Origin of the sequence: Kitasatospora sp. A2-31 (assembly GCF_022288725.1) — a bacterium.
GTDB lineage: Bacteria > Actinomycetota > Actinomycetes > Streptomycetales > Streptomycetaceae > Kitasatospora.
Genome location: NZ_JAKNTA010000002.1, coordinates 364189 through 408336 on the forward strand (window position 1 = coordinate 364189; position 44148 = coordinate 408336).

The window sequence follows — 44148 nt, forward strand, 5'->3', positions numbered from 1 at the left end:
GGAGACCGCTGCGGCCGTCCCGGCGCCGGCCGAGGGCGAGGTGGCGGCCCAGGTCGGCCAGGGTCGCCCGGGACACCTCGGCCCGGATCCCGAGCGCGCGGTGGTACGCCCGGGTGTGGGGCGCGAGCGCGACCAGGAGCAGGGCCGAGAGGTAGTCGCCGCCGTCCGAGCCGGCCGGCCAGCCGCCCCGGAGCCCGGACGGTCGTCCGACCGTGCCGATCGCCGCGACCTGGGCGCGCAGCTCCTCGCCGAACTCGCCCCGGAGGCAGGGATCCCGGGCCAGGCGGCGGTGCGCCGCGAGCAGGCCGTTCACGTCCTCGAAGGGCACGCCGAGGGCGAGCAGCGCCTCCGGCAGTGCCTCCGAGTCCGGCAGTCCCTTCGGCTCCAATCCGCCTCCTCCTGGCCTGCCGCCGCGTCGGCTGCCGCCCTGGTCGGCGGACCCGGCCGCCGACCAGCCCCCGTCGGCCTGCCGGTCCGCAGACCCTACCGGGGAACCCCGCCGCGCTGGAGGTCCGCGGCCGAGCGGGCGAGCGCGGGGCTCAGCGCAGAAGGGTGAAGGCCAGCGCGCACACGCCCCCGAGCGCCGTTCCGGCGAGGACCTGCGCTGGCGTATGGGCCCTGAGCACCAGCCGGGACCAGCCCGCAGCCAGCGGAACGGCTGCTGCCAGCGGCAGCACGCCAGGCCCGAACGCCAGCGCGAGGACCATGGCCGTGCCGCCGGCCACCGCGTTGTGCAGCGAGATCTGCCACCACACCGTGACGGCCAGCGCCGACGCGAGGCCGGCCAGCATCGCGACGACCAGCGCTCCGACCTCGGTGGGGGCGTGCAGGACGCGCAGCAGGGCGACACCGGCGACCACCGACAGCAGGCTCGCGCCCATCGGCACGACCCGCTGGCGGCGGATCCGGATGTGCCGGTCGGTGAGAGCGCCGCGGCGCACGCCCCACGAGATGAGGCCGATCGGCACCACCCCGCAGAACAGCGCCGCGAGCAGGCCCCAACCCGCGCCGGACCAGTCCGCGGTGCTGTGCGCGCCGACGAGCAATAGCAGCGCGATGACCAGATGGGCCGGGGCCAGCGCCTCGGTGACCAGCCGCGCGACCCGCTCGCGGAGCGTCGCGGCGGCGTAGGCCGGAGGCTCGGGCGGCACGAAGGCGCTCACCGGGGTGCCCCGGAGCGCACCGGCGGGCGGGACCACGGGTCGACCGGCGGGCGGTTCGTCGGCCGGGGCGCGGGCGGGTGGGTCACGGGCACCGCCTCAGCGTACCGACCCCGCCGGGCCCGCCTCGGGCCTCTCCGACCCGCCGCGCCCGCCTCGGGCCTCTCCGACCCGCCGCGCCGCCCGCCGCGCCATCGACGCGCGGCCCCCGACGCGCGGCCACCCGACGTCCGGTTTCGACACCCGCGCCCAGACGCCCGGCCTCGCCGCTACGCCGACGGGACTCGGCCGCTCCCGCGCGCCGCACGTGCCGTCCGCAGCGCCCGCCGGACGGCGCGGGTGGCGATCGGCGGCAGCAGGTCGAGCGCGAGCCGCCGGGGCGCGGACCGGGGCGGCGCCGACGGCGCGGGGGCGGCGGGCCGGTTCAGGCGGACGACGCGGGCGCCCGCGATGGTGTCCTCGTCCACCGCGTAGCCCTCGGCCCGCCAGTCCCGGGCGAGCAGGGTCCGCTGGGCCGCCTCGGCGTCGCCCCACGTCCCGTAGAACTTCATCGGCGTCAGCAGGACCGGCTTCAGGCCACCGGTGAAGACCGCCTGCCAGACCGCCGCGGAGACACCGGGGGTGTGCTCCGAGCGGTAGTCGTCGAGGGCCACCAGCCCCTCGTCCGCCAGTGCCGCCCGGGCCACCTCGATGTCCCCGGCCACGTGCTCGTACAGATGGGAGGCGTCGATGTGGACGAACCGGCAGCTCCCGGCGGGGATCCGGCCGTCGGCCAGGACGGAGGTGGGAGCCTGGACGATCTCCGGCAGCTCGGGGTGGAAGGCGAGGTAGTTCGCCTCGAAGGCCGTCCGGGTGAGGGTCTTCCGGTACGACATGATCATCTCGGCGGCGTTGTCGGCGTCCCCGGCCTCGGAGTCGAAGAGGTCGCAGACGGTCAGCCGTTCGCCCGGCTGCAGGTGGTCGCCGAGCAGGACCGCGCTGCGGCCGAGGTAGGCGCCGAGTTCGAGGATGTCGCCGGTACGGCCGGCCGCCGTCTGGGCGGCCAGGAGATGGCCGAAGGCCTCCTGGTCGACCTGGAAGAACCAGCCGGGGATGGCGTCCCGCGTGAGCGGTGCGGGGCGGACGGTTGCGGGCTCGGCAACGGGCACAGCGGCCTCCAGGGGTGCGGGCAGTGCCCGGACGCGCAGACGGCTCACCCCGCGGGGTGCCGCGGGTGTGAGGCGGATCATCATAGCTACGGCGGGGCCCGGTTGCGCCAGGCCCGGAACCCGGTTCTCCGCACAGCATTTCGCGTTTCGGCAGGGTGCGCCGCGGACGGTCCCGCGCAGGCCGACCGCTCCGCAGGCCCGGCCCCCTTCGCGGCCCGGCCCGACCTGTTCGGTCCTCTGGCCCGGCCCCGTCCTGCGGACCCCGGGCGAGTCCGTCCTCCCCGCCGTGTCCCGACACCCCGGCCCGCACCACCAGGCCCGGCCGCAACGGCTTCACCCGGCCGGGTATCCGGCGGGCGGGCTGCGGGCGGGCTGCGGGCGGGCTGCGGCGCAGCGGGCCCGCACCGCGGTCAGCGGGCCGTGGTGGCGCCGTCCTCCAGCTCCGCGATCGTCTCGGCCAGCCACGCGCGCTCGGCCGCGCTGGACGCCCGGGCGACCAGCAGCATGCCGCGCCGGAACGGGTTCAGCTCCCGCTCGGCGGTGACGGGGCGGCCGTCGGCGTCGTAGAAGAAGCTGCTCGGCGCCTCCAGGAACGCCAACCGCCGGCGCAGCACCGCGGCCTGCCGGGCCGGGTCGGTGAGGCGGTCCAGGAAGGTCGCGACGGTGAAGAAGCGGATCTGGTCGGAGATCTCCACCTCCTCCGGATCGGAGAGCCGGCGCTCGAGCTCGGCCCGGCCCTCGGCGGTGAGTTCCAGGACCTGCCGGGCTGCGCCGCCGCTGCCCGGCTCGCTGCGCCGGACCAGCAGTCCGGCCTTCTCCAGGCGGGTGATGGCGGGGTAGAGCGCGCCGTCGCTGACCGGGCGCACGTGGCCGGTCAGGCCGGTGATGCGGGACTTCAACTCGTAGCCGTGCAGGGGCTCGTCGTACAGGAAGCCGAGGATCGCCAGGGTCAGCACAGTCGAGGCCCTTCCGTCGTCGCGCGCTCTGTCCGGGGATCATGCTACCTCTTGCCGAGGTGCCTCGTTTAGAGGTATCTCTATTCGAGGCACTGATGGCGCCGGGCCGATCGGGCCGCTGAAGGGGGGAATCATGCGCGGACACCTGCCGCGGCTGATCGGACTGGCCGGGCCGGTCTACGGGGAACTGCTGTCCGGGGTGGTCGCCTCCGTCATCGGCACCTTCTGGGTGGCCGGTCTGGGCGGCTCCGCCGTCGCCGCCGTCACCCTCGCGGGAACCGTGGAGAACCTGCTGCTCGGCCTCGTCCTCGTGGTCTCCTCCGGCACCACCGTCCGGCTCTCGCACGCGCTCGGGGCCGACGACCCCGCGGCCGCCGGCCGCACCGCGCGGGCGGCCTGGCGGCTCTGCGCGGCCGGCACCCTCCTGCTCGCCGTGCCGGGCTTCCTGCTCCGCGAGCACCTCGCGGGGGTCTTCCTGGGCGGTGCGGCGGCCGGCCTCGCCGCGGACTACTTCGCGGTGGCCTTCCCCGCCTTCGGGCTCTTCTTCGGCCAGCGCGTCGCCGACGAGCTGTTCAAGGGCGCCGGCGACACCCGCACGCCCATGCGGATGGCCCTGCTCTCCAACGCCCTGCTGCTGCTCCTCGACCCGCTGCTGATCCTCGGCGCGGGCCCCCTCCCCGCCCTCGGCGTCACGGGGGCGGCCCTCGCCCTGGCCCTCTCCCGCGCCGTGGCCTTCGCCGTCACCCTGGTGCTCCGCCGCCGCCGGCGGACGCCCGCGCCGTCCGGCGGGACGGGCTCGACGATGCGCGGGATCGTCGCCGCCGGAGCGCCGTTCGGCCTGGACTTCACCGCCCGGATGGGCGTGGGCACGGTGCAGCTCGGCCTGGTCGCCGCCTTCGGCGTCCCGGCCGTGGCGGGCTACGGCGTCGGCTACCGCGTCCTGCTGATCGTCACCATGGCCTTCTACGCCGTGCGGCAGGCCGCGGTGATCGAGTCCGCCCGGCTCGCCGGCGGGGGCGACACCGCGGCGCTGCGCACCCTCGGCCGGGACACCGCGCGGCTGGCCGCGGCACTCGGGGCCGGCGCCGCCGTGCTCTGCGCGGTGCTCGCCGTGCCGGTGACGGCGCTGTTCACCGACGACCCGGCGGTGGCCGGCGAGGCGGTCGGGTTCCTGCGGATGGCGGGCCTCTACCTGCTGCCGTACGCGCTGGTGGTGGCGCTCGGCGGGGTGTACCAGGCCTCCGGCGCGGGCCGGCCGCTGGTGGTGGCCGTGCTGCTCGGCCTCGGCGTCCAGCTCGGCGCCGGGGCCGCCCTCTCCGGCCCGCTCGGGGTGGACGGCCTCTGGGCCGGCATGACGGTGGGCGCGGTGGCCCAACTCGCCCTGATGCGACTGCTGGTCGGTCGCCGCCCGGTGGTGCCGGTGGTGGCAGGCGCGGAGGTGCCGGCCCGCGGGCCGGCGGTACCGGCCGAGCGGGTGCTGGAGATGGCGGACTGACCCGGCGGGAGGCCCCGGCGCTGCACCGCCCCGGCTCCGGGTCCACCGCACCGGCTCCGGGTCCCACCACCCGGCGCTACACCTCGACCGCGGTGGTGGCCGGTGCGGCCTCCGCGGGCTCCTCCGCCCGGCCGGACGAGGCCGGGAGCCGGAGGGCGAGCAGGGCGCCGGCTGCTGCGGCGGCGGCGAGGGCCAGGAGGGCGGGGCCCATCGCCGCCGTGAGCGGCCGGCCCGCCGTGAGGGTGGTGGCGGCGGCCACGCCCAGGACCGGGCCGACGTTCATGGCGGTCTGCTGGAGGCCCCCCGCGACGCCCGCATCGGCCACCGACGCGTCGCGGACGAGGACGGCGGTGGCGGTGACCATCACCGTCCCGAACCCGGTGCCCAGCAGCAGGAAGCAGCCGCAGACCACCGCCGTGGGCGAGCCCTGGTCGAGCCGGGAGGCCAGCAGGACGCCCAGCGTGACCAGCAGCGCCCCGGCGACCACCGTGCGGCGCGGTCCGTGGCGGCGCATCAGCCCGGCCGAGGCCGGGGCGGCCAGCACCATGGCCACCGCGAGCGGTAGCGCTCGGAGCGCACTGCCGAGCGGGTCCAGGAGGAGTACCTCCTGCAGGTAGTACGTCCCCAGGAACAGGGTGCCGAAGACCGCCGCGGAGGCTGTGAGGAGCACCCCGAGCGCGGAGCCGACCGTCGCGGAGCGGAGCATGCGGGGCGGCAGCAGCGGGCGGGCCGTCCGCCGCTCGTGCCGGACGAAGGCGGCGCCGAGCAGGGCGGCGGCGAGGAGCCCGAATGCGGTGACCGCGGACCAGCCGCGGTCGGGGATGCCGACCAGGGCGTGCACCAGGCAGGCCAGTGCCGCCGCGAGCAGGCCCGCGCCCGGCAGGTCGAGTCCGGGGGCACGGTCGGTGGGCGGCTGTGGCAGGCGGACCAGCAGGGCGGCGGCCCCGACCGCGACGGCGGGTGCGACGGTCAGGAAGAAGACGGCCCGCCATCCCAGGTGGGCGGTCAGGGCGCCGCCGGCCACCGGCCCGGCGGCGGCCGCCAGACCGATCGCGCTGGTGCGCAGCGCGATCGGCAGGGCGAGCCGGTCGGCGGGGTAGGCGGCGCGCAGCATGCCGAGCGTGGCGGGCTGCAGCAGCGCCCCCGACACCCCCTGGACGGCGCGCAGTGCGATGACCCACCCGACGCCGGGCGCCAGGCCGATCCCGGCGGAGGAGGCGGCGAAACCCAGCACGCCCGCGGCGAACACCCGTTGGTGGCCGTAGCGGTCGCCGAGGCGTCCGGCCAGGACCAGCAGGCCGGCCACCGCGATGAGGTAGGCGGTGCTGGTCCACTGCACCTGGGCGAACGTGGCGTGCAGTTCGCGCTGCATGCTGGGCTGCGCGACGGTGAGCACGGTGCCGTCGAGGGCGACGATCGCCGCGCCGGTGATGCTCCCGGCCAGCACGAGCCGGCGGCGCCCGGCCGCGGTCACCGGGTCTCCGGACCGAGGTGGGCGACGAGGGCGGCGTCCAGCAGGGGGCCGATGTCGTCGCTTCCGGAGGCGAGCCGGAGGCTGCCCCAGGAACGGAGTTGGGCGAGCCCGTGCAGGTTGGCCCAGAGTGCGGCGGTGGCGTCCGCCGGCCGGACGCCGGTGGGCGTGCCGAGCTCCCCGACCAGCCGGACGAAGATCTCGAACAGCGGGAGAGTGGTGGCCCGCAGGCCGATGCCGCTGCCCTCCAGCACGTCGTGACGGAACATCAGGTCGAACATGCCGGGCTGGTCGGCCGCGAAGTCCAGGTAGGCGCGGGCGAGCGCGGCGATCCTGGCGCGCGGGTCGCGGCCGCTGCCCCCGCTCCCGTGGCCCGGGCCCGGGACGGCGTCGTCGGCGCGGGTCAGCGCAGCCGCCAGTTCGCCGAAGCCGTGCCGCGCGATGGCCGCCAGCAGTTCGACGTGGGTCGCGAAGTGGCGGCGCGGCGCGCCGTGCGAGACCCCGGCGCGCCGGGCGATCTCGCGCAGGGTGAGCGCGTGCACGCCTTCGAGGGTCACCAGTTCGACCCCGGCGGTCACCAGCCGGGCGCGCAGGCCCGTCTCCTGATCATTCATGGGCACTGTCTACCAGTCCGCGTAGACACTGTCTACCTGCCGGGGGACTCTGGTGAGCGGGCGTCAGCGCGTCGACCGGGGTGGCGGACTCCTCGGCGGTCAGTCGGAAGGCCCGGTCAGTCGGAAGGCCTGGGAGAGCCGCCAGGGTCGTCGGAGCGGCCCTGCCGGAGGTGGGGGGCGGGCGGTCCGTGGCAGCACGAGGCACCCCGGTCCGCCGCCGCCTTACGACGGGCACCGGACCGGGGTGCAGGGGCTCACTGGCGCGGGCGGCCGGCGGACGCCGGCGGCGCCTCGGGCCGGCCGTTACTGCGGCGGCTGCTCCCGGAACTGGTCCTTGACCTTCTCCTGGGCGGTGTCCACCTGTCCGGCGTACTTGCCCTGCGTCCGCTCGTCGACGCCGTCGCCCGCTCGGTCGACGGCCTTCTCGGCCTGCGACTCATGGCCCTTCAGCATCTGCTTGAGCTTATCCATCATGGACATGCGGTCACGCTCCCGGATGAGATGCCCCCACCTCTCCAGGATCGCCGCCGTCGGCGGTGGCCGCATCCTGTCAGCTTGCGCGTCGGGGTTGGCAGTCCGGCGCCGAGCATGTCAAATCGGGAGTCCACCGACTGCCGAAAGGACGCGCCTTGAAAGCTCGGACACCCCGCCCGACCGCTCCGACCGCTCCGCACGCCTCGACCCCGCGGACCGGGCGCGCCCCGGCCCCCTCGGCCCGGCGGGTCGCGGGCGCCTCGCTGGCGGTGGCCGCCCTGGTGACCCCGCTGCTGCTGGTCGGCACCGGCAGCGCGTCGGCCGACCCCGACCCGGCGCACAAGGGGGCGAAGCTGGCCGCCCGACTGGTCGAGGAGAGCACCGCCGACGGCGCATACCGGACCCTGCGGGAGTTCCAGCGGATCGCCGACCGCAACGGCGGAAACCGGGTGGCGGGCTCGCCCGGCCACGACCAGTCGGCCCGCTACGTGTACGAGCAGGCCCGCCGGGCCGGCCTGAAGGTGTCGCGGCAGGAGTTCGAGTACACGTTCTTCCAGGAGCTCACGGAGCGGCTGAGCGTGGTCTCGCCGCGGGCCGAGGACGTCAGGATCAAGGCCATGACCTACTCGGCCGGTGGCCCCGAGGGCGGCCTGACGGCCCAGCTGGCGGTGGTCCCGGTGGACGCCACCACCGGGTGCGAGGCGGCCGACTACGCGGCCGGCGCGTTCGCCGGGCGGATCGCCCTGATCAAGCGCGGCGGCTGCAGCTTCGCCGTCAAGCAGGCCGCGGCGGCCGACGCCGGCGCGCTCGCCGCGATCGTCTACAACAACATCGAGGGCGACCTCAACGGCACCCTCGGCGACCCGGCGTCCGGACGGATCCCGACGGCCGGCACCACCAAGGCGGCCGGCGAGTCGCTCGCCGCCGAGGCCGCCTCCGGCCCGGTCACCGTCACCCTGGACCTGCGCACCTTCATGGAGAAGCGCACCACCTGGAACGTCATCGCCGAGACCCGCGGCGGTGACGACGCCGACACCGTCGTGGTCGGTGCCCACCTGGACTCCGTGGTGGCGGGCCCGGGCATCAACGACAACGGCTCGGGCTCCGCCGGCATCCTGGAGGTCGCCAGGAACATCGCCAAGCGGCCGGTGAAGAACAAGATCCGGTTCGCCTGGTGGTCCGCCGAGGAGTTCGGCCTCAAGGGCTCCGAGGCCTACGTGAAGTCCCTCTCCGAGGCCGACCGGAAGAAGATCCGGCTCTACCTGAACTTCGACATGATCGCCTCGCCCAACTCCGCCCAGTTCGTCTACGACGGCGACGACTCCGACCACGTCGGCTCCGGCCCCGGCCCGGACGGCTCCGCCCAGCTGGAACGGCGCATCACCGACTACCTGGACCGCCGCGGGCTCCCGCACGAGGGCACCGACTTCACCGGCCGCTCCGACTACGGACCGTTCATCGACGCCGGGATCCCGGCCGGCGGCACCGACACCGGGGCCGAGATCGTCAAGTCCGCCGCCCAGGCGGCCCGCTACGGCGGCACCGCGGGCGTGGCCTTCGACAAGTGCTACCACCAGGCCTGCGACGACCTCGGCAACCTCGACCTCAAGGCCTTCGACGTCAACATCGACGTCATCGCCGACTCGGTCGGCACCTACGCCTGGGACCTCTCCTCGCTGCACGTGCCGGTGCCGCCGCAGCACACCGACGGCCAGGCCGGCAGCGGCGGCGGCCTGCACGAGGGCCACGCGCACGAGGTCGATGCCTGACCCGGGACCGGCACGCGCGGTACGGGCGTGAGGGCCGGGGTCCGCCCCCGTCCCGCCCTGCCCGCGGCCCCCTCCCGCACCGCCCCGGCCCGGTACGACCGCCGGCGGCCCCGCCCCGGGGGCCGTCGGCGACCCCGGTCGGGTGCCGTTCGCCCGGGGTCCGGTGGGTGCACGAAGCCGGGGCCTGACACCATGGCACCGAGATCACGTGACCGTGACACCCTCGGAGGAGCTAGCACCATGAGCAGCACGCACTACGACGTCGTCGTCCTCGGCGCGGGCCCCGGCGGCTACACGGCCGCCGTCCGCGCCGCGCAGCTGGGCCTGCGCACCGCCGTCATCGAGGCCAAGTACTGGGGCGGCGTCTGTCTGAACGTCGGCTGCATCCCCTCCAAGGCCCTGCTGCGCAACGCGGAACTGGCGCACATCTTCACCAAGGAGGCCAAGACCTTCGGCATCAAGGTCGAGGGCCAGGTGAGCTTCGACTTCGGTGAGGCCTTCCGCCGCAGCCGCTCGGTCGCCGACGGCCGGGTCAAGGGCGTCCACTACCTGATGAAGAAGAACGGCATCACCGAGTACGACGGCCGGGGCACCTTCGTCGACGACCGCACCCTGCAGGTCGCGCTGACCGCCGGCGGCTTCGAGATGGTCACCTTCGACCACTGCATCATCGCCGCGGGCGCCACCACCCGCCTGCTCCCCGGCACCAGCCTGAGCGACCGCGTGGTCACCTACGAGGAGCAGATCCTCACCGAGGAGCTGCCCGGCAGCATCATCATCGCGGGCGCCGGCGCCATCGGCGTCGAGTTCGCCTACGTGCTGCACAACTACGGCGTCAAGGTGACCATCGTCGAGTTCCTGGACCGGATGGTGCCGCTGGAGGACGCCGAGGTCTCCGCCGAGCTGGCCAAGCAGTACCGCAAGCTCGGCATCGAGGTGCTCACCTCGACCCGCGTCGACTCGATCGACGACAAGGACCCGGCCGCCCCGGTCCGGGTCACCGTCACCGCCAAGGACGGCCAGCAGAAGGTCCTGGAGGCCGACAAGGTGCTCCAGGCGATCGGCTTCGTGCCGCGCGTGCACGGCTACGGCCTGGAGAACACCGGCGTCAAGCTCACCGAGCGCGGCGCGATCGCGGTGGACGGCCGCGGCCGCACCAACGTCGAGCACATCTTCGCGATCGGCGACGTCACCGCCAAGCTGATGCTCGCCCACGCGGCCGAGTCGATGGCCGTGATCGCGGCCGAGACCATCGGCGGGGCCGAGACGATGGAGCTCGACTTCGTGATGATCCCGCGTGCCACCTACTGCCAGCCGCAGATCGCCAGCTTCGGCTACACGGAGGCGCAGGCCCGCGAGCTCGGCTACGACGTCAAGGTCGCCAAGTTCCCGTTCACCGCCAACGGCAAGGCGCACGGCCTCGGTCACCCGACCGGCTTCGTCAAGGTGATCTGCGACGACAAGTACGGCGAGTTGCTCGGCGCCCACCTCATCGGCCCCGAGGTCACCGAGCTGCTGCCCGAGCTGACCCTGGCGCAGCAGTGGGACCTCACCGTGCACGAGGTCGCCCGCAACGTCCACGCCCACCCGACCCTGGGCGAGGCCGTCAAGGAGGCCATCCACGGCCTGGCCGGGCACATGATCAACATGTGACGCGGCCCACGCGCACGCCGCCTCCGGGGCCCGGCCCGCATCACCGCCGGTGGTGCGGGCCGGGCGCCCAGTGGTCCGCGTTCGGGGAGCGCGGCGGGTCGTCCGGAAGAATGCGGGCGTGACCGATGCGACCGATGCGACCGATCCGACCGATGCGACCGAAGCGACCGATCCGACCGAAGCGACCCGAGCGAGCGACGTGTCCGGCGGGACCGGCGCGGCCGGCGCGGCCGATGTGACCCTGAACCTCTGGAGGCGGCGACTCGGCGAGGTACCCGCCACCGTCTGGGAGCGCACCGACCTGACCGTGCTGATCCTCGCCGACAACGGCCTGACCGAACTGCCCTCCGCCATCGGCCGGTTGCAGCGGTTGCGGACCCTCGACCTCGGCCACAACGCGCTCACGGCAGTCCCCGCGGAGCTGGGCGACCTCACCGGACTGGCCGACTTCCTCTACCTGCACGACAACGCGCTGACCCGGCTCCCGGACGAGCTCGGCCGCCTCGCCGCCCTGCGCTACCTCAATGTCGGCGACAACCGGCTCACCGAACTCCCCGACACCGTGGGCGACATGACCGCACTGGTCGAACTGCGGGCGCAGCACAACCGGCTCACCGCACTGCCCGACACCCTCGGCCGACTCCTTCGTCTGCGTGAACTCTGGCTGCGCGGCAACGCGTTGACCGCACTGCCGCCCTCCGCCGCCGGGCTGACCGAGCTGCGCGAGCTGGAGCTGCGGGACAACGCCTTCACCGAGATCCCGCCCGTCCTGGCCGCACTGCCGCGGCTGCGCCGACTGGACCTGCGGAGCAACCGGATCACCACGCTGCCGGACTGGCTGACCGAGCTGCCCGCCCTGGAGAAGCTGGACCTGCGCTGGAACGACGTGGTGCCCCCGCGCGCCCTCCTCGCGGCCCTGACGGACCGCGGCTGCACGGTTCTCCACTGAGCCGGTGCCCGACGCCCCGGACGTCGGGGCCGCAGGCATTCCGTCTGCAGCGCGACCCGGAGACGACAGCGGCAGGGAGTCTGAACTCCCCGCCACTATCAACCTATAGCGGACCGGGGGGCTTGTGGCAAGGCCCTGGTGGGGGCGCAGAATGGTCCGCCTCGGCCGGAACCTGTCGAAATGCCGGATTGGCCAGGTTCGCGCGCAACCGGGCTGCGCGCGAGGTGGCCGGCCGAGGACCCATCTCATGGAACGGGGGCTTGTGATGATCGACGTCATCGTGGTCGGCGGAGGGCCGACCGGTTTGATGCTGGCGTGCGAGTTGCGCCTGCACGGCGTGCACACGGTCGTGCTGGAGCGGCTGGCGGAGCCGAGCGTGCAGTCCCGCGGGCGCGGCCTGCACGCGCGCAGCGTCGAGGTGATGGACCAGCGCGGGCTGCTGGAGCGGTTCCTCGCGGTCAGCGAGAAGTTCCGGGTCGGCGGCTTCTTCGGCGGCATCCACAAGCCGTGGCCGGAGACGCTGGACACCGCCCACCCGTACGGCCTCACCGTCCCGCAGGCGGTCACCGTGCGGCTGCTCACCGAGCGGGCCCTCGAACTGGGCGTGGAGATCCGGCGCGGCTGCGAGGTGGTCGGGGTGAGCCAGGACGAGGAGGGGGCGACCGTCGAGCTGGCGAGTGCGGTCACCCCGGCGGGTGGGGGCGTGGCCGACGAGGGAGGGGCCGGTGGAGGCGCCGGCGGGGGAGGTGAGCGGCTGCGCTCGCGCTACCTCGTGGGCTGCGACGGCGGCCGGAGCGAAGTGCGCAGGCAGGTCGGCATCGCGTTCCCCGGTGAGCCCTCCACGGTCGACACGCTGCTCGGTGACATGGAGGCGACCGAGGACCCGGCGGTCATCGCCGCCGTCGTGGAGGAGGTCCGCCGGACCCAGTTGCGGTTCGGTGCCGTCCCGGACGTGGACGAGCAGCCGGGCGTGTACCGCATCGTGGTGCCCGCCGACGGTGTGGCAGAGGACCGCGCGGTCCCGCCGACCCTGGCGGAGTTCCGGCAGCAGCTGCGGGCCGTCGCCGGCACCGACTTCGGGGTGCACTCACCGCGCTGGCTCTCCCGCTTCGGCGACGCCACCCGGCAGGCCGAGCGCTACCGGGTCGGCCGGGTGCTGCTCGCCGGCGACGCGGCGCACATCCACCCGCCGACGGGCGGCCAGGGCCTCAACCTCGGCGTCCAGGACGCGTTCAACCTCGGCTGGAAGCTGGCCGCCGAGGTCGCCGGCTGGGCGCCGGAGGGGCTGCTGGACAGCTACCACGCCGAGCGGCACCCGGTCGGCGCCCGCGTGCTGGACAACACCCGTGCCCAGATGACGCTGCTGGGCACCGAACCCGGGCCGACCGCGCTGCGGGAGCTCCTGTCGCGGCTGATGGACATCGAGGAGGCGAACCGGTACGTGACCGGGATGATCACTGCGGTCGGGGTCCGCTACGACTTCGGCGAGGGCCACGACCTGCTGGGCCGGCGGATGCGGGACGTGCAGCTGAAGCGGGGCCGCCTGTACGAGCTGATGCACGGCGGCCGCGGACTCCTGCTCGACCGGACTGGCCGGCTCTCGGTGGAGGGTTGGGCCGACCGGGTCGACCACGTCGTCGACGTCGGAGAGGAACTGGACGTACCCGCGGTGCTGTTGCGGCCGGACGGTCACGTGGCCTGGGTCGGCGAGGACCAGGAGGGCCTGCTCGCTGCGCTGCCCACCTGGTTCGGCGACGCCGTGTGAAACCTGATCGCGGGGAACGCCGCCCGCCTGCTAGCGTGGGGGACATGAAGCGCGCTGCTGCCGTCCTCACGACGACGCCGGAGAGAGTCCCGGCGCGCTGACTGCTGACCAAGTCCGAAGCCCCGGGGCGAGTGCCCCGGGGCTTCGTCGTACCGGTCCACCACTCGCCCGCGCATCCCCGAACCCGAGTGGAGACCGACCCCCGTGAACGCCGCCAACGCCGCCAACGCCGCCGCCGACGCCGCCGGGAATGCCGTTGTGCACGCCGCCGCCGACGCCGCCGCCTCGCGCGACCACCGCCGACTCGGCCGCGAGCTCGACCTGTTCGACACCGACCCGCTGATGGGTGCCGGTCTGCCCTACTGGCTGCCGGACGGCGCCGCGATCCGGCACACCCTGGAGGAGTTCGTCCGCGGGCGCGAGCGGCGGGCCGGCTACCGGCACGTGTACTCGCCCGTCCTCGGCAAACGCGAGCTCTACGAGATCTCCGGCCACTGGGCGCACTACCAGGAGGACATGTTCCCGCCGATCGACCTCGGCTCGGAGCAGGTCGTGCTGCGGCCGAGCCTCTGCCCGCACCACGCGCTGATCTACCGCTCCCGCGCCCGCAGCTACCGCGAACTCCCGCTGCGGATGGCGGAGCTGGGAGGCATGTACCGTTCGGAGCTGTCCGGCGTCCTGGGCGGCCTGACCAGGGTGCGGGCGATCCAGCTGAACGACGCGCACGTCTTCTGCACCCCCGACCAGGCCGCCGAGGAGGCCGTGGCGGCGCTGGAGCTGATCCGCGAGGCGCACCGTGCGCTCGGCATCAGGCCCGTCCGCCACCGCCTCTCGCTCCCGGGTGCGGGCGGGAAGTACGTGGCGGACCCGGCGCTCTGGGAGCGGGCCACCGCGCTGCTGATCGACGTCCTGGAGCGGTCCGGCGTGCCGTTCGAGGCCGCCGAGGGTGAGGCCGCGTTCTACGGCCCGAAGATCGACATCCAGATCGCCGACGCCGCCGGCCGCGAGTCCACCCTCTCCACCGTGCAGATCGACTTCCACCAGCCGGAGCGGTTCGGCCTGCAGTACATCGGCGCGGACGGTGCCAGGCACCGCCCGGTGATGGTCCACCGCAGCGTCATCGGCAGCGTGGAGCGGGTGGTCGCCCACCTCATCGAGCTCTACGGCGGCGCCTTCCCGGCCTGGCTCGCGCCCACCCAGTTGGTCCTGCTGCCGCTCTCCGAGGCCGAGGTCGCCCAGGCCGACCGGCTCCGGCAACGGTGTCTGGACCGGGGGCTCCGGGCGGAGGTCGCCGGCCCCGAGCGCGGCAGCCTCGGTGCCCGGATCCGCGAGGCACGGCTGGTGCCGTACCAGGCGGTCATCGGCCCCAGGGAAGCGGTCGACGACCGGGTGGCCCTGCGCCTGCGCGACGGCCGCCGCCTGGATCCGCTGCCCGCCGGGGAGGTGCTGGCCGGGATCGGCGCGCTGGTCGACGCGTGCAGTGCCGAGCTCTGGGACGTCGGGCCGGCAGGTGCGGGCGCCGGCGCGGGCGGGTGACCGCCACCGGGCCCCGGGCGGGGTAGTCGTACACGTACGACTAGCGGGCAGGTGCGGTGTGTCGACCCGTCAGGGCGGTGCGGCGCCGTTCGAATGGGGCCGGCGGCCAGTCCCACGGCCGCCGCGTCCCCTCCCGGAGGTACCCCTCGTGCGACGCACCCCCGCCCGGCTCGCCCGCCGGCTCACCGCCCCACTCCTCGCCGGTCCCGTCCTCGCCGCCGCGCTCTCGCTGGCCGGGGTGGCGGACGCCACCCCGACCGGGCACCCGGCCCTGGCCCTGCGCCCGCTTCCCGTCCCCGACACCCGCTACTGCGCGGCGGTCGTCGGCCACGTGCCCGGCGCCGACGGGCGCTCCCCGCTGCTGGGTCACGGCTGCCCGACCGACTCCCGGGCGGAAGTGCTCACCACGGCGAAGGGCGGTCCCGTACCTCTGGCGACCGACCGCTGACCGCCCCTCGTGGAGCACCGGGACGCCTCCCACGACGGAGGCGTCCCGGCAACGCGTGACCCGGCACTGCCCGGCGGTCCTCCGAGGTGGCTCGGAGACGTGCCACTGCGTCCGTTTGCCCGCTCGGGGACGTGGTGTCCGCGCGGGGGCCCGGGCACGGGGGTCAGTAGGACTGGAGCTCGATCAGGCGGCCGTCGGGGTCGCGCAGGTGGGCGCTGCGAAGGTTGGGGCCCCACTCGGGGCGGTCGGTGGGGACGACGGCGAGCGTGCCCCCGTGGCGCAGGCAGAGGGCGAGCGACTCGTCGACGTCGTCGACGCGGAAGACCAGCATCGTCGCGTCCTGGACCGGCGGTGCCTCGGCCGGGAGCCCCGAGGTGCCGACGGTGAGGGCCATCAGGTCGCGGTCGTAGAGCGAGAGGAGGGCCTGGTCGGCGACGTCCCAGTTGGCGTACGGGCCGGCGGCCGAGCCTTTGACCAGGGCAGCGCCCGTCAGGCGTGGCAGGACGGCGTCGTAGAAGTCGAAGCACTCGGCGAAGCGGGAGACGAGCAGGCGGCTGTACAGGGCATTCACGGCGGGCTCCTGGGGTTGACGGCCGATATTAGTAGGTCTCGACCCACTATAGGGTCGGACCATAGACTTCTGCCATGACCTCCGAGACTCGCGAGAACGCCGGAACCGCCGGAACCGCTGGGACGGCGCGAACTGCCGGGGACGCCGGAGCCGCCGGCCCGGCCGCGGCGTCCGGCGGCGACGAGCGGGCCACCCCGCCCACGCTGCTCGACCTCAGTACCTACCTCCTCTCCCGGACCGGAAAGGCGGCCCGCGGCCGGCTCGCCGAGCGGCTGGCCGGCCGGGGCCTGCGGCTCTGGGACATGGCCGTGCTCGCCGCGCTCGCCGACTTCGGGCCGCACGCCCAGCGTGACCTGGTCCGGCGGCTCGGCGTGGACGCGAGTGACATGGCCAAGGTCGCCGACCACCTCGCCTCCGCCGGCTACGTCGAGCGGATCCGCGACACCGCCGACCGGCGGCGCGTCTCGGTCAGCATCACCGGGGCCGGCCGGGCGACCCTGGCCGAGCTGGACGCGCAGGCCCGCGCCGTCCAGGACGAGGTGCTCGCGCCGCTCACCCCGGAGGAGCGCAGGACCCTCCACGAGCTGCTGCGCCGCGTCCACGGAGGCCTGCCGGGAGCGCCCTGACGGTCCTCCGCTCCGCTGCCGGCCCGGCGGCGCGGGGGCCAGGTCGGCCAGGTCGGTCAGGTCGGCCAGGTCGGTCAGGCGGGCCGGGCGAGCGGCAGGGGGCGTCGGGCGCCGGCGAACTCGGGTGCCCAGCGCGGGTCCTCGAGCACGTCCGAGAGGCGGGCGACGAGCGTCCCGGTGCGCTCGGCGTGGATCATGGCACCGCCGCCCGCGTAGACACCGACGTGGTGCAGCGGGGCGTCCCGGCGGGAGAAGAAGAGCAGGTCGCCGGGGAGCAGGTCGCGGGTGGCGACCGGGGCGGAGCGGTGGTACTGCGCGACGGTGTAGTGGGCGAGGTCCACCGCCCCGCCACTGGCCCGGTACCAGCAGAAGAGCGCGAGACCGCTGCAGTCGAAGCCGACGGTGTTCTCGCCGAGGCACTGGCCGTTCAGGTAGCCGTTCTCCTCGTCGCAGAACCCGATGCTCGCGCCGAGCCGGTCCCCGCCGCCCCAGGCGTAGGGGATGCCGATCTGGGCGGCGGCGACCGTGGCGGCCTGGCGCCCCCAGGCCGCGACCGCGTCCGGCGCGGGCGTGTCGGGTGTCGGCGCACCCGGTGCGCCCGGCGCACCGGTGGTCGACGAGGTAACGGCGGCCGCGGGAGCGGGCCCCAGGGCCGGCATGACGCCGGCACCCAGGACCAGTCCGAATCCGAGCAGGCGGCGGCGGCCGACACTCCGGCCCGATGGCGAGCAGCGCATGGCAAACCCCCTGGTAGCGGTGGACCACCAGGATCCAGGGGCGGTGCCGGGGACCGCCATCACCCGCACCGGTGAACCCGCGGCGACGTCCCCCAAGTGCCGTACGGCGGGCTTCGGTAAATGGTTTGACGGGTGATCAGGGGGTGCCGACGATGAGGCGGAAACACCCGTTCGACCCCCCCGGAGCCCCAGATGAGCAGCGCCGTTCGACTGATCCGCAACCACCGGCTCACCCAGGCCGTCGACTACGCCTACGGGGCGGCCGTGGACGCACCGGTCCGCTCGCTCTGGCTGGCCGGCGCCTGCCCGCTCGACACCGAGGGGCGGACGGTGGCGGTCGGCGACCACGCGGGGCAGGCCCACCAGGTCATGCGGAACCTGATAGCCGTCCTGGAGGACGAGGGCGCCTCGCTGACCGACCTCGTCCGGACCACGGTGTACGTGGCCTCCTCCGACCAGGCCGACCTGGTGAAGGTCTGGGAGGTGTACCGCTCGTACCTGGGGAGCCATGACGTCCCGAGCACCCTGCTCGGAGTCTCGGTGCTCGGGTACAGCGACCAGCTCGTCGAGGTGGAGGCGGTCGCGGTGCTGCCGTGAGGCCGTTGAACGGGTGCGCGGTGCGGCGGGTGCCGGGTGCCGCGCCGCGGCCTCAGCCGGTGGCGAGGAGGTCGTCCAGCTGCTCGAAGCCTTCGACCACGCCGCGTTCCATGCCGCTGGCGATGAACGCGTCGCGCGCCTCGACCGTGTCCAGCAGCGAGAGCGTGGAGAGCCTGGTGCGCCCCGCGCCGATCGGCTCGAAGAGCACGGTCTCCAGCTGGACGCCGTCCGGCACGCCCTCGTAGGTGAAGGTCTGCACGAGCCGGCTGCTCGGTCGGAGTTCGTGGAACGAGCCGTAGAAGGAGGCGACCACCTTGCCCTCGGACAGGGCTGAGTAGCGGTAGCTGCCGCCGGTGCGGGCGTCCCAGACGTCGATCTTCATCTCGATGTCCTTGGGGCCCAGCCACTGGCTGACCAGCTCGGGCTCGATCCAGGCCCGGTACACCCGCTCCGGCGGGGCGTCGAACTCGCGGACGATCCGGATCGTGGGCAGCTGCGGGTCGGCTTCGATCCGGGTCTCATTGGCGTGCGTGGAGGTCATGACGTTTCTCCTTCGCTCTGTTCGGGGCGGTCCGGGTGCCCCGGGGTGTCGCCGGGCTCGTCGTCCATCGTGGCGAGCACGGCGTCCAGACGGCGGAACCGCTCCTCGGCCTGCTGTCGATAACGCTCGATCCAGGTCGTCATCAGGTCGAGCGTCCGGGGTTCCAGGTGGCACGGGCGTCGCTGCGCGTCGCGGCTCCGGCTCACCAGCCCGGCCTCCTCCAACACCTTGAGGTGCTTGGAGACGGCTTGCATCGACATCGCGTACGACTCGGCCAGCTCGCCGACGGTGGCGTCGCGCACCGAGAGACGGGCGACGATGTCGCGCCGCGTCGGATCGGCAAGAGCGACGAACGCCCGGGAGAGCTGGTCGACGGCCATCGTGCACCCTGCCCTTTCGCAACCGTTTGGTTGAGAACAACGCTACGCCCCTCCGCCGAAGTATTCAACCAAGAGGTTGAGAACGGACCGCCCCCGGCCGCGGTCGCGGTGGCGGACGTCGCTCGGCTGCCGGGGGAGGGGCGGCGTTTGGTGGTCAGCCCCTGGCTGCGGCGCGCCGGGCGAGGATCGCCGCCTGTCGTTCGTCGAACCGGGCCGCCTGGACGGTCAGGGTGTCGAGGAGCAGCCCCAGCTGTTCCTGTGCCTCGAGCCCGTCCGGCCCCAGTCCGTCGACCGTCGTCACCTTGAGGTGGCGCAGGACCGGCAGCAGGACGTCGTCGAGGTGGACGCGGAGGTTGTACACGCCGTCGACGGCGATCCGCGCAGCGGCGCGCTCGAACCCGGGCATGCCGTGGCCCGGCATGCGGAAGTTCGTCACCACTTCGGCGACGGCCTGCATCGCCTGGTCGGGGGCGAGTTCGAACGCGGCCCCGAGCAGGTTGCGGTAGAAGATCATGTGCAGGTTCTCGTCGTTGGCGACCTGCGCCAGCATCCGGTCGCAGACCGGGTCGCCCGAGGCGTGCCCGGTGTTGCGGTGCGAGATGCGGGTGGCCAGCTCCTGGAAGGCGACGTACGCGACCGTGTGGAGCGGGGAGTGCCGGTTGTCGGAGACGAAGCCGTTGCGCATGTGGGTCATCCGGGCGCGTTCCAGCTCCACCGGGTCGACGGCGCGGGAGGCGATGAGGTAGTCGCGCAGGACGATGGAGTGCCGGGCCTCCTCGCTGGTCCACTGGTGGACCCAGGTGCCCCAGGCCCCGTCGCGACCGAAGAGGGTCGCGATCTCGTGGTGGTAGCTGGGCAGGTTGTCCTCGGTCAGCAGGTTCACGACGAGCGAGACCCGGCCCACCTCGGTGAGCGGCGACTGCTCGGCCGACCACGGTTCGCCGCCGAGCGGTCCGTCGAAGTCCCGCCCCCGGCTCCAGGGCACGTACTCGTGCGGCATCCACTCCTTGTAGACCCGCAGGTGGCGGTCGAGCTCCCGTTCGACCACCTCCTCCAGGGCCTGGAGCAGTCGGACGTCGGTCCACCGGGTACGGGCAGTGGCGGTGTTGCTCACGGCTTCAACTCTCGATCGACGGGCAAACCTACGGTTCCGTAGGTAGCGTCACCGTAGGTCGCGCCGGTCGGTGGCGTCTGGGGCCCTTGGACCCCATTCGCGGTGGAATGTGTCGCGCGGAACCGCTCGCGGCCGACGAGGTGCTCTGCGGGTGCGGGTGCGGGTGCGGGTGCGGGTGCGGGTGCGGGTGCGGGTGCGGGGCCGGGGGTGGGTGCGGGTGTGGTTGCCGGTGGCGGTGCGGTAATCCGCGGGGGTGCTGCCCGCAGATCTCCGGGAATCCTTGACCCCATAGGTGGTCTATGCCAATCTCTCAGCCAGGTCTGGACCAATGCCTCGGAGGAGTTGCCCGGGGGGCGGCCTGACGGGACCACGGGGAGAGTGTCGAGTTCCATGCACAGAGGCACCGTTGGCGAGACCGTAGAAACGCCTGCGCCGTCCGGGGCGTCCCAGGTGTCGTCCGGGGCGTCCGGGCCCGACGCCGGGGGCGGGTGCGACCGCACGGTGCACGGGTTGCTGGAGCTCAGGGCGGGGGTGCAGCCCGACCGGACGGCGATCCGCACCGACGACGGGCGGAGCCTGACGTTCGCCCGGTGGCAGGAGGCCTCGACCGCCGCGGCGGTCGCCCTGGTCCGTCGCGGCATCAGGCCCGGCGACCGGGTCGGCCTGCTGTTCGGTCTGCGCGACTGGCCGGACTTCGCCGTCCACTACTGCGCGGTGACCCGGGCCGGCGCCGTCGCGGTGCCGATCTCGGACCGGCAGCCGGCCGAGGCGGTCGCCTTCGTGCTCGGCCACTGCGAGGCCGCCGGGCTGGTCGCGGGCCCCGCCGCCCGGGTCCCGGCCGGTCCGTGGTGGACCGCTTCGCCGGCCGAACTCGCGGCCGAGGCCGGCGTTTCGCCCGCCGTCGCCCTCGCCGCCCTCGCCGCCGAGGTGGAGCGACTGCCGGCGGTCCGGCCGGACGCTCCGGCCCAGCTCCTCTACACCTCCGGTACCACCGGCCGTCCCAAGGGCGTGCTGGCCACGCACGGCAACGTCGTGCACGGCACCCGGCCCCACGCCCGGCACCGGCCGCTGACCCACTCCGAGGAGTTCCTGCACTCCTTCGCGGTGGGCACCAACGCGGGCCAGACCATGCTGCTCAACGCGCTGGACGCACACCCGGCGGCGCTGGTCGCCACCCGCTTCACCCCGGGCCGGTTCGCCCGGCTGATCGAGCAGCGGGCGGTCGGCAGCGTCTTCCTCGTCCCGGCGATGGCCGCCGAACTGCTCAACGCCCGCGTACAGGACCGCTTCGACCTCTCCTCGGTCCGGCTGCTCGGCTCGACCGCCGCCGCTCTGCCGCCCACCGTGGCGACGGCGCTCACCGAGGCGTTCCCCCGCGCCACCGTCGTCAACTACTACACCTCGACCGAGGCGGCGCCGGCCCAGACCGCGATGGTCTACGACCCGCAGCGGCCGACGGCGCTCGGCCTGGCGGCGCGCGGCAGCGTGATGGTGGCCGGACCCGACGGCCGCCCGTTGCCGGCCGGCGAGACCGGCGACGTCCACCTGAGGTCCCCCGGCGCCCAACGCGCCTACTACCGCGACGCGGAGGCCGGAGCGGGCGTCTTCCGGGCCGGCTGGGTCCGGATGGGCGACGTCGGCTTCCTCGACGCGGACGGCTACCTGCACCTGGTGGACCGCGAGTCCGACGTCATCAAGTCCGGCGCCTACAAGGTCTCCACGCTGCAGGTGGAGGCGGCCGCGCTGGAGCATCCGGCGGTCGCCGAGGCGGCCGTCGTCGGTCTTCCGCACCCCGTGCTCGGGATGAGCGTCGGTGCCGCTGTCGTGGTCGCTCCGGGCGCGGAGTTCGATCCCGCCGAGCTGCGGTCCTTCCTGGCCGGACGGCTGGCGGCCCACGAGATCCCCGGCCGGATCACCACCCTCGAAGCACTGCCGCGCAACGAGGGCGGCAAGCCGCTCAAGCGGGCGGTGCGGGACCTCCTCGCCGCCCCGGCCTGACCAAGCCCTCGTCCGCTGCTGGGCGGACACCGGATCCGACCCCCGACTCCGGCTCCACCGGGGGTGGTTCGGCCGCGCCGCCGTCCTCGCCCGTGCGTGTCGCACCTCCCTGTCGTCGTCCGCTGCAGTGCCCTGAGCAGTCCTTCGCGTTCGCCGTCGTACGCGTTCGCCCCACCGCGCCCCGCCGGGGCGCCCTCCCTCGACCCTTCCGTGGCACCTCCGATCCCCGAAGCGAGTTGTCGATGCCTGAGCCGATGCCCCACCACACCCCGGAAGCCGCGCCGGACGCGGCCGTTCCCGCAACGCCCGCCCAACAGGGCGTCTGGCTCACCGAGCGCCTGGGCGCCGCCCGCGCCGGCTACCACATGCCGCTGCGGATCTCCTTCGACCGCGTGGACGCCGCCGCCCTGACCGCGGCCTGCGTCGTCGTCGCCGACCGCCACCCGGCCCTGCGCGCCGCCCTCGTCGAGCAGGACGGCACGCTGCAACTCCGCCCGTCCGAAGCCGCGCTCACCGTCACCGTGGTCGACGCCACCGGCGTCGGGCCGGACGGCACGGACAGACTGCTGGCCGACGAGGCGGCCCGCCCGTTCGACCTGGCCGCCGGCCCGCTCGCGCGCTTCACGCTCCTCGACGGCGCCGACGGTCGCACCGACCTGCTGGTCGTCGCGCACCACGCCGTCTTCGACGGCGTCTCCAAGGACGTCCTGGTCGCCGACCTCGCCGCCGCCTACAACGCCCTCGTGGCGGAGGCGGACCTCCCCGTCCCGGCCCTGCCCGGGGGGCCGGTCGCGCCTCCCCACCACGCCGTGCCCGCGCCCGACGCGGCCCTGGTCCGCGGGGCAGCCGACCGGTTCGGCCCGCGTTGGTCGGACGCGGCCGAGGTGCTGCTGCCCGGCGTCCGGAGCGCCGGCGTCCGGAGCACCGGCGACCGCACCCCGCGCGGCGCCGGCCCCGGTGAGGCCGTCACCCGGACGCTCGACCCGGCCGCCCTCCGCACGGCTGCCGACTCCTGCGGCGTGACCGCCTTCGAGTTCCTGCTCTCGGCCGTGCACGCCTTGCTGCACCGGTACGGCAACACCGACACCCCGGTGGCCCTGGCCCTCTCCACCCGGACGCCCGAATCGGCACGTGCCATCGGCCTGTTCGTCAACGAGCTGCCGCACTTCGCGCCGCCCGTCGGCGAGCCGGCCCGGACCTTCGCCGAGTTCGCCGCGGCCGTCCGGGCCGACCTGCGCGAGCTGTACCGGTTCCGCACCGTCCCGCTGAGCGCCGCGGTCGGCGGGCTCACCCCCCGACTCGGCCTCACCCCGGTCTCCTTCGGCTACCGGCGGCGCGCCCCCGAGCCGGTCTTCACCGGCACGGACGCCCGCGTCGACTGGATGGTGTTCAACGGCACCGCCCGCAACACCCTCCACCTCCAGGTGGTCGACGCCGAGGACGCGTGCCGCCTGAGCCTCCAGTACGACCCCGCCGTGCTCGCCCCCGAGGCTGCCCAGCGGATCGCCGGGCACCTCGAAACCCTGCTCGGTGCCGCGATCGCCGCCCCGGGCACCGCCGTCGACCGGTTGCCGCTGCTCGACGAGGCGGAGCTGCGGCTGGTGATCGAGGAGTGGAACGACACCGCCCGCCCGTACCCGGTCGACCGCACGGTCCTCGACCTGTTCGACGCGCAGGCCGCGGCAGCCCCCGGAGCCGTCGCCGTCACCGCCGCCGACGCCACGCTCGACTACCGCGAACTGCGCGAGCGGTCCGTCGATCTGGCCGGCCGGCTGGCGGCTCTCGGGGTCGGCCCCGGCTCGCTGGTCGCGCTGCACCTGGAGCGCACCTCGCTGCTGCCGGTGGCCCTGCTCGCCGTGCTCCGCACCGGTGCCGGCTACGTGCCGCTCGACCCCGGCCATCCCGCCGACCGGCTCGCCTTCGTCCTCGCCGACTGCGGCGCCGCCCTGCTGCTCGCCGACGGGGAGTTGAACGCCGAGGTCGCGGCAGCCGCTCCGGCGGTGCTGCGGCTGGACCGGCCGGTCCGGTCGGACGCGACGGCGGGGGAGACCGGAGAGACCCCCTGGACTGCCGGGCCCTCCGGCACCTCCGCGAGCTCCGGGACCGCGGGGCCCTCCGGGCTCGCCGCACCCGGTCCGGACGACCGTGCCTACGTGCTGTACACCTCCGGTTCGACCGGACGGCCGAAGGGCGTGGCGGTCGGGCACCGGGCCCTGGTCAACCTGCTCACCTCCTTCGCCGACCGACTGGGCTCCGGTCCGGCCGACGTCTGGCTCGGCCTGACCTCGCTCTCCTTCGACATCTCCGGCCTGGAGCTCTACCTACCGCTGATCACCGGCGGCCGGCTGGTCCTCGCGGGCGACGGGCTCGCCTCGGACGGCCCCGGCCTGAACGCACTGGTCCGGCGCGAGGGCGTCACCCACGTCCAGGCCACGCCGTCCGGTTGGCGGGTGATCCTGTCGGGCGCGGACGGGAACCCCGCCGGCCCGTCCGCCCCGGCCGGCCCGTCCGCCCCGGCCGGCCCGTCCGCCCCGGCCGGCCCGGGCGCCCGCGCCGGACTGGCGGCCGTCACCGGCCTGGTCGGCGGCGAGGCGCTGCCGCTCCCGCTCGCCCGCGAGCTGCGCGGGAGGATCGACCGGCTGTTCAACGTCTACGGGCCCACCGAGACCACCGTCTGGTCGACCTGCGCGGAGGTCCCCGTCGAGCCGGTGGCGGTCGGCATCGGCCGGCCCATCGCCAACACCCGCGCCTACGTGCTCGACCACCACCGCCGGCCGCTGCCCGTCGGCGTCGTCGGTGAGCTGTACCTGGGCGGTGACGGCGTCGCCGAGGGCTACCTCGCGCGGCCCGAACTGACCGCCGAGCGCTTCGTCGAGGACCCTTACGGCCCGCCCGGCGCCCGCCTCTACCGGACCGGCGACCTCGCGGCCTGGACCGCCGAGGGCGAGCTGGACTTCCTCGGCCGGATCGACGATCAGGTGAAGATCCGCGGGCACCGGATCGAGCTCGGCGAGATCGAGGCCCGGCTGCTGGAACACCCGGCGGTCGCGGAGGCGGCCGTCGCCGTCGACCTGGACGCCGTGGGCGAGCCGCGCCTGGTCGGCTACCTGGTGGCCGCCTCTCCGGCCGGAGAGTCACCGGCCGGGGAGGTGCCGGCCGGGGAGGTGCCCACGTCGGCAGCGCTGCGCGAGCACCTGCGCCGCAGCCTGCCGGGCTTCATGGTGCCGCAGCTGTTCGTACCGCTGGCCGCGATGCCGCTGACGCCCAACGGCAAGCTGGACCGGCGCGCCCTGCCCCCGGCGGGCGTCGGGGAGGTGCCGGCGGGCGTGCCGGCGGACGTGCTGACGGACGTGCTGACGGGGGCGCAGAGCGACGGGGCTGCCGGGAGCGAGCCGTCGGCTCCCGCCGATCCGGTGGTGGCCGAGCTGGCCGCGATCTGCTCCGAGGTGCTCGGCATCCCGGACATCGGCCCGGCCGAGGACCTGTTCGACCTCGGCGCCCACTCGCTGATGTTCATCCAGATCGGTGCCCGCATCCGCAAGTCCTTCGGTGTGGAGCTCGACCTCGACGTCTTCTTCGACACCCCGACCGCGGCCGAGATCGCCTTGACCGTGAAGGAGCTGCTGCCGTGACCGCGAGCCCGGACCACCGCCGGGACGGCCTGCTGGCCGCCCTCGCCGACATCGTCGCCGACGCCACCGACGGCGAACTGGCCGCCGCCGACCTGCTGGCCGCCGCGGCCACCCCGTTCGTCGCCCTCGGGATCGGTTCGCTCGCCCAACTCCGCCTCGTCGACGCGGTGGAGACCCGGTTCGAGGTCTTCCTCGATCTCGACGGCGACGGCGACTTCCTACGCAGCCTCGCCACGCTCGCCGACCACCTGCTCGCCGACCACGGCGTGGCGTAGGGCGGCGTGGTGCAGGGCGGCGTGGCGTAGGGCTGGGGTGACCTAGCTAGAGCGGGACCGCCGCCTCGGTCTGAGCATCGCACCCCACGCGCCAACGCCCCTCCCCGGCCCGCCCGTGTGGGCCGGGGAACCGGCGTCTCCGCCGCGGGCTCAGCCCGCCGCGGCCGTCACCCGCTCCTCGACCGCGCGCAGGAAGGGCTCCACCTCGGCCGCCGGGAAGTACCGGGTGTCCACCAGCAGCGTGGCGATCGGCTCGCCCTCCCGGTGCGCGAGCCCGAAGAAGAACGTGCTGTCCTGACGCACCCACCGCGGCCGCCAGGAGAACCGCCCGGCCGGCAGTCCGCCCGGGGCCACGGGCCCGGCGGGAGCGGCCTCGCCGCCGGGGGAGCGGTCGGGCGGCCGGTGGTCGTTGAAGAACGCGTTCAGGTCCAGCGCGGTGCCACGCCGCTCCTCCTCCGCGGCCACCGCCTCGGCGAGCGCGCCGGGGTCGTAGTGGCCGTGCCGGGACGTCTGCAGCTGGGCGCGCCAGGCCTGCCGGGCGAGCTCGTCGAACGGGCCGGCCGTTCCCAGCACGACGAGCCCGTTCTGGGCGAAGGCACCGACGGCCGTGCGCTGCGCCTCGTTGACCCGGTTGCCCAGGATGACCTTCAGCGGCACGGACCCCGCACCCGTGCGCGCGCCCAGTTCCATCCCGACGGCCGCCAGCACGACGGCGCTGGGGGAGGTGCCGGTGCGCAGCGCGGCGACCCGGCCGGCGGCGTCCAGCCGGGGGCAGACGAGCTGCCCCTCCCACCACCGCTCGACCGCGCCGACGGCCGGCTCGGTCCGGTCCGCCGTCGTGACGACCACCCCGGGCCCCTCCGGCCCCACCGCCTCCGGCCCCTCCGGCCCCACCGCCTCCGGCCCCACCGCCTCCGGCCCCACCGCGCCGGGCCCCTCCGGCCCCACCGCCTCCGGCCCCACCGCGCCGGGCCCCTCCGGCCCCACCGCCTCCGGCCCCACCGCGCCCGGCCCCACCGCGCCGGGCCCCTCCGGCCCCACCGCGCCGGGCCCCTCCGGCCCCACCGCCTCCGGCCACAACGAGCCCGGGATCTCCGCCAGTTGGCGCGTCCACAGGGCGACGGCCGCCGCACTCCGGGCAGCCGCCTGCGGGCCCGCCTCGTACGCGGCCTGCTCCCGCGGCTGCCGGCCCGGCACCGGCGGCGGGAGGGTGCCCGGGCGGCGGCGCTGCTGTGCGAGCAGCCGGCGCAGGTCGTCCCGGACCACCAGGGCGCCGGTGCCGTCGGCGGCGATGTGGGCCATCGTCAGCACTGCCCCGGCGACCAACCCGTCCACCAGCGCGGCGCTGACCCGCAGCGGCGGCGGGCCGCCCAGGCGTCCGCCCCGGTCCGGGCCGGTCGCCGACAGCTCGAAGCGGACGGCCCTGTCCCGGGCGGCGACGCGCTGCAGAACGGCCGCCACGGGCTCGCCGGCCGGGGCCACGACCAGTCCCACGTCCAACGTGCCAGTGCCGCCGAGCAGTTGCTCCAGGCCGCCGTCGGGCGTCGTCCGGTACAGCGTGCGCAGTGACTCGTGCCGCTCCAGCAGTGCCCGTACGGCCGCGCCGAAGGCCGCCGGCTCGACGGGGTGCCGCAGCTCCACGGGCAGGGCGATGTTGAAGTAGTGGTCGTCCGGCGCGTACCAGGAGATGGGCGCCCAGATCGTCCGCTGCCCCCACGTCGCCGGGCCCGCCGCGTGCGGGAGCCCTTCGAAGCGGACCTCCAGGCGCCCGCCGTCCACCAGCGGTACGCCGCCGTCGTGCCGGCGGCCGCCCTCGTGCTCGTTCCCGTCGTCCACCTGGATCCCCCGGTTCGTCTCTGCCCACAATGGTTCAGACCAATACGTGGCACCGGATCCTAGGCCCCCGGGCCGGCGCGGGGCCAGGAGTGTCCGGACGTCGGCCGCCCCGGAGCCCGGGCCCGGCTGCAGCCGGCCGGGCGGGTCGGGGATCATGGGGGCGTGACGCGCATCCTGACCCGCAGTGACCTGGAGGCCGTGCTGGATCCGGCGGCCTGTCTGGCGGCCCTGGCGGAGGGCTTCCGCAGCGCCGACACGTGGTCGGCGTCCGGGCGGCGGGTCCGGGCGGACCTGCCGTTCCCCGGCACGGCCACCGCCCTGATCCCCGGACTGCTGCCCGGCGCGGACAGCTACACGGTGAAGGTGAACGCCAAGTTCCCCGGCGCCCGACCGGCGCTGCGCGGGGTGATCTGCCTGCACGACGGCCGCGACGGCGAGATCCTCGCGCTGCTGGACTCCGCGACCGTCACCGCCTGGCGCACCGGCCTGGCGGCGGCCCTGGGGACGCACGCACTCGCGGCGGCCGACCCGGAGGGGGAGGCGGTGCTGGGTGTGGTCGGCGCGGGCGCGCAGGCGGAGCTGATGGTGCGTGGGCTCCGCGGCCTGCGGACCTTCCGCGACCTCGTCGTGCACGACACCGATCCGGCCCGGAGCGCCGCCTTCGCCGCCCGGCACGGCGGGCGGACCGTCGGCTCCGCCGCGGAGGTCGCCGCGGCCGCGGACGTCCTGCTGCTGGCCACCTGGTCGCGGGAGCCCCTGCTGCACCTCGCCGACACCCGGCCCGGCCAGCACCTGACCTCGCTGGGAGCCGACGAGCCCGGCAAGCAGGAGCTCTCGGCGGACCTGCTCGCCGCTTCGCTGCTCGTGGTAGACGACCGGGGCCTGGCGGCCGCTGCCGGGGCGCTCGCGGCGGCCGGCCTGCCCGCCTCGGCCGCCGCGGCGACCCTGGGCGAGGTCCTCCGCGGTGAGCACCCGGGCCGCCCGGGCGGCGCGGCGCTGACCGTCTACGCCCCCGTCGGGCTGCCCTGGCAGGACCTCGCCCTCGCCCGCCTCGCCCACCGGCGGGCGGGGGGGCGCGGCATCGGGGCGCGGATCGACCTGCTCTCCTGATCCGGCGCCTCCCCTCCCACCGCCGGACGGCGGGAGGGGAGGCCCCCCGGAGGCGACCGGGGGCCGCCCCGCAGGGCAGGTCGCTCTGGAGGCCGCCCCGCGGGGCGGGCCGCCCCGGAGCCGGAGGCGGCTCCGGGCGGCTCAGACGTACCGGAGGTCGATGACCTCGTAGGCGGCGTTGCCCGTGTCGGCGGTCTCGCAGACGGCCAGGAGGACGTGGTGGCCGGCGTCGCGGACCGGCAGCTCCACCGCGTGCGTGACGGACCCCTCGGGGACGAGCTCCCGGGTGGCCAGCCAGTAGGGCTGCCGGGTGTTCTCGACCCGGTGCACCGGCTCCGGCTCGAACTGGTCCCGGCTGAGCGGGAGCGACGGGTCCCAGCCCGGGCGGGTGAGGAAGTAGTTCCACCGCCGGACGGCGCCCGACACGTCGTTCCACACCACGTCCAAGTGCTGCCCGGCGCGGACGTCGGTCTTCGGCCAGTCGCTCCCGGGCCGGTCGAGCAGGGCGGCCGAGGGGTCGCCCGTGCTGGCGATCGCCCCGTCGGCGGGCGGCGACTGGTTGATGACGTCGTCGGGCGCGACCGCGTCGCGCAGTCCACGCTCGGTCGCGGGGAAGAACTTGCCCGCCTTCAGAGCGCCCGAGCGGGCCGGGTCGAGGTGGCGGCCGGCCCGGGAGGGCGGCGTGGTGACCTGGGCGATGGCTACGGACATCCGGATCTCCTCGTCTCCTGGCACCCGGTCCGTGCCGGGTGCGCCGCCGGTCGGCTTTCCGCCGCCGCTCGTGGGGAAACGCTCCGTGAGCATGTTTGACCGAACGCGATCAAATCGGGTCCGGATCCGGCGGTACCCGCACGACGGGGTGGCCGGATCGCGGCCCGCCGTGACCGGATCGCCACCCGGGCCGCCCGGACGCCGTTCCGCCGTCCGCCTCCGCGCCCTGGTTCGAATGTCAGTGCGGCGCGACATGATGGGCTCATGAAGGACGCAGCCACCTTGGCCTCCCCCGCTGCCCTGGCGTCTCCCGACGCCTACGTCGACGCCGTCGCGACGGCGGTCCGGGCCGCCGCGGCGTACTACGCCGACGGTTCCACCCCGCTCGGCGACGACGAGTACGACGCCCTGGTGCGCGCCATCGAGGCCTACGAGGCCGAGCACCCGGACGAGGTGCTGCCGGACTCGCCGACCGGCAAGGTGGCCGGCGGCGCGGCGGTCGGCGACGTGCCGCACTCCGTGCCGATGCTCTCGCTCGACAACGTCTTCTCCGCCGAGGAGCTGGAGTCCTGGGCCGCCGGGCTGGAGCGCCGGCTCGGCCGGCCCGTCGCCGCCTGGTGCGTCGAGCCCAAGCTGGACGGCCTCGCCGTCGCCGCCCGCTACCAGGCCGGCCGCCTCACCCAGGTGCTGACCCGGGGCGACGGCCTGGCCGGCGAGGACATCACGCACGCCGCCGACGCCGTGCTCGGCCTGCCCGAGCGGCTGGTCGAGCCGGTCGACATCGAGCTCCGCGGCGAGGTCCTGCTCACCCAGGAGCAGTTCGACCACGCCAACGCCGTCCGCACCGCGCACGGCGCCACCCCGTTCGCCCACCCGCGCAGCGGCGCCGCCGGCACCCTGCGCGCCAAGGACCGGCCCTACCGCGTCGAGCTCACCTTCTTCGCCTACGGCGCGGTCGGCCTGCCCGGTGCCGCCCACGGCGACCTCGACCACGGCGACCTGCTCGCCCGGCTCGCCGAGCTCGGCGCCAACACCGCGGCCAGCACCGCCGCCGATCCCCGGCGCTGCGCCACGTTGGCGGAGGTCGCCCAGCGGATCGAGGAGATCGCCGCCCTGCGCGCCGCGCTGCCCTTCGGCATCGACGGGGTCGTGGTCAAGGCGGACGCGGTGGCCGACCAGCAGGAGGCCGGATCCGGCTCGCGCGCCCCACGCTGGGCGGTGGCCCGCAAGCTCCAGGCGCAGCACAAGGTCACCCGGCTGCTCGGCGTCGAGTGGAACGTCGGCCGGACGGGCATCATCGCGCCCCGCGCCGTCCTGGAACCCGTGGTCATCGACGGCGTCACCGTCACCTACGCCACCCTGCACAACCCGGCCGACATCGAACGGCGCGGACTGATGATCGGCGACCAGGTGTTCGTCTACCGCGCCGGGGACGTCATCCCGCGGGTGGAGGCGCCGCTGGTGGACGAGCGCACGGGGGCCGAGCAACCGATCGAGTTCCCCGCGGTCTGCCCGCGCTGCGGGGACGCCATCGACACCTCGGAGCAGCGCTGGCGCTGCGTGCGCGGCCGGGGCTGCCAGGCGGTCGCCTCGATCGTCTACGCCGCCGGGCGGGACCAGCTGGACATCGAGGGCCTCGGCGGCACGCGGGCCGTCCAACTCGTCGAGGCCGGGCTGGTCGCCGACCTCGCCGACCTCTTCACCCTCACCAAGGAGCAGCTCCTCACCCTGGAACGGATGGGCGACACCAGCGCCGACAACCTGCTCGCCGCCATCGAGACGGCCCGCTCCCAGCCGCTCAACCGGGTGTTCTGCGCGCTCGGCATCCGCGGCACCGGGCGGACGATGTCGCGCCGGATCGCCGCCCACTTCGGCAGCATGGCGGCCATCCGGGCCGCCGACGCCGAGGCGCTGGCCGGCGTGGACGGCATCGGGGCGGAGAAGGCGTCCGTCATCGTCACCGAACTGGCTGACGTGGCAGGCCTGTTGGACAAGCTCGCGGCGCAGGGCGTGGGCACCGCCGTGACCGTGCCCGCCGGAGCCGCTGCGGTCGCCGGCGCGGCCGGCGCGGCCGGGGAGTCCGGGAAGGCGGCGGAGGGCGCGGCGCCGGTGGCCGGTCCGCTGACGGGCGAGAGCGTCGTCGTCACCGGTGCCATGACCGGCCCGCTGGCCGACCTCTCCCGCAACGGCGTGAACGAGCTGATCGAGCGCGCCGGCGGCAAGGCCTCCTCCTCGGTCTCCAAGCGGACGACGCTGTTGGTCGCGGGCGAGAAGGCCGGCTCCAAGCGGGCCAAGGCCGAGGAGCTGGGCATCCGCATCGTCAGCCCGGACGAGTTCGCCGAGCTGGTCGCCGAGTACCTGGCCCGGGACTGACCGGCGGCCGCACGGGGGCGGCGGACGCGGCTCTCCGCGGGCCGGGGCGGTGTCCCCCGCGCCGTGTCCGGCCCCCGCGGTCCCCGAGGCGCGGAGCCCGTGGTGCGGTAGGGTGGCCGCGCCGAATGTGAACGTGATCCAGGGGGAGGTGAGACCCATCAACCGTGTGTCGGAGCGGGTGCTCCCCGGGAACGGCCGTGATGGCGTGGCGCCGCAGCTGTAGTGGTGCCGGGCCGGTTCGGTGACGGCCCTTCGGGGGAGCCCGGGCGGATGGCTCCGCCCGTTCACTTCCATGGGATTACTCCTTGTCTGTCTTCTCCTCCTCCCTGCTGCGGTCGTCGGTGGCCTCCCGGCTGCGGGCGGCCGGGTGCGTCTTCGCCGAGGACGAGGCGCGCATCCTGCTCGCCGCCGCGGCCACGCCCGCCGAACTCGCCGCGATGGTCCGTTCCCGCGCGGTCGGGCGTCCACTGGAGCACGTGGTCGGCTGGGCCGAGTTCGCCGGTCTGCGGATCGCCGTCGACCCGGGGGTCTTCGTACCGCGGCGCCGCAGTGAGTTCCTGGTCCGGACCGCGGCCGGGCTGACGCCCGGGCTGACGCCCGGGGGCGCCCTGGTCGTCGATCTCTGCTGCGGCAGCGGTGCCTTGGCCGCCGCGCTGGCGGCGCAGGTCGGGCACCCGGTCGAGGTGTACGCCTCGGACGTCGACGCCGCCGCCGTCGACTGCGCCCGCCGCAACCTGGCCGGCATCGGCGGACGGGTCCTGCGGAGCGACCTCTTCGCGGAGCTGCCCGCCGAACTGCGCGGCCGGGTGCACGTGCTGCTGGCCAACGTGCCCTACGTGCCCACGGCGGACATCGCGCTGCTCCCGGCCGAGGCCCGGCTGCACGAGGCGCTGCCAGCGCTCGACGGCGGTGCGGACGGCCTGGACGTGCTGCGCCGGGTGGCCGGAGAGGCGCCGCAGTGGCTGGCGCCGGGGGGATCGCTGCTGTTCGAGACCAGCGAGCGCCAGGCGCCCGAGGCGCTCGCCGTCGTGGCGGCGGCCGGGCTGGACGCCGCCCTGTCCTCGTGCGAGGACCTCGACGCGACCGTGGTGACGGCGACCCTGCGGTGACGCCGCAGTCCTCCCGGGCCGCCCGCGGGAAGCGGTGGCCCGGGAGCCCCGCGGGGCCGTCGGAAGCCTCCGGCCCGGCGCCCGCGCCCGGTGCGGATTCCGGTTGCCGCGCCGGTCGCGTGCGTGGTGGAGTACGGGCAATGGATATTGATCATGACAAGCTGCTCGCCCTCCTCGACGCCCGGATGCGCCGCGGCGCCGCGCCCGAGACCCCCGCCGCCCGGATCGAGCACGTTCCGGGTGTGGTGCGCCAGAGCGGGCCGGAGAGCGTCTGGAACGGCGTGCTCTGGTCGGACCTCGACGCCGGCGCCGCCGACGGGGTGATCGCCGAGCAGGTGCGCCACTACACCGAGCTGGGCCAGGACTTCGAGTGGACGCTCTACGCCCACGACCGCCCGGCCGACCTCGGCGCGCGCCTGGTGGCCGCGGGCTTCACCCCGGACGAGCCGGAGACCCTGATGGTCGCCGAAGTGGCCGGTCTCGTCCGTCGGACGGCGGGCACCGGGACGCCGGGCATCGAGTTGCGCGAGGTGACCGACGAGGCCGGCGTGGCCCGGGTGGTCGCGGTGCACGAGCAGGCGTTCGGCACGGACGGCACCCGCCTGGGGCGCCGCATCCTGGCCCAGCTGGCGCAGTGCCCGGACACCTTCAAGGTCCACCTCGCCGTCGCGCACGAGGACGGTCGCGAGATCCCGGTGAGCGCGGCCCGGATGGAGTTGCACCCCGGTACGGGCTTCGTCGGCCTCTGGGGCGGCGGAACGGTGGCCGGCTGGCGCGGCCGAGGCGTCTACCGCAGCCTGGTCGCCCACCGGGCCCGGATCGCCGCCGACCTCGGCTACGAGTACCTGAGGGTGGACGCCTCCGGCCAGAGCCGCCCCATCCTGGAGCGGCTGGGCTTCGCCGTCCTCAGCACCATGACGCCCTACCAGTACGACCTGGCCCGGGCGCAGCGCTGACCAAGCGCCCCCGGCGGCCGTGACCCGACGGGACGGGCGCCGCCGGGCGCCGCCCGCGCGGCCCTGGCGCCGGCCCTCGCCGCGCCCGCCCGCCCGCCACCCCCGGAACCGCGGCGTCGACCCCGGTTGCGTCAGGACCCGGCCGGGCCCGGTGACCGGTCGTCACCGAGCCCGGCCGAACGGGAGGAGCATCGCCGAGCGCGCTCAGAGCAACGGGAGCCGTCGGGCGAAGGCGTCGGGGGCGCCGTTGGTGTCCGGCGCGACCAGCGTGCCGTCCTCCGAGGTGAACAGCGCCGTGGTACCGAGCGCGTCGATGAACGGCTGGTAGGACGAGCCCGCCGTCTGCGCTCCGTCCGAGGAGACGCTGACCCGCTCGGTGCGGCCCGTCCACAGGTCGTGGCGGAAGACGTCCTCCACCAGGTTGGTGTCGTCGGCCACCAGGTTGTCGGCGGACGACGTGAAGTAGACCCAGCGGTTGCCGGCCGCCATCACGGCGTCGTACGAGGAGCCGGTGAGTGCGGCGCCGCCGAGGCCCGTGCCGATCGGGCGGACGGTGCCCTGGCGCAGGTCGCGGAGGAAGACCTGGAAGTGCCTGCCGAGGCCGCCCTCCGGCTGCGCCGGGTCCGTCACGGGCAGCGAGAACAGCGCGTAGCGGGCGTCCGGGCCGATCGAGCCGCCGGCGGCGCCGTGCAGCGCGCCGTCGGTGCCGATGCTCCCGCCGCTGGTCCGCCCGGTCCGCAGGTCGTGGAGGTAGAACGGGTACTGGCGCGGCTTGAGGATGTCGGCGCGTGCTCCGGTCGGCGCCGCGACGCCCGGCCCGGTGCCCGGCCCGGTGCCCGGCCCGGTGGCCGACCGGCCGGCCCCGGACGGCACGCCCGGACGGTGGTCGGGGACCGCGTCCTCGGCGGCGGCCTCCGCGGCGCTCGGCTGCGCGAAGGCCGGCTCCGGTACCGCGCGCGGGATCACGTCCTGCGGCGCGGTCGTCCGCGGAGCCGCCGACCGCGGGGCGGGGGCCGGCGTGCCGCCGCCGTCCGGCGGCAGGAGGTTGGTGGCCTTCGAGATGAACCCGACGGTGCTGCCGTCCGCGCTGATCACCGGCTCGGCGGAGGGGCGGTCGGCCGGCGTGCCGTTCGCGCCGACGGTGATCAGCCGGGTGGTGCCGTGCCAGCGGTCGGTGACGAAGATGTTGGCGAGGCCGGCTGTGCCCTCCGGCACCAGGTCGGTCCGGGTGGAGGCGAAGGCGACGTAGCGGCCGTCCAGGCTCACGGACGGGCGGTAGGAATTGCGGTCCGTCTGGTCCCGGGTCGGATCACCGGTGGTCAGCCGCTCGGTGCGGCCGGTCCAACGGTCGCGCACGTAGAGGTCCTCGGTGCCGTTGGTGTCGCCGGCGACCAGCGCGGCGGTCGAGGTGAAGACGACGTAGCGCCCGTTGCCGCTGATCGCGCCGTCGTAGGAGCCGGAGGCGCCCTGGGAACCGTCCTCGGCCAGGCTGACCCGCTCGACCCGGCCGGTCCAGGTGTCCCGCACGAACACGTCCGTCTGGCCGTTGGTGTCGCCCGGCACCAGGTTGGTGGCGTTCGAGCTGAACACGGCGTACCGGCCGTCGGCGCTCAGCCCGTTGGCCCAGGAGGCGCCGTCGGGTTGCGCGCCGGCCGGGCCGGCGCTCACCCGGCTGGTGGACGCCCAGGGCGACCGGGCCGGGCCGGCCGCGGCGGGCGCCGCCGTCCCGGCCAGCGCGACCGCCACCAGTACGGCGACGACCGCGGTCGCCCTCCGGCGCCCCGGTGCCCGGCCCCGGCCGGGCCCTGCGGCCGGGGCTGACGCAACGTCATGGCGCCGGCCCTCGAAACCCGTCGGTGAACTCGCCATCGGGTGGTCCCCTCCTTCGATCACGCCGTCGCCGCGCGGCTCCGCGCCGCGTCCGCGCGGCCCGCCCCCCGGCGGCCGGCTCCGGGGTGTGGTGTCACGCCCCTGGGGCGAGCCAACCGCCCGTCCTGCCTCGCGGTCAACGTCCGGTCTCGGAGAGTGACGACATCGCGCCAAGAATCCCGCGGCGGGCACGGCGGTCCTCCCCGGTGGCCGTCCGGTCGAGGGGAGGAGGCTCGTCGGCGCAACCGCGGGGCCGGGATCAGCCCAGATCGCGGATGGCGGCCAGCACGTCCAGGCCGAGCTGGGGGTCCGCGTCCTCGGGCAGGCTGACCGACACCCGGGTGGCCAGGCCGGCGTAGCGGCGGTGGATCTCCCGGGCGACCTCCTCGACCGTCCCGGCCACGGCGAAGGTGTCGAACACCCGGTCGTCGACCAGCGCGGCCATCTCCTCCCACCGGCCGCGCACCGACAGCGGGTGCAGCTCCTCCTGGAGGTCCTCCCAGCCGTGCTGGGCGAGCACCGGCCGGTAGGCGGGGGTGGACGCGTAGAAGGCGAGCCGCTCCCGTACCTTGGCGAGGTTGGCCCCCAGCTCTTCCTCGGTGCGGCCGGTCGCGGTGAGCACGCTGCCGGCGATCTCGAAGGGCCGGTCGGTCCAGGCGGCTCCCTCGGCCTCGGCGCGCCCGCGCGCCTCGGTCAGCCGCGGCAGCACCTGCTCGGCCAGGTAGGCGACGGAGGTGAACGGGTGGCTCAGGAAGCCGTCCGCCACCTCGCCGGCCGTGCGGACCATCAGCGGGCCGACCCCCGCCAGCAGGATCCGGGGGACGCCGGCCGGGACCGGGTCGGGCGAGAAGACCGGGGTCATCACCGTGTGGGTGTAGAAGTCGCCGCGGAACCGCAGCCGCTCGCCGGTCTGCCAGCTCCGCCAGATCGCGCGCACCGCGTGGACGTACTCGTGCATCCGCGCCGCCGGCCGGTCCCAGGGCATCCCGAACCGCTTCTCGATGTGAGGCTTCACCTGCGAGCCGAGGCCGATGACGGCCCGTCCGCCGGAGGCCGCGTGCAGACCCCAGGCCTGGTAGGCCAGCGTCATCGGGGTCCGGGCGAGGGCGACGGCGACTCCGGTGGCCAGTTCGACGCTGCTGGTCCGGTCGGCGGCGCGGGCGAGCTGCAGGAACGGGTCGTAGGCGGTCTCGGAGACCACCAGCCGGTCCATGCCGCGGCGTTCCGCCTGCTCGGCGGCGTCGAGGATGCCCGCCGGGTGTCCGGAGGCGATGGCGTCGAGGCGGAGGGCGGCGGTCGGGCGGTCCAAGGTGTCGGCTCCTCGTGGGGTGGAACGGGTGCGCCCCAGCCTCCCACGCCGGGTACGGCCCCCCGCGCCGCCGCCGTCAGCCGGCGCCGTCAGCCTGCGCCCGGGCCGTCGGTGCGCGGGCCGTCGCCGCCTTCCCTGTGGCCGCCTTGCGCGTCGCCGCCCTCGGCGCCGCCGCCGTTCGCGCGGCCCTCTCCGCCGACCGGCGTCGCGAGCAGCAGGCCGGCCCGCGCGGAGTGCGCGGCGACGGCCGCCGCGCGGTCCGCGACGGCCTCGGTCAGTGGCTCACCGGTGATGAACATGCGGTAGTAGAAGGCGCCGGACATGGTGCGGACGACCTCCAGCCGGCAGGTGTCGGGCGGGACCTCGCCCCGCTCGATCGCCCGGTCGACCAGTTCGGCGGTGGTGGCGAGGCGCTGCCGGAAGAAGGCGCTGAGCGCCTCGCGCGCCTCGGGGTGGTGGACGGCGGTGGCGACGATGGCGCGGAACATCGTCATGTCGGGTTCGGTCCGCATCAGTTCCAGCAGGCGCCGGGCGACCAGCCGCAGGTCCTCGTCGAGCGATCCGGTGTCGGGCAGCGGCACGCGGGTGGTGGAGAGGTCGGCGAGCAGATCGACGACCAGGCCGGGGAGGTCCCGCCACCGGGCGTAGACGGTGGTCTTGGCGACGCCCGCCCTCCGGGCGACCTTCTCCACCGTGACCTGGGCGAAGCCGGTGTCGACCAGCTCCTCCCGGACGGCCGCCAGCACGGCGGCCCGGGTCCGGGCGGTCCGGCCGCCGGGCCGTCGGGTGCCCGGCCGGTCGTCCGGCCGGTCCGCCCCCGGGCCGGCCGGGGGAGCTTCCGCGGTTCCTTCCGAGAGTCCTACCGGGACCTGAGACAAACTGAACTCCTGTTGTGTTTGGGGCCTGCGCCCTGTCATCATCGCGCTAACCCAACTCGGGTCCACTTTAGGGGGAGTGTCTTCATGGCTGATCCAGCCGCCAACGAACCGTCGCCCGCCGCCGTCCGGCCGCTGCCGCTGCTGCCGGCCGTCCGCCACCGCTTCGCCGACGTCGGCGGCCTGCGGGTCTTCTACCGCGAGGCCGGCCCGGCGGACGCGCCCGTGCTCCTGCTGCTGCACGGGTTCCCGTCCGCCTCGCACCAGTTCCGCCGGCTCTTCGACGTGCTCGGCACCCGCTACCGACTGGTCGCGCCGGACTACCCCGGCTTCGGGCACAGCGACAGCCCGGCGCCCGGCGAGTTCGACTACCGCTTCGACACCCTCGCCGACGTCGCCGAGGGCTTCTGCAAGGCCCTCGGTCTGGACCGGTTCGCGCTCTACGTCTTCGACTTCGGCGCCCCGGTGGGCCTGCGGCTGGCCACCCGTCACCCGGAGTGGATCACCGGCCTCGTGGTCCAGAACGGCAACGCCTACGAGGAGGGGCTCTCCGACCTCGCGCGGGAGTTCATCGCCAACCGGCACGGCGTGGAGGGAGCGGCCGACCGGGTCCGCGCGATCCTCACCCCGGAGGTGACCCGCAGCCAATACGAGGGCGGAACCGCCGACCCGGAGCTGGTCGCCCCCGACGGCTGGACGCTGGACCAGCACTTCCTCGACCTGCCGGGCCGGGGGGACATCCAGGTCGAGCTGGCCCTCGACTACCACTCCAACCTCGCGCTCTACCCGGCCTGGCAGGAGTGGCTGCGCACCCACCGGCCGCCGGCGCTGATCGTCTGGGGCCGCAACGACGCCTTCTTCACCGAGTCCGGGGCCCGCGCGTACCTGCGCGACCTGCCCGACGCGGAGCTGCACGTCTTCGACACCGGCCACTTCGCGCTGGAGGAGAAGCTGCCGGAGATCGCCCCGCTGATCGACGCCTTCCTCGCCCGCGGCCGGGACTGACCGCACGTCGGCGGCCGCCGGTTGCGCGGCCGCCGGCGAAACCACCGGGCCGTCCGGCCGCCCACGGCCACCGCACCGGCACCACACCGGCACCGCGCCGGCATCACCACCACCGAGGGGGAATCCACATGTCCAACGAGCCCGCCGCCGGACTCCGCGGCGTCACCGTCGCCATCGCCTACCACGGCCGCTTCGGCCACACCGCCCGCCAGGCCGAGGCCGTCCGCCGGGGCGCCGCGTCCGTTCCCGGCACCGACGCCCGGCTGATCGCCGTCGACACCGTCACGGAGGAGGACTGGGAGGCGCTCGACGGCGCGGACGCGATCGTCTTCGGCTCCGCCACCTACCTGGGCGACGTCTCGGCCGCCTTCCGGACCTTCGCCGAATCCACCAGCAAGCGCTGGGCGGCCCAGGCCTGGCAGGACAAGCTGGCCGCCGGCTTCGTCAACTCCGGTGCGATGAGCGGGGACAAGCTCAACGCCCTGCAGTCGCTGTCGGTCTTCGCGGCCCAGCACGGCATGACCTGGGTCAGCCTGGGCCTGCTGCCGGGGTGGAACCGCAGCACCGGCACCGCCCAGGACCTCAACCGGCTCGGGTTCTGGCTCGGTGCGGCCGCCCAGTCGAACGGCGACCAGGGGCCGGAGGAGATGAACCCCGCCGACCTGGCCACGGCCGAGCACCTGGGCCGTCGGGTCGCCGAGCAGGCCCGGCGTCTGGCCGCCGCCGACGCCGCGCTCGCCGCGGCCTGACGGCGTTCGCCGCAGGCCGGTCCCGCGGCGGACCCTGTCCCCGCCCCGGCCGGAATACCGGTCGGGGCGGGGCGGGTTGGAGGTGGCGAGACCGTACGCCCCCCGGCGCTGCGGGCGGGGGCCGGTCCCGTCGCCTGCCGTGGCCGGGCCTGAGACAGGACCCCGGATGACCAACGACACCGCCGCCGGCACCGACCGCTCGTTCCTCTTCGTCCTGGCCAGCTCCCGCTCGGACGGCAACACCGAGTTCCTCGCGCGCGCCGCCGCGGAGCAGCTGCCGCCCGGCATATCCCGGCGCTGGGTGGACCTGAACCGGATCCCGCTGGCCGACTTCCAGGACGGCCGGCACGACGAGGGCACCTGGCCGGCCGGGGAGGGCGAGGAGGAACTGCTGGCGGCCACGCTGGCGGCGACCGACGTCGTGATCGTCTCGCCGCTCTACTGGTACACGGTGTCGGCCCAGGCCAAGCGCTACCTCGACCACTGGTCGCGCTGGCTGCGCGTGCCCGGCGCGGACTTCAGGGCCCGGATGGCAGGCCGGACGCTCTGGGGTGTGACGGTCATGGCCCACGCCGAGGAGGAGGTCGCCGACGGGTTGGTGACCACCCTCAACAACTCCGCGGCCTACATGCGGATGCGGTTCGGCGGTGTGCTGTTCGGCAACGGCTCCGCCCCCGGCCAGGTGCGCGACGACGCGCGGGGCCTGGAGCGCGCGAAGACCTTCTTCCACCGCGACGCCCCGCTCGCCCGTTTCCCCTACGAGCCGGCGGTCGACGCCCACTAGCGGCGACAGCGCGACCTGGGCGCGGCCGGCGCGCTGCCTAGGAGTCTCCTGAAGATCTTGGTTTGGGCGCCCGGTTCGCCCCAGATTGCCGGTAAATGTCAATCAGGTCGAACTGGTGCAAGTCAGGCACGTTTTCAAGATCTTCATCAGACTCCTAGACGGGCTGCTCCCCAGTGCCCTCCGGGGGAGGGACGACGACCACCGGGCAGTGCGCGTGGTGGAGCAGGCCGTGCGGGACGGAGCCGAGCCGCATGCCGGTGAACCCGCCGTGGCCGCGCCGCCCCACCACGACCGCCAGGGCCTGCTCGGAGGCCTTGGCGAGCTCCTCCACCGGGTGCCCGGGGACGGTCTGGTGGCTGAGCGTCTGCGCCGGATGGTCGGCGGCCCGCGCGGCCAGGGCCTCGGCGAGCACCCGGTCGAGCTCGGCCAGGTGCCGTTCCCGGTCGCCGGAGTGCAGCAGCGGTGGGTTCCACACCTGGACGACCCGCAACCGCGCACCACGTCGGGCGGCCAGGTCGGCGGCGACGTCGAGGGCCGCCCGGGACTCCGGGCTCGCGTCGAAGCCGGCCACCACGAACGGTCGGTCGGTCGTGCCGTGGCCGGACTCGCGGACGACCACCACCGGGCAGTCGCTCTGGGCGGCAAGCGGCACCGCGACCGAGTAGGAGCTCAGCAGCTCCTCCAGCCGGCTCATCCGCCGCGAGCCGAGGACGACCAGCTCGGCGTGCCGGGACTCCTCGCAGAGCGCCGGCGCCGGGTGGTCGTCGGCGAGAACGGCGGCCGCATCCACCTCCGGCCGACGGTCGCGGACCAGCGCCAGCGCCTTGGCCAGCGCCTCGTCGCCCCGCTCGCGCAGCCTGCGGTGGCGGTGGCTCTCGTCGAAGCCCCGCAGATTCGCCTCCATCGGCTCCACGGCGTGCACCAGCCGCAGCGGCAGCCCGCGCATCCCGGCCTCGTCGGCGGCCCAGACGACCGCGGCCGATTCGGGCGCGGTCGCGTCCACGCCCAGGACGACGGGACGTCGCCCACCGTCGGCTGCCATGGGCCCTCCAGCTGGACTCGGGACTCGGCGGCCGGAACTCCGCTGCCACCGCTCCGCCTTCCACCGTAGGACTCCGGACGGGCATCGCAACGCCGGCGGAGTGTCGCTCCGCGAGGCCGCTGCGCGGCGCCCGGCGAGTTCGCGGACCGTGCGCCCCGCGACCCGCCACGGGTCACCCCCGTTGCGGGCGGGGCGCCGCCGCCAGAAGATCGAAAGGAGGCGTCCCCCATCCGCACCCCACGGGCCGGGGGAGGCCAGGCACGTCCAGGGTTGGAGGCCCAGCATGCCGTCACCGCCCCGCCGCGGCCCGGCCGGCGACCCCGGGCTTCCACCGGACCCGAGGGACCCGGGCGCGAGGGAGCCGGGCCTGACGGAGCCGGGTCCGAACGAGCCGGACCTGACGGAGCCCGACCCGAGGGAGGCGCCGGACCCGATCCGGACGAACACCATCCCGACCGGGACGACGAACCCGCCGGGGACGGACCGGAGCGAGACGGACCGGGGCGAGCCGGACGGGAGCGAGCCGGACCCGACCGCGCCGGACCCGCTGCAGCCGGACCCGATGGAGACGGTGCTCGCCACCCGCCTGCGCCTACCGCCGGTCCCCCCGACGTTCGTCCGCCGTCCCCGGCTGGCCGACCCCCTCACCGAAGGACTGCCGCACCACCCCCTGACCCTGGTCACCGGACCCGCCGGCGCGGGGAAGACCCTGCTGGCCGGCGACTGGGTGCGCACCGGCCGGCTGCCCGGCCCCGTCGCCTGGCTCACCGCCGAGGCCCGCGACAACCTCCCCGGCGCCTTCCGGAGCAGCCTGGTCCGGGCCCTGCACCACGCCGGCGCCGTCCGCGGCGACCAGCTGACCGGACTGATCGGCGCCGCCCCCGCCGACCCGGACCTCCCCGTCCGCCTCGCCGGGATCCTCGCCGTCCGCCCGGACCCCCTCATCCTCGTCCTGGACGCCTGCGAGCAGCTCACCGACCCCGGCCCGGCCGCCGACCTGCACACCCTCTCGCGGCACGCCGGTGCCGGACTGCGACTCGTCCTGCTCAGCCGCACCGAACCGCTCCTCCCGCTGCACCGCTACCGCGCCGCGGACCTCGTCACCGAACTCCGGGCCGCCGACCTCGCGTTCACCTGCGACGAGGCCGCCGTCCTGCTGCGCCACCACGGTCTGCAGCTGTCCCCGGACGGTGTGCGGGCGCTGACCGAACGCACCGAGGGCTGGGCCGCCGGCCTGCGGCTGTCCGCCCTGGCGGCCGAGCACGCGCCGGACCGCGAGCAGTACCTCAAGGAGTTCGAGGCCGGGCACAGCACCATCGCCGACTTCCTGCTCGCCGAAGTCCTCGACACCCAGCCCGCCGCCACCCGCGACCTCCTGCTGCGCACCAGCGTGCTGGAGCGCGTCCACCCAGGCCTGGCCGACGCGCTCACCGGCCGCCGGGACGCCGAGCGGATCCTGGACGAGCTCGCCCAGGCGAACGCCTTCGTCGCCCCCGTCGGCGGCTCCTGGTACCGCCACCACCCTCTGTTCGCGGAGATCCTGCAGGTGCAGCTGCGCGCCCGGCAGCCCGCGCTGCCGGGGGAACTGCACGCGCGGGCCGCCCGCTGGCTGCACGGGGCCGGCCTGCTGGACGAGGCTGTGCGGCAGGCGGCCGCCGCCGAGCAATGGGGCCTCGCTGCCGAGTGGCTGGTGGAGCACCTCGCCATCGGGTCGTTCTTCACCGACCGCGGTCCGGCCGCTCCGGCGGACGTGTTCGCCGCGATGCCGCCCGCCACCGGCGGTGCCGCCGCCGACCTGGTCCGCGCCGCCCGTGCACTGGCCGCCCGCGAGGTCACCGCCGCCCTCGGGCACCTCGCGAGCGCGACCGGCGGCCCGGACCGCCCGGGCACCGACGAGGTCGCCTTCCGCTGCGCCGAGGCATTCCTGCACGCGGTCGCGGCCCGCCTGACCGGAACCGGCGGCGAGCAGGCGGCGGACGCCCTGGAACGCCTCGGCCCGCGCCTGTCGGTCCGGCGCCGGCGCGAGCACCCGGAGTTCCCCGTCCTGCTCGCCACCGCTCTGGCCGCCGTCCGGCTCGGGCAGGGGCGCCCCGCCGCCGCCCGAGCCGCGCTGGAGCCAGTGCTCCGGACGCCGCAGGAGCCGACCCGGCCGGTCCCGCGGTGCGAGGCGCTCGCCCTGCTCGCCGTCGCCGAGCTTTGGGAGGGGGCCACCGGCCGCGCCGAGGAGCACGCCCGGCAGGCGCTGGAGGACGCCGCGGGCCGGGGCGCGCCGGTCGACGCCGGCTGCGCCCTCGCCCACCTGGTCCTCGCCGACACCGCCGCCGAGCGTGACGACCTCGCGGCGGCCCGGCGCAGCCTGCGCCGGGCCGAGGCGGCGGCCGACGGCAGCGCGGACCTCCTGGGGGCCGTGCTGCTCCGGCTCACCCGGGCCCGCCTCGCCCTGCTCCACGGAGATCCGCGCCGGGCGCTGGCGGTGCTGGCGGAGGCGGGCGGCCCCCCCCCGGCGCCGCC

The 44148-nt window shown here is 75.4% G+C and carries 38 protein-coding genes (1 of these 38 only partly in view); 20 read left to right on the forward strand and 18 right to left on the reverse strand.

Features of this window, described 5'->3' with window-relative positions:
- The 4 genes from MCM47_RS06410 to MCM47_RS06425 form a co-directional block, all read right to left on the reverse strand.
- A protein-coding gene (locus tag MCM47_RS06410; protein ID WP_238859365.1) for an acyltransferase domain-containing protein crosses the window boundary here: on the reverse strand, nucleotides 1–388 show its beginning. 512 nt of this gene lie to the left of the window's left edge; only the first 388 of its 900 coding nucleotides appear in the window; its start codon is at nucleotides 386–388; the stop codon falls past the left edge of the window.
- A gap of 151 nt (nucleotides 389–539) precedes the next feature.
- Nucleotides 540–1163, reverse strand: a complete 624-nt coding sequence (locus tag MCM47_RS06415) for a hypothetical protein (protein ID WP_238859366.1) — start codon at nucleotides 1161–1163, stop codon at nucleotides 540–542.
- Nucleotides 1164–1429: 266 nt separating this feature from the next.
- Nucleotides 1430–2308 (reverse strand): class I SAM-dependent methyltransferase, encoded by an 879-nt coding sequence (locus MCM47_RS06420; RefSeq protein WP_238859367.1) that lies wholly within the window; start codon nucleotides 2306–2308, stop codon nucleotides 1430–1432.
- A 410-nt stretch (nucleotides 2309–2718) separates the two neighbouring features.
- A complete protein-coding gene (locus tag MCM47_RS06425; protein WP_238859369.1) occupies nucleotides 2719–3264 on the reverse strand; it encodes a PadR family transcriptional regulator in 546 nt (181 codons plus the stop codon).
- Between the two features lie 133 nt (nucleotides 3265–3397).
- Between MCM47_RS06425 and MCM47_RS06430 the strand changes: the two genes are divergently transcribed.
- Nucleotides 3398–4759, forward strand: coding sequence for an MATE family efflux transporter (locus tag MCM47_RS06430; RefSeq protein ID WP_238859370.1), 1362 nt, complete (start codon nucleotides 3398–3400; stop codon nucleotides 4757–4759).
- A gap of 76 nt (nucleotides 4760–4835) precedes the next feature.
- On the opposite strand, the gene MCM47_RS06435 is transcribed toward MCM47_RS06430, so the two are convergent.
- The 3 genes from MCM47_RS06435 to MCM47_RS06445 form a co-directional block, all read right to left on the reverse strand.
- Nucleotides 4836–6233 carry an MFS transporter gene (locus tag MCM47_RS06435; protein ID WP_238859372.1) on the reverse strand — a complete coding sequence of 466 codons (1398 nt, stop codon included), beginning with the start codon at nucleotides 6231–6233 and terminating at the stop codon, nucleotides 4836–4838.
- Nucleotides 6230–6844, reverse strand: a complete 615-nt coding sequence (locus MCM47_RS06440; protein WP_238859375.1) for a TetR/AcrR family transcriptional regulator — start codon at nucleotides 6842–6844, stop codon at nucleotides 6230–6232. Before MCM47_RS06440 ends, MCM47_RS06435 begins: the two co-directional genes overlap by 4 nt.
- A gap of 303 nt (nucleotides 6845–7147) precedes the next feature.
- Nucleotides 7148–7324: an antitoxin gene (locus MCM47_RS06445; protein WP_238859376.1), complete on the reverse strand. Its 177-nt coding sequence runs from the start codon at nucleotides 7322–7324 to the stop codon at nucleotides 7148–7150.
- Between the two features lie 257 nt (nucleotides 7325–7581).
- On the opposite strand from MCM47_RS06445, the gene MCM47_RS06450 reads away from it, so the two are divergent.
- The 6 genes from MCM47_RS06450 to MCM47_RS06475 all read left to right on the forward strand — a co-directional run bounded on the left by MCM47_RS06450 (nucleotide 7582) and on the right by MCM47_RS06475 (nucleotide 15438).
- Complete coding sequence (locus MCM47_RS06450) at nucleotides 7582–9087, forward strand: M28 family metallopeptidase (RefSeq protein ID WP_374209093.1); 1506 nt, start codon at nucleotides 7582–7584, stop codon at nucleotides 9085–9087.
- Nucleotides 9088–9327: 240 nt separating this feature from the next.
- Nucleotides 9328–10740, forward strand: a complete 1413-nt coding sequence (gene lpdA / locus MCM47_RS06455) for a dihydrolipoyl dehydrogenase (protein ID WP_238859378.1) — start codon at nucleotides 9328–9330, stop codon at nucleotides 10738–10740.
- A gap of 241 nt (nucleotides 10741–10981) precedes the next feature.
- Nucleotides 10982–11689 (forward strand): leucine-rich repeat domain-containing protein, encoded by a 708-nt coding sequence (locus tag MCM47_RS06460; RefSeq protein WP_238860038.1) that lies wholly within the window; start codon nucleotides 10982–10984, stop codon nucleotides 11687–11689.
- A 265-nt stretch (nucleotides 11690–11954) separates the two neighbouring features.
- Nucleotides 11955–13454 carry a rifampin monooxygenase gene (gene rox / locus MCM47_RS06465; RefSeq protein WP_238860039.1) on the forward strand — a complete coding sequence of 500 codons (1500 nt, stop codon included), beginning with the start codon at nucleotides 11955–11957 and terminating at the stop codon, nucleotides 13452–13454.
- Between the two features lie 258 nt (nucleotides 13455–13712).
- Nucleotides 13713–14990, forward strand: coding sequence for a threonine--tRNA ligase (thrS, locus tag MCM47_RS06470; protein WP_238860040.1), 1278 nt, complete (start codon nucleotides 13713–13715; stop codon nucleotides 14988–14990).
- A gap of 148 nt (nucleotides 14991–15138) precedes the next feature.
- Nucleotides 15139–15438, forward strand: coding sequence for a hypothetical protein (locus MCM47_RS06475; RefSeq protein ID WP_238859380.1), 300 nt, complete (start codon nucleotides 15139–15141; stop codon nucleotides 15436–15438).
- A gap of 163 nt (nucleotides 15439–15601) precedes the next feature.
- Here the strand turns inward: MCM47_RS06475 and MCM47_RS06480 are convergent, their stop codons facing one another.
- Entirely contained in the window at nucleotides 15602–16009 is a 408-nt protein-coding gene (locus MCM47_RS06480) for a glyoxalase/bleomycin resistance/extradiol dioxygenase family protein (RefSeq protein ID WP_238859382.1), read from the reverse strand.
- 74 nt (nucleotides 16010–16083) lie between these two features.
- Between MCM47_RS06480 and MCM47_RS06485 the strand changes: the two genes are divergently transcribed.
- Entirely contained in the window at nucleotides 16084–16635 is a 552-nt protein-coding gene (locus MCM47_RS06485) for a MarR family winged helix-turn-helix transcriptional regulator (protein ID WP_238859383.1), read from the forward strand.
- A 74-nt stretch (nucleotides 16636–16709) separates the two neighbouring features.
- Here MCM47_RS06485 and MCM47_RS06490 read toward each other — a convergent pair whose 3' ends face one another.
- Entirely contained in the window at nucleotides 16710–17294 is a 585-nt protein-coding gene (locus MCM47_RS06490; RefSeq protein WP_238859384.1) for a C40 family peptidase, read from the reverse strand.
- 270 nt (nucleotides 17295–17564) lie between these two features.
- On the opposite strand from MCM47_RS06490, the gene MCM47_RS06495 reads away from it, so the two are divergent.
- Nucleotides 17565–17969 (forward strand): RidA family protein, encoded by a 405-nt coding sequence (locus MCM47_RS06495; RefSeq protein WP_238859385.1) that lies wholly within the window; start codon nucleotides 17565–17567, stop codon nucleotides 17967–17969.
- Between the two features lie 52 nt (nucleotides 17970–18021).
- Here MCM47_RS06495 and MCM47_RS06500 read toward each other — a convergent pair whose 3' ends face one another.
- The 3 genes from MCM47_RS06500 to MCM47_RS06510 all read right to left on the reverse strand — a co-directional run bounded on the left by MCM47_RS06500 (nucleotide 18022) and on the right by MCM47_RS06510 (nucleotide 20004).
- Entirely contained in the window at nucleotides 18022–18510 is a 489-nt protein-coding gene (locus MCM47_RS06500; RefSeq protein ID WP_238859386.1) for an SRPBCC family protein, read from the reverse strand.
- Entirely contained in the window at nucleotides 18507–18890 is a 384-nt protein-coding gene (locus MCM47_RS06505) for a helix-turn-helix transcriptional regulator (protein ID WP_238859387.1), read from the reverse strand. The genes MCM47_RS06500 and MCM47_RS06505 overlap by 4 nt, the downstream gene beginning before the upstream one ends.
- A gap of 154 nt (nucleotides 18891–19044) precedes the next feature.
- Nucleotides 19045–20004, reverse strand: a complete 960-nt coding sequence (locus MCM47_RS06510; RefSeq protein ID WP_238859388.1) for an acyl-ACP desaturase — start codon at nucleotides 20002–20004, stop codon at nucleotides 19045–19047.
- 501 nt (nucleotides 20005–20505) lie between these two features.
- Between MCM47_RS06510 and MCM47_RS06515 the strand changes: the two genes are divergently transcribed.
- The 3 genes from MCM47_RS06515 (at nucleotide 20506) to MCM47_RS06525 (ending at nucleotide 25909) form a co-directional block, all read left to right on the forward strand.
- Entirely contained in the window at nucleotides 20506–22002 is a 1497-nt protein-coding gene (locus MCM47_RS06515) for a class I adenylate-forming enzyme family protein (RefSeq protein WP_238859390.1), read from the forward strand.
- A gap of 242 nt (nucleotides 22003–22244) precedes the next feature.
- On the forward strand, nucleotides 22245–25634 hold the full coding sequence (locus MCM47_RS06520) for an amino acid adenylation domain-containing protein (protein WP_238859392.1): 3390 nt from the start codon (nucleotides 22245–22247) through the stop codon (nucleotides 25632–25634).
- Nucleotides 25631–25909, forward strand: a complete 279-nt coding sequence (locus MCM47_RS06525) for an acyl carrier protein (RefSeq protein WP_238859394.1) — start codon at nucleotides 25631–25633, stop codon at nucleotides 25907–25909. Before MCM47_RS06520 ends, MCM47_RS06525 begins: the two co-directional genes overlap by 4 nt.
- Nucleotides 25910–26059: 150 nt before the next feature.
- Here MCM47_RS06525 and MCM47_RS06530 read toward each other — a convergent pair whose 3' ends face one another.
- Nucleotides 26060–27745, reverse strand: a complete 1686-nt coding sequence (locus MCM47_RS06530) for a hypothetical protein (RefSeq protein ID WP_238859397.1) — start codon at nucleotides 27743–27745, stop codon at nucleotides 26060–26062.
- A gap of 162 nt (nucleotides 27746–27907) precedes the next feature.
- Here MCM47_RS06530 and MCM47_RS06535 point away from each other — a divergent pair, with 162 nt between their 5' ends.
- Complete coding sequence (locus MCM47_RS06535; RefSeq protein WP_238859399.1) at nucleotides 27908–28855, forward strand: ornithine cyclodeaminase family protein; 948 nt, start codon at nucleotides 27908–27910, stop codon at nucleotides 28853–28855.
- A gap of 141 nt (nucleotides 28856–28996) precedes the next feature.
- Here MCM47_RS06535 and MCM47_RS06540 read toward each other — a convergent pair whose 3' ends face one another.
- Entirely contained in the window at nucleotides 28997–29566 is a 570-nt protein-coding gene (locus tag MCM47_RS06540) for a lytic polysaccharide monooxygenase auxiliary activity family 9 protein (protein WP_238859402.1), read from the reverse strand.
- A 264-nt stretch (nucleotides 29567–29830) separates the two neighbouring features.
- Here MCM47_RS06540 and ligA point away from each other — a divergent pair, with 264 nt between their 5' ends.
- From ligA to MCM47_RS06555, 3 genes are all read left to right on the forward strand, one after another.
- On the forward strand, nucleotides 29831–31939 hold the full coding sequence (gene ligA, locus MCM47_RS06545; protein ID WP_238859404.1) for an NAD-dependent DNA ligase LigA: 2109 nt from the start codon (nucleotides 29831–29833) through the stop codon (nucleotides 31937–31939).
- A gap of 305 nt (nucleotides 31940–32244) precedes the next feature.
- Nucleotides 32245–33048 carry a putative protein N(5)-glutamine methyltransferase gene (locus tag MCM47_RS06550; protein ID WP_238859406.1) on the forward strand — a complete coding sequence of 268 codons (804 nt, stop codon included), beginning with the start codon at nucleotides 32245–32247 and terminating at the stop codon, nucleotides 33046–33048.
- Between the two features lie 146 nt (nucleotides 33049–33194).
- Nucleotides 33195–34004, forward strand: coding sequence for a GNAT family N-acetyltransferase (locus MCM47_RS06555; protein WP_238860041.1), 810 nt, complete (start codon nucleotides 33195–33197; stop codon nucleotides 34002–34004).
- 204 nt (nucleotides 34005–34208) lie between these two features.
- Here the strand turns inward: MCM47_RS06555 and MCM47_RS06560 are convergent, their stop codons facing one another.
- The 3 genes from MCM47_RS06560 to MCM47_RS06570 form a co-directional block, all read right to left on the reverse strand.
- On the reverse strand, nucleotides 34209–35873 hold the full coding sequence (locus MCM47_RS06560; RefSeq protein WP_238859408.1) for a hypothetical protein: 1665 nt from the start codon (nucleotides 35871–35873) through the stop codon (nucleotides 34209–34211).
- Nucleotides 35874–36132: 259 nt separating this feature from the next.
- Nucleotides 36133–37182, reverse strand: a complete 1050-nt coding sequence (locus MCM47_RS06565; protein ID WP_238859410.1) for a TIGR03617 family F420-dependent LLM class oxidoreductase — start codon at nucleotides 37180–37182, stop codon at nucleotides 36133–36135.
- Nucleotides 37183–37271: 89 nt separating this feature from the next.
- Nucleotides 37272–37928 carry a TetR/AcrR family transcriptional regulator gene (locus MCM47_RS06570; protein ID WP_238859412.1) on the reverse strand — a complete coding sequence of 219 codons (657 nt, stop codon included), beginning with the start codon at nucleotides 37926–37928 and terminating at the stop codon, nucleotides 37272–37274.
- A 216-nt stretch (nucleotides 37929–38144) separates the two neighbouring features.
- Between MCM47_RS06570 and MCM47_RS06575 the strand changes: the two genes are divergently transcribed.
- The 3 genes from MCM47_RS06575 (at nucleotide 38145) to MCM47_RS06585 (ending at nucleotide 40595) form a co-directional block, all read left to right on the forward strand.
- Nucleotides 38145–39062: an alpha/beta fold hydrolase gene (locus MCM47_RS06575; RefSeq protein WP_238859414.1), complete on the forward strand. Its 918-nt coding sequence runs from the start codon at nucleotides 38145–38147 to the stop codon at nucleotides 39060–39062.
- A 128-nt stretch (nucleotides 39063–39190) separates the two neighbouring features.
- Nucleotides 39191–39811, forward strand: a complete 621-nt coding sequence (locus MCM47_RS06580; protein ID WP_238859416.1) for a flavodoxin family protein — start codon at nucleotides 39191–39193, stop codon at nucleotides 39809–39811.
- A gap of 166 nt (nucleotides 39812–39977) precedes the next feature.
- A complete protein-coding gene (locus MCM47_RS06585) occupies nucleotides 39978–40595 on the forward strand; it encodes a flavodoxin family protein (protein WP_238859418.1) in 618 nt (205 codons plus the stop codon).
- Between the two features lie 154 nt (nucleotides 40596–40749).
- On the opposite strand, the gene MCM47_RS06590 is transcribed toward MCM47_RS06585, so the two are convergent.
- Complete coding sequence (locus tag MCM47_RS06590) at nucleotides 40750–41637, reverse strand: universal stress protein (protein ID WP_238859420.1); 888 nt, start codon at nucleotides 41635–41637, stop codon at nucleotides 40750–40752.
- 283 nt (nucleotides 41638–41920) lie between these two features.
- Here MCM47_RS06590 and MCM47_RS06595 point away from each other — a divergent pair.
- Nucleotides 41921–44148 (forward strand): helix-turn-helix transcriptional regulator (locus MCM47_RS06595; RefSeq protein WP_238860064.1); only part of this gene is annotated, 2228 nt, incomplete at its 3' end.

What these genes read in the sequence shown, in the direction of transcription:
- MCM47_RS06485 (WP_238859383.1), top strand. Translation starts at nt 16,084, where the DNA reads ATGACCTCCGAGACTCGCGAGAACGCCGGAACCGCCGGAACCGCTGGG.
- MCM47_RS06590 (WP_238859420.1), bottom strand. Translation starts at nt 41,637, where the DNA reads ATGGCAGCCGACGGTGGGCGACGTCCCGTCGTCCTGGGCGTGGACGCG.
- MCM47_RS06585 (WP_238859418.1), top strand. Translation starts at nt 39,978, where the DNA reads ATGACCAACGACACCGCCGCCGGCACCGACCGCTCGTTCCTCTTCGTC.
- MCM47_RS06575 (WP_238859414.1), top strand. Translation starts at nt 38,145, where the DNA reads ATGGCTGATCCAGCCGCCAACGAACCGTCGCCCGCCGCCGTCCGGCCG.
- MCM47_RS06560 (WP_238859408.1), bottom strand. Translation starts at nt 35,873, where the DNA reads ATGGCGAGTTCACCGACGGGTTTCGAGGGCCGGCGCCATGACGTTGCG.
- MCM47_RS06495 (WP_238859385.1), top strand. Translation starts at nt 17,565, where the DNA reads ATGAGCAGCGCCGTTCGACTGATCCGCAACCACCGGCTCACCCAGGCC.
- MCM47_RS06500 (WP_238859386.1), bottom strand. Translation starts at nt 18,510, where the DNA reads ATGACCTCCACGCACGCCAATGAGACCCGGATCGAAGCCGACCCGCAG.
- MCM47_RS06445 (WP_238859376.1), bottom strand. Translation starts at nt 7,324, where the DNA reads ATGTCCATGATGGATAAGCTCAAGCAGATGCTGAAGGGCCATGAGTCG.
- MCM47_RS06505 (WP_238859387.1), bottom strand. Translation starts at nt 18,890, where the DNA reads ATGGCCGTCGACCAGCTCTCCCGGGCGTTCGTCGCTCTTGCCGATCCG.
- ligA (WP_238859404.1), top strand. Translation starts at nt 29,831, where the DNA reads ATGAAGGACGCAGCCACCTTGGCCTCCCCCGCTGCCCTGGCGTCTCCC.
- lpdA (WP_238859378.1), top strand. Translation starts at nt 9,328, where the DNA reads ATGAGCAGCACGCACTACGACGTCGTCGTCCTCGGCGCGGGCCCCGGC.
- MCM47_RS06520 (WP_238859392.1), top strand. Translation starts at nt 22,245, where the DNA reads ATGCCTGAGCCGATGCCCCACCACACCCCGGAAGCCGCGCCGGACGCG.
- rox (WP_238860039.1), top strand. Translation starts at nt 11,955, where the DNA reads ATGATCGACGTCATCGTGGTCGGCGGAGGGCCGACCGGTTTGATGCTG.
- MCM47_RS06580 (WP_238859416.1), top strand. Translation starts at nt 39,191, where the DNA reads ATGTCCAACGAGCCCGCCGCCGGACTCCGCGGCGTCACCGTCGCCATC.
- MCM47_RS06440 (WP_238859375.1), bottom strand. Translation starts at nt 6,844, where the DNA reads ATGAATGATCAGGAGACGGGCCTGCGCGCCCGGCTGGTGACCGCCGGG.
- MCM47_RS06430 (WP_238859370.1), top strand. Translation starts at nt 3,398, where the DNA reads ATGCGCGGACACCTGCCGCGGCTGATCGGACTGGCCGGGCCGGTCTAC.
- MCM47_RS06490 (WP_238859384.1), bottom strand. Translation starts at nt 17,294, where the DNA reads ATGCCGGCCCTGGGGCCCGCTCCCGCGGCCGCCGTTACCTCGTCGACC.
- MCM47_RS06540 (WP_238859402.1), bottom strand. Translation starts at nt 29,566, where the DNA reads ATGTCCGTAGCCATCGCCCAGGTCACCACGCCGCCCTCCCGGGCCGGC.